Source organism: Micromonospora chersina (genome assembly GCF_900091475.1).
In the GTDB taxonomy this organism is placed as follows: domain Bacteria; phylum Actinomycetota; class Actinomycetes; order Mycobacteriales; family Micromonosporaceae; genus Micromonospora; species Micromonospora chersina.
In genome coordinates, this window is record NZ_FMIB01000002.1 from 1,515,940 (window position 1) to 1,570,990 (window position 55,051).

At 74.5% G+C, this 55,051-nt stretch carries 55 protein-coding genes (2 of these 55 running past the window's edge); 24 read left to right on the forward strand and 31 right to left on the reverse strand.

Annotated features, from left to right (window positions below):
* The 5 genes from GA0070603_RS07010 to GA0070603_RS07030 all read left to right on the forward strand — a co-directional run.
* Window positions 1-254, forward strand: partial view of a hypothetical protein gene (locus GA0070603_RS07010; protein ID WP_091308912.1) — the 3' portion only. Its footprint begins 124 nt before the window's first position; the window shows 254 of its 378 coding nt (coding positions 125-378); its start codon lies off the left edge, out of view; it ends in the stop codon at window positions 252-254.
* Between the two features lie 189 nt (window positions 255-443).
* Window positions 444-704: a hypothetical protein gene (locus tag GA0070603_RS07015; protein WP_030504016.1), complete on the forward strand. Its 261-nt coding sequence runs from the start codon at window positions 444-446 to the stop codon at window positions 702-704.
* 9 nt (window positions 705-713) lie between these two features.
* Window positions 714-1,595 (forward strand): hypothetical protein, encoded by an 882-nt coding sequence (locus tag GA0070603_RS07020; RefSeq protein WP_091308915.1) that lies wholly within the window; start codon window positions 714-716, stop codon window positions 1,593-1,595.
* Window positions 1,588-4,260 (forward strand): FtsK/SpoIIIE domain-containing protein, encoded by a 2,673-nt coding sequence (locus GA0070603_RS07025; RefSeq protein ID WP_091308918.1) that lies wholly within the window; start codon window positions 1,588-1,590, stop codon window positions 4,258-4,260. The genes GA0070603_RS07020 and GA0070603_RS07025 overlap by 8 nt, the downstream gene beginning before the upstream one ends.
* Complete coding sequence (locus tag GA0070603_RS07030) at window positions 4,257-4,928, forward strand: hypothetical protein (RefSeq protein ID WP_091308921.1); 672 nt, start codon at window positions 4,257-4,259, stop codon at window positions 4,926-4,928. Before GA0070603_RS07025 ends, GA0070603_RS07030 begins: the two co-directional genes overlap by 4 nt.
* Window positions 4,929-5,075: 147 nt before the next feature.
* On the opposite strand, the gene GA0070603_RS07035 is transcribed toward GA0070603_RS07030, so the two are convergent.
* Window positions 5,076-6,347 (reverse strand): cupin domain-containing protein, encoded by a 1,272-nt coding sequence (locus tag GA0070603_RS07035; protein WP_091308925.1) that lies wholly within the window; start codon window positions 6,345-6,347, stop codon window positions 5,076-5,078.
* Between the two features lie 8 nt (window positions 6,348-6,355).
* Window positions 6,356-6,646 (reverse strand): hypothetical protein, encoded by a 291-nt coding sequence (locus GA0070603_RS07040; protein WP_091308928.1) that lies wholly within the window; start codon window positions 6,644-6,646, stop codon window positions 6,356-6,358.
* A 273-nt stretch (window positions 6,647-6,919) separates the two neighbouring features.
* On the opposite strand from GA0070603_RS07040, the gene GA0070603_RS07045 reads away from it, so the two are divergent.
* Both GA0070603_RS07045 and GA0070603_RS07050 read left to right on the forward strand, forming a co-directional pair.
* Window positions 6,920-7,657: a PIG-L deacetylase family protein gene (locus tag GA0070603_RS07045; RefSeq protein WP_091321650.1), complete on the forward strand. Its 738-nt coding sequence runs from the start codon at window positions 6,920-6,922 to the stop codon at window positions 7,655-7,657.
* Window positions 7,658-7,666: 9 nt separating this feature from the next.
* Window positions 7,667-8,503 carry a DUF72 domain-containing protein gene (locus tag GA0070603_RS07050; RefSeq protein ID WP_091308932.1) on the forward strand — a complete coding sequence of 279 codons (837 nt, stop codon included), beginning with the start codon at window positions 7,667-7,669 and terminating at the stop codon, window positions 8,501-8,503.
* Here GA0070603_RS07050 and GA0070603_RS07055 read toward each other — a convergent pair.
* Both GA0070603_RS07055 and GA0070603_RS07065 read right to left on the reverse strand, forming a co-directional pair.
* On the reverse strand, window positions 8,460-8,888 hold the full coding sequence (locus GA0070603_RS07055; RefSeq protein ID WP_091308935.1) for a DUF2267 domain-containing protein: 429 nt from the start codon (window positions 8,886-8,888) through the stop codon (window positions 8,460-8,462). The genes GA0070603_RS07050 and GA0070603_RS07055 overlap by 44 nt on opposite strands.
* 355 nt (window positions 8,889-9,243) lie before the next feature.
* Window positions 9,244-9,855, reverse strand: a complete 612-nt coding sequence (locus tag GA0070603_RS07065; protein WP_208862832.1) for a hypothetical protein — start codon at window positions 9,853-9,855, stop codon at window positions 9,244-9,246.
* 121 nt (window positions 9,856-9,976) lie between these two features.
* On the opposite strand from GA0070603_RS07065, the gene GA0070603_RS07070 reads away from it, so the two are divergent.
* The gene (locus GA0070603_RS07070) at window positions 9,977-10,531 is read left to right on the forward strand and encodes a TetR/AcrR family transcriptional regulator (protein WP_091308945.1); all 555 of its coding nucleotides are present in this window, start codon (window positions 9,977-9,979) and stop codon (window positions 10,529-10,531) included.
* A gap of 11 nt (window positions 10,532-10,542) precedes the next feature.
* Here GA0070603_RS07070 and GA0070603_RS07075 read toward each other — a convergent pair whose 3' ends face one another.
* The 8 genes from GA0070603_RS07075 to GA0070603_RS07110 all read right to left on the reverse strand — a co-directional run bounded on the left by GA0070603_RS07075 (window position 10,543) and on the right by GA0070603_RS07110 (window position 15,869).
* Window positions 10,543-11,412 (reverse strand): DUF72 domain-containing protein, encoded by an 870-nt coding sequence (locus GA0070603_RS07075; RefSeq protein ID WP_091308948.1) that lies wholly within the window; start codon window positions 11,410-11,412, stop codon window positions 10,543-10,545.
* Between the two features lie 45 nt (window positions 11,413-11,457).
* On the reverse strand, window positions 11,458-11,856 hold the full coding sequence (locus tag GA0070603_RS07080; protein ID WP_091308952.1) for a TraR/DksA family transcriptional regulator: 399 nt from the start codon (window positions 11,854-11,856) through the stop codon (window positions 11,458-11,460).
* Between the two features lie 245 nt (window positions 11,857-12,101).
* On the reverse strand, window positions 12,102-12,731 hold the full coding sequence (locus GA0070603_RS07085; protein ID WP_091308955.1) for a nucleoside/nucleotide kinase family protein: 630 nt from the start codon (window positions 12,729-12,731) through the stop codon (window positions 12,102-12,104).
* A 104-nt stretch (window positions 12,732-12,835) separates the two neighbouring features.
* Entirely contained in the window at window positions 12,836-13,444 is a 609-nt protein-coding gene (locus tag GA0070603_RS07090) for a winged helix-turn-helix domain-containing protein (protein WP_091308958.1), read from the reverse strand.
* A 302-nt stretch (window positions 13,445-13,746) separates the two neighbouring features.
* A complete protein-coding gene (locus GA0070603_RS07095) occupies window positions 13,747-14,328 on the reverse strand; it encodes a winged helix-turn-helix domain-containing protein (protein WP_091308961.1) in 582 nt (193 codons plus the stop codon).
* Between the two features lie 51 nt (window positions 14,329-14,379).
* On the reverse strand, window positions 14,380-14,871 hold the full coding sequence (locus GA0070603_RS07100) for a rhodanese-like domain-containing protein (RefSeq protein ID WP_091308963.1): 492 nt from the start codon (window positions 14,869-14,871) through the stop codon (window positions 14,380-14,382).
* A gap of 50 nt (window positions 14,872-14,921) precedes the next feature.
* Entirely contained in the window at window positions 14,922-15,374 is a 453-nt protein-coding gene (locus GA0070603_RS07105; RefSeq protein ID WP_091308965.1) for a cysteine dioxygenase, read from the reverse strand.
* Window positions 15,375-15,491: 117 nt separating this feature from the next.
* On the reverse strand, window positions 15,492-15,869 hold the full coding sequence (locus tag GA0070603_RS07110; RefSeq protein WP_091308967.1) for a cupin domain-containing protein: 378 nt from the start codon (window positions 15,867-15,869) through the stop codon (window positions 15,492-15,494).
* 68 nt (window positions 15,870-15,937) lie between these two features.
* Here GA0070603_RS07110 and GA0070603_RS07115 point away from each other — a divergent pair, with 68 nt between their 5' ends.
* Complete coding sequence (locus GA0070603_RS07115) at window positions 15,938-16,330, forward strand: ankyrin repeat domain-containing protein (protein ID WP_091308969.1); 393 nt, start codon at window positions 15,938-15,940, stop codon at window positions 16,328-16,330.
* A gap of 85 nt (window positions 16,331-16,415) precedes the next feature.
* Window positions 16,416-17,339 carry a DUF3500 domain-containing protein gene (locus GA0070603_RS07120; RefSeq protein WP_091308971.1) on the forward strand — a complete coding sequence of 308 codons (924 nt, stop codon included), beginning with the start codon at window positions 16,416-16,418 and terminating at the stop codon, window positions 17,337-17,339.
* 12 nt (window positions 17,340-17,351) lie between these two features.
* On the opposite strand, the gene GA0070603_RS07125 is transcribed toward GA0070603_RS07120, so the two are convergent.
* The 7 genes from GA0070603_RS07125 to GA0070603_RS07155 all read right to left on the reverse strand — a co-directional run bounded on the left by GA0070603_RS07125 (window position 17,352) and on the right by GA0070603_RS07155 (window position 25,962).
* Complete coding sequence (locus GA0070603_RS07125) at window positions 17,352-18,110, reverse strand: class I SAM-dependent methyltransferase (RefSeq protein WP_091308973.1); 759 nt, start codon at window positions 18,108-18,110, stop codon at window positions 17,352-17,354.
* Window positions 18,111-18,152: 42 nt separating this feature from the next.
* The gene (locus GA0070603_RS07130; protein WP_091308975.1) at window positions 18,153-18,656 is read right to left on the reverse strand and encodes a DUF2231 domain-containing protein; all 504 of its coding nucleotides are present in this window, start codon (window positions 18,654-18,656) and stop codon (window positions 18,153-18,155) included.
* 76 nt (window positions 18,657-18,732) lie between these two features.
* The gene (locus GA0070603_RS07135) at window positions 18,733-19,473 is read right to left on the reverse strand and encodes a GAF and ANTAR domain-containing protein (protein WP_091308977.1); all 741 of its coding nucleotides are present in this window, start codon (window positions 19,471-19,473) and stop codon (window positions 18,733-18,735) included.
* 189 nt (window positions 19,474-19,662) lie between these two features.
* A complete protein-coding gene (secA2, locus tag GA0070603_RS07140; RefSeq protein ID WP_091308979.1) occupies window positions 19,663-21,954 on the reverse strand; it encodes an accessory Sec system translocase SecA2 in 2,292 nt (763 codons plus the stop codon).
* Window positions 21,955-22,062: 108 nt separating this feature from the next.
* Window positions 22,063-23,811: an ABC transporter ATP-binding protein gene (locus GA0070603_RS07145; protein WP_091308980.1), complete on the reverse strand. Its 1,749-nt coding sequence runs from the start codon at window positions 23,809-23,811 to the stop codon at window positions 22,063-22,065.
* Between the two features lie 29 nt (window positions 23,812-23,840).
* A complete protein-coding gene (locus tag GA0070603_RS07150; protein WP_091308982.1) occupies window positions 23,841-24,929 on the reverse strand; it encodes a zinc-binding dehydrogenase in 1,089 nt (362 codons plus the stop codon).
* A complete protein-coding gene (locus GA0070603_RS07155; RefSeq protein WP_091308984.1) occupies window positions 24,922-25,962 on the reverse strand; it encodes a Gfo/Idh/MocA family protein in 1,041 nt (346 codons plus the stop codon). Before GA0070603_RS07155 ends, GA0070603_RS07150 begins: the two co-directional genes overlap by 8 nt.
* 249 nt (window positions 25,963-26,211) lie before the next feature.
* Between GA0070603_RS07155 and GA0070603_RS07160 the strand changes: the two genes are divergently transcribed.
* The 5 genes from GA0070603_RS07160 (at window position 26,212) to ctaD (ending at window position 31,852) form a co-directional block, all read left to right on the forward strand.
* The gene (locus tag GA0070603_RS07160; RefSeq protein WP_244282688.1) at window positions 26,212-27,192 is read left to right on the forward strand and encodes a glucosyl-3-phosphoglycerate synthase; all 981 of its coding nucleotides are present in this window, start codon (window positions 26,212-26,214) and stop codon (window positions 27,190-27,192) included.
* Between the two features lie 22 nt (window positions 27,193-27,214).
* Entirely contained in the window at window positions 27,215-28,369 is a 1,155-nt protein-coding gene (locus tag GA0070603_RS07165; RefSeq protein ID WP_091308986.1) for a glycosyltransferase, read from the forward strand.
* A gap of 103 nt (window positions 28,370-28,472) precedes the next feature.
* The gene (locus tag GA0070603_RS07170; RefSeq protein ID WP_091308988.1) at window positions 28,473-28,937 is read left to right on the forward strand and encodes a DUF4383 domain-containing protein; all 465 of its coding nucleotides are present in this window, start codon (window positions 28,473-28,475) and stop codon (window positions 28,935-28,937) included.
* Between the two features lie 95 nt (window positions 28,938-29,032).
* Entirely contained in the window at window positions 29,033-29,764 is a 732-nt protein-coding gene (locus GA0070603_RS07175; RefSeq protein WP_091308991.1) for an ATP-binding protein, read from the forward strand.
* Window positions 29,765-29,851: 87 nt separating this feature from the next.
* A complete protein-coding gene (gene ctaD, locus GA0070603_RS07180; RefSeq protein ID WP_091308993.1) occupies window positions 29,852-31,852 on the forward strand; it encodes an aa3-type cytochrome oxidase subunit I in 2,001 nt (666 codons plus the stop codon).
* Between the two features lie 140 nt (window positions 31,853-31,992).
* Here the strand turns inward: ctaD and GA0070603_RS07185 are convergent, their stop codons facing one another.
* The 4 genes from GA0070603_RS07185 to GA0070603_RS07200 all read right to left on the reverse strand — a co-directional run bounded on the left by GA0070603_RS07185 (window position 31,993) and on the right by GA0070603_RS07200 (window position 37,905).
* Window positions 31,993-33,126 (reverse strand): SigB/SigF/SigG family RNA polymerase sigma factor, encoded by a 1,134-nt coding sequence (locus GA0070603_RS07185; protein ID WP_091308995.1) that lies wholly within the window; start codon window positions 33,124-33,126, stop codon window positions 31,993-31,995.
* A 242-nt stretch (window positions 33,127-33,368) separates the two neighbouring features.
* Entirely contained in the window at window positions 33,369-34,739 is a 1,371-nt protein-coding gene (locus GA0070603_RS07190; RefSeq protein WP_091321653.1) for a hypothetical protein, read from the reverse strand.
* Window positions 34,740-35,024: 285 nt separating this feature from the next.
* On the reverse strand, window positions 35,025-36,785 hold the full coding sequence (locus tag GA0070603_RS07195) for a thiamine pyrophosphate-binding protein (protein ID WP_091308997.1): 1,761 nt from the start codon (window positions 36,783-36,785) through the stop codon (window positions 35,025-35,027).
* Entirely contained in the window at window positions 36,778-37,905 is a 1,128-nt protein-coding gene (locus tag GA0070603_RS07200) for a baeRF2 domain-containing protein (RefSeq protein WP_091309000.1), read from the reverse strand. Before GA0070603_RS07200 ends, GA0070603_RS07195 begins: the two co-directional genes overlap by 8 nt.
* Window positions 37,906-38,047: 142 nt before the next feature.
* Between GA0070603_RS07200 and GA0070603_RS07205 the strand changes: the two genes are divergently transcribed.
* Both GA0070603_RS07205 and GA0070603_RS07210 read left to right on the forward strand, forming a co-directional pair.
* Window positions 38,048-38,596, forward strand: coding sequence for a hypothetical protein (locus GA0070603_RS07205; protein WP_208863007.1), 549 nt, complete (start codon window positions 38,048-38,050; stop codon window positions 38,594-38,596).
* A gap of 37 nt (window positions 38,597-38,633) precedes the next feature.
* Window positions 38,634-39,494 (forward strand): alpha/beta fold hydrolase, encoded by an 861-nt coding sequence (locus GA0070603_RS07210; RefSeq protein ID WP_091309002.1) that lies wholly within the window; start codon window positions 38,634-38,636, stop codon window positions 39,492-39,494.
* A gap of 10 nt (window positions 39,495-39,504) precedes the next feature.
* Here GA0070603_RS07210 and GA0070603_RS07215 read toward each other — a convergent pair whose 3' ends face one another.
* Complete coding sequence (locus GA0070603_RS07215; protein WP_091309004.1) at window positions 39,505-39,843, reverse strand: DUF3817 domain-containing protein; 339 nt, start codon at window positions 39,841-39,843, stop codon at window positions 39,505-39,507.
* Between the two features lie 152 nt (window positions 39,844-39,995).
* Between GA0070603_RS07215 and GA0070603_RS07220 the strand changes: the two genes are divergently transcribed.
* On the forward strand, window positions 39,996-41,474 hold the full coding sequence (locus GA0070603_RS07220) for a glutamate-cysteine ligase family protein (RefSeq protein WP_091321658.1): 1,479 nt from the start codon (window positions 39,996-39,998) through the stop codon (window positions 41,472-41,474).
* A 10-nt stretch (window positions 41,475-41,484) separates the two neighbouring features.
* Here GA0070603_RS07220 and GA0070603_RS07225 read toward each other — a convergent pair whose 3' ends face one another.
* From GA0070603_RS07225 to glgX, 6 genes are all read right to left on the reverse strand, one after another.
* Entirely contained in the window at window positions 41,485-42,060 is a 576-nt protein-coding gene (locus GA0070603_RS07225; RefSeq protein ID WP_091321660.1) for a GNAT family N-acetyltransferase, read from the reverse strand.
* 10 nt (window positions 42,061-42,070) lie between these two features.
* Entirely contained in the window at window positions 42,071-43,312 is a 1,242-nt protein-coding gene (locus tag GA0070603_RS07230) for an RNA polymerase sigma factor (RefSeq protein WP_091309006.1), read from the reverse strand.
* Window positions 43,312-43,641 (reverse strand): YciI family protein, encoded by a 330-nt coding sequence (locus GA0070603_RS07235; protein WP_091309008.1) that lies wholly within the window; start codon window positions 43,639-43,641, stop codon window positions 43,312-43,314. Before GA0070603_RS07235 ends, GA0070603_RS07230 begins: the two co-directional genes overlap by 1 nt.
* Window positions 43,642-43,763: 122 nt before the next feature.
* Window positions 43,764-45,497 carry a malto-oligosyltrehalose trehalohydrolase gene (gene treZ, locus GA0070603_RS07240; RefSeq protein WP_091309010.1) on the reverse strand — a complete coding sequence of 578 codons (1,734 nt, stop codon included), beginning with the start codon at window positions 45,495-45,497 and terminating at the stop codon, window positions 43,764-43,766.
* Complete coding sequence (gene treY, locus GA0070603_RS07245; RefSeq protein WP_091309012.1) at window positions 45,494-47,800, reverse strand: malto-oligosyltrehalose synthase; 2,307 nt, start codon at window positions 47,798-47,800, stop codon at window positions 45,494-45,496. The genes treZ and treY overlap by 4 nt, the downstream gene beginning before the upstream one ends.
* 3 nt (window positions 47,801-47,803) lie before the next feature.
* Complete coding sequence (gene glgX / locus GA0070603_RS07250) at window positions 47,804-49,924, reverse strand: glycogen debranching protein GlgX (protein WP_091309014.1); 2,121 nt, start codon at window positions 49,922-49,924, stop codon at window positions 47,804-47,806.
* 320 nt (window positions 49,925-50,244) lie between these two features.
* On the opposite strand from glgX, the gene GA0070603_RS07255 reads away from it, so the two are divergent.
* From GA0070603_RS07255 to GA0070603_RS07265, 3 genes are all read left to right on the forward strand, one after another.
* A complete protein-coding gene (locus tag GA0070603_RS07255; RefSeq protein ID WP_091309016.1) occupies window positions 50,245-51,642 on the forward strand; it encodes a glycosyltransferase family 4 protein in 1,398 nt (465 codons plus the stop codon).
* A gap of 161 nt (window positions 51,643-51,803) precedes the next feature.
* On the forward strand, window positions 51,804-51,986 hold the full coding sequence (locus tag GA0070603_RS07260; RefSeq protein WP_091309017.1) for a helix-turn-helix transcriptional regulator: 183 nt from the start codon (window positions 51,804-51,806) through the stop codon (window positions 51,984-51,986).
* A 63-nt stretch (window positions 51,987-52,049) separates the two neighbouring features.
* A complete protein-coding gene (locus GA0070603_RS07265) occupies window positions 52,050-52,550 on the forward strand; it encodes a GNAT family N-acetyltransferase (protein ID WP_139131838.1) in 501 nt (166 codons plus the stop codon).
* Between the two features lie 37 nt (window positions 52,551-52,587).
* On the opposite strand, the gene GA0070603_RS07270 is transcribed toward GA0070603_RS07265, so the two are convergent.
* Window positions 52,588-53,481 carry an alpha/beta hydrolase gene (locus GA0070603_RS07270; RefSeq protein ID WP_091309021.1) on the reverse strand — a complete coding sequence of 298 codons (894 nt, stop codon included), beginning with the start codon at window positions 53,479-53,481 and terminating at the stop codon, window positions 52,588-52,590.
* Between the two features lie 93 nt (window positions 53,482-53,574).
* Here GA0070603_RS07270 and GA0070603_RS07275 point away from each other — a divergent pair, with 93 nt between their 5' ends.
* The 3 genes from GA0070603_RS07275 to GA0070603_RS07285 form a co-directional block, all read left to right on the forward strand.
* Window positions 53,575-53,994, forward strand: a complete 420-nt coding sequence (locus GA0070603_RS07275) for an NUDIX hydrolase (RefSeq protein WP_091309023.1) — start codon at window positions 53,575-53,577, stop codon at window positions 53,992-53,994.
* 144 nt (window positions 53,995-54,138) lie between these two features.
* A complete protein-coding gene (locus tag GA0070603_RS07280; RefSeq protein WP_091309025.1) occupies window positions 54,139-54,795 on the forward strand; it encodes a response regulator transcription factor in 657 nt (218 codons plus the stop codon).
* A gap of 108 nt (window positions 54,796-54,903) precedes the next feature.
* Window positions 54,904-55,051, forward strand: the start of a protein-coding gene (locus GA0070603_RS07285) for a M14 family metallopeptidase (RefSeq protein WP_091309029.1). 1,955 nt of this gene lie beyond the right edge of the window; the window shows 148 of its 2,103 coding nt (coding positions 1-148); it begins with the start codon at window positions 54,904-54,906; its stop codon lies off the right edge, out of view.

The window sequence follows — 55,051 nt, forward strand, 5'->3', positions numbered from 1 at the left end:
AGGCGGGCGTGCCGCCGGAGCTGCCGCCGCCCGTCGAGGTGGTGCTGGTGGTGGAGGGCGCGGCCCGGAACGTCCCGCCGGTGCCCGGTGTGGCCGTGGTGTCCGCCCCCGGGTCCGGCGACGACACCATCGTCGAGCTGGTCGCGGCCGCGCCGGGCCGCCGCCGGGCCGTGGTCACCGCCGACCGGGAGCTGCGGGCCCGGGTGGGCGCGCTCGGTGCCGAGGTGTACGGCCCGCGCCGGCTGCCCCGCTGACCGCCGCCGCGTCCGGTCGACGGGACCCACGGGTCCGCCGGCGGGACCGACGGATCCCGCCGGGAAGCGCCTTTGCGCACGTCAGGGCCGCAATGGGACAGTCGGGCAGGAACGCCGCGAGGGCGGATGTTCGCCCACCCGTCGGGATGGGTTGTAATGGAGATCTCCCCCGCCCCCAGGAGGTCCCCCGTGGCGAGCGTCGCCGAGCTGAAGGCAGCGATCGATGTCGCTCTCCAGCAGATAGGAGACGGGCAGACAGCGGTGCAGGCGGCCGGCGAGAAGCTGGCCGAGGCGCAGCAGACACTCGCCGGCGCGCTGGAGGGCAGCGGCCACGAGACCGTCGAGGCGGCCCAGGCCTCGCTGACGCAGGCCAGCCAGGAGCTGGAGGAGTGTCTCGCCGCCACGCTGGTGGCCGTCGAGCAGGCGCAGCTCTACGTCGCGACCCTCTGAGGACCTGTCGTGTCCATCGTCGAGGACATCGGCGCGCAGGTCCGCGCGGCCGCCGAGGAGCTGCCGCTGGCCCAGCTCGCCGCCGCGCTGGAGAAGTTCGGTCAGGCCACCGAGCGGCTGCGCTGGGTGCGCCAGGAGTCCGCCAACCCGATGGGGGTGCCGGAGCTGTCCGCGGCGACCGAGCACGCCGAGACCGCCGGGTACGCGCTGCGGGTGGCGCAGGAGCAGCTGTCGGCGTACCTGGCCGCGATCGGGCTCGCCGCCGACGGGGCGCCGCCGCCGCGGGCGGCCGACCGCCGGCCGAGGCACGACCCGGCCCGCGGCGAGGTGGCGCCCCCGGCGCCGGGGGCCGCGCCGGACCGGGACGAGCAGCCGGCCGTGCGGCGCTGGTGGGCGGTGCGGGTGGCGGAGCTGACCGGCGGCCGGGAGGGCGCCCCGGACGAGCCGGACGAGCGGGTGGAGGACTCGCGTGAGCTGCTGCGCCGGGTGGTGACCGGGATCCGCTCCGGCGACCGGGACCGGCTGCACCGCGAGCTGCGCCGGGCGCACGCCGACGTCGGGCTGGGCCTGGCCGCGATCGCCCCGCCGATGCTGCGCGGCCTGGCCGGGGAGCTGCTCGGCCACCCGCCGCGCGCCGACGACCTGGGCCGGCTGCGCCGGGAGCTGGACGGGCGGGTCCGCGACCTGCTGCCCGGGCTGCCCCCGCCGGTGCTGGACACGCTGCTCACCCGGGTCTGCCGGATGCCGCCGCCGCGCCGGAGCGACGACCAGGAGCAGCCGCACGCCGCCGACCCGGCGGTGACCGCGGGCGTGGTCACCGGGGTGCTGCTCGACCGGCTCGGCCGGGACCTGCCCAGGGACACCGACGACCGGGAGCCGAGCCGTGGCTGACGTCCGCGCGCAACTGGTGACGCGGGTCCGGGGGATGCTCTCCGAGGCCCTGGGCGCCACCCGGAACCGGCTCGCCGCCGCCGAGGACGACCTGGCCGCCGGCCGGGACCGTCTGGCCCGGGTGCGGCGCGCCGCCGCCGCCGTACCGGAGCGGGTCGGCGCGCAGCGGGACCGCCGGCTCGCCGAGATCGACGCCCGGCACGCCGCCCGGATCGCCGAGCTGGCCCGCCGCGCCGCCGCCGCGGCCGAGCGGGAGGCCCCGGGCGCGGCGTCCGCGCCGTGGGACCGCTGGCGGACCACGCCCGCCGGCCGGGGCGAGGCACCCGGCGCCGTCCGGATCGGCACGGTACGGATCCCCGGCGCCGAGCCGGTGCCGGCGCTGGTCCCGCTGCTCGACGCCGGGCACGTGCACCTGGCCGGCAGCGACCGGGAGGGCGTCGCCGCGGTGGTCCCCGCGCTGCTGCTGCGCTCGGTCGGCCGGGCCGACCCCGGCGCCGTCCGGCTCTTCGGGTACGACCCGGAGCACCTGGGCGGCGGCCTGGCCGGGTTCGCCCCGCTCGGCACCGCCGGGCTGCTCACCTTCGTCGGCCCGGGTGGCCTGGGCCGGCTGCTCGACGACCTGGTGGAGCAGATCCGCCGGATCAACGAGACCGTGCTGGCCGGCGAGTACGCGTCACTGCGCGAACTGGCCGCCGCTACCGGCCGGCGCCCCGAGCCGTGGCGGGTGGCGGTGCTGCTCGGCGGCGACGAGCTGTCCCGGCACGAGCGCGGCCAACTGGACCGGGTGGTGCGTACCGGGGCGGCGTGCGGCGTGCACCTGGTGGTCCGCGGCACCGACCTGCCGGACGGCCCGACCGTCACCCGGGTGGTGGTGGACCCGGACGACGCCCGGATCGGCGGCCTGCCGGTGGTGCTCGACGCGCCGCCGCCGGCCGGCCTGGTCACCGAGACCTGCCGCGAGGTGGCCTCCCGGGTCAACGCCGGCCCGCCGCCGGCCCCCTTCACCGACCTGCTCCCCCCGCCCGGCGAGTACTGGCGGGAGGACTCGGCGCACGGGCTCAGCGCCCCGATCGGCGAGGGCCCGCACGGCCGGCCGGTGCTGCTCACCCTCGGCGACTACCCACCGCACGCGCTGATCGGCGGCCCGTCCGGCACCGGCAAGACCAACCTGATCTTCGCCTGGATCGGCGCGCTCGCCGCCCGCTACTCCCCCGCCGAGCTGGAGTTCTACCTGCTGGACTTCAAGGAGGGGGTGTCCTTCGCCCGGTTCGCCCAGGGCCGGCGGGACCCGAGCTGGCTGCCCCACATGCGGCTGGTCGGGATCAACGTGAACACCGACCGCGAGTTCGGTCTGGCGCTGCTGCGGTTCCTCGCCGAGGAGCTGCGCCGCCGGGCCGACGCGGCGAAGAAGCACGAGGTCACCAAGCTGGCCGAGCTGCGCGCGGTGGACCCGACCGGGCACTGGCCGCGGATCGTGGCGGTGGTCGACGAGTTCCAGGCGCTGCTCGCCGGCCGGGACGTCGTCGCCCGGGAGGCCGCCGACCTGTTGGAGGACCTCGCCCGGCGGGGCCGCTCGCAGGGCATCCACCTGGTGCTCGCCTCGCAGGACGTCCGCGGCATCGAGGCGCTGTGGGGGCGGCCCGCCCTGGTCGCCCAGTTCACGCTGCGGATCGCGCTGCCCAAGGCGCTGCGGATCCTGGCCGAGCGCAACGACGCCGCGCAGTCCCTGCCCCGGCACCACGCCGTCGTCAACGCCGAGTCCGGCCTGGCCGAGGGCAACGAGGTGGCCCGCATCCCCCTCGCGGGCGACTGGGAGACCTGGAGCGAGCTCCAGCACCGGCTGTGGCGGATGCGCCCGCAGGACGCCGCCCCCGCCCGGCTCTTCGACGGCGACGCCATCCCGAGGCTGGCCGAGGCGCCCGACTTCCGCGCGCTGACCGCTCCCGAGCAGGGGGTCCCCCGCAGCCCGGTCGCGCTGCTCGGCGAGATCATCGACGTGCAGGCCCGATCGGCGGCGCTGCGGCTGCCCCGCGCCCCCGGGCGGAACCTGGCCGTGCTCGGCACCCGCGTCGACGAGGCGTGCGCGGTGCTCGACGCCGCCGCCCGCTCCCTCGCCCGGCAGTACCGCCCCGGCACCGCCCGGTTCTCCATCGCCTGCCTCGACCCGGACGCCGACCCGGCCGCCCGCGCCCTCTACGAGGACCTGGCCGACGACGCCGCCTGGTACGACGAGGAGACGGTGCCCGAGCTGATGGCCGAGGTGGGCGACGCGCTGGGCGCCCCGGGCACCCCGCAGACCCCGCACTTCCTGCTGCTCTACGCGGTCGACGCGGCGGCCGGGCAGCTCGCCGGGAAGGCCGGCCGGCGGACCGGGCTGGAGCAGCTGCGCCGGATCCTGCACGACGGGCCGGAGCGGCGTACCCACGTGCTGGCCTGGTGGCGCGGGGTGGCCCGGATGCGCGTCGACCTGGGCGGGCCGGCGGCGCGCACCGACCAGATCGGCGCCTGGGTGGCGCTCGACGTGCAAGGCGCCGAGCTGGGCTCCTCGCTCTACCCGGGCACCGGCGGGCCGGACTGGTACCCCCGCCCGTGGCGCGGCCTCTACTTCGACCGGGCGGTGCACCGCACCGGACAGGTGATCATCCCTTATGGTCCGTCCCGATGAACGCACCGGTCTCCAGTGAGACGTACGCCGCCCAGATCCGCCGGCTCGCCGACCTGACCGCCCGGGTGGCCGCCCAGCGCGACGAGGCGCACAGCTGGTACGCCCAGCAGGTCGACGCCGCCGACCGGGCGGTGGCCGACGCCGCCGAGCAGGTGCGGCGGGCCGAGGCCGAGGTGGCCGAGGCGCAGCGGATGGTGGAGCGGGTGGACGCCGAGGCCACCCACCTGTGGGGACAGCTGCGGGCGCGGATCGGCGCCGGCGGCCGGCGGCTGGGCGACCCGCCCGGGCCGGCCCGCGACGCCACCGGCGACCCGGTGCCGCTGCTGCGCGGGGTACGCGAGCTGCTGGAGCGGACCCGCCAGCCGGGCGAGCTGCCCAGCTCGGCGAACCCGCTGCTCGTCGCGTGCGGGGTCGGCGGGGCGCTGGTGGCGTACGCCCTGGGCGAGGGTGCCCGGGCGCTGGGCGCCGGCTCCGGGGGCGACCTGGCCGTCGGCATGCCGGTGCTGGCCCTGGTGGTGACCCTGCTCGGCCCGCTGGTCGGGCTGGCGCCGGCCCGCCTGCTGGCCGACCGCCGCCACGCCGTGCTGACCCCCCGCGCCATCCTCCTGGTGGCGGGCGCCGGCCTGGCGACAACGGCCCTCCTGCTGACGCTGACCGCCACCCGCTGACGGCCCCCCGGCCCCGCCCCGCCCCGGACCCCGGCCCGGACCCCGGCGTCGATCATGAAGTTGGCGGCGCCGCCGACGGCGTGTCGCGCCGCCAACTTCATGATCACGGAGGCGGGAGCCGGGGCCGAGGGCGCGCGGCGGCGGGCGTCAGGCGGGGGTCAGGACGGCTTCCTTCAGGAGGCGGCGGGTCAGGGTTACGCGGTCGGCGTCGTCGTCCAGGCCCGGGAGGTCGCCGATCCGGGTGACCTCGCCGGCCAGCAGGGCGCGCACGGCCGGCTCGCAGGTGCCGGGCAGGGTGACGGTGCGGTCGAACAGGCGCAGCGCCACCTTGCCGTCCCCGGTCGGGGTGAGCTGCCAGCGCAGGCCGGCCCGGGGTGCGACCCGGCTGTCCGCGTCGAGCGTGGCCAGCGCGGCGGCCTGGGCGAGGGGCCGGATCGGGGCCGGGCGGGCCGCCGGCCAGGCCCGGGCGCGCAGCCGTGCGGCCACCGCGGCGGGGTCGGCCCGCAGCAGCCAGTCCCGCAGCGCCTCGACCGTCTCGGTCAGCTCCGGCTCGATGGCGTCCGGGTCGGCCACGTCGACGCCGAACGGCAGACCGGCACGCAGCCGGGCGTCCTCGGCGGCCAACGCCAGCAGCTCCTCGACCAGGGCGTACCGGGTCAGGGCCCGGATGCCGACGGTCAGGTGCAGCGAGCTGGACTCCTGCGCCTGAGCGCTGTGCAGCCAGCCGCGCGGCAGGTAGAGCGCGTCGCCGGGTTCGAGCACCACGTCCAGCGCGGGCCGGCCCTCGGCCGTGGCGGAGACCTCGTCGGCCCGGCCGCCCCACGGCTGCTTCTCCAGCGGGTCGGGCAGCACCGGCGGGTGGATCCGCCAGTGCTTGCGCCCGTCGACCTGGAGCACGAACACGTCGTGGGTGTCGTAGTGGGTGGCGAAGCCCTGGCTGCCGGCCGGGGTCAGGTAGGCGTTCACCTGCAACGGCTGGGCCAGCGCGGCGCCCAGGTCGCGGGCGAAGTCGACAAGCGCCGGCCAGGTGCGGTGCAGGCCCTGGAGGACCAGGGTGGCGCCGTCGGCGTACAGGGCCAGGACCTTCTCGTCGAGGACCTGGTCGTCGATCTCGGCGCCCGCGCCGCCGCCGCCGGTGTACCGCGCCGCCGGCACGAGCTGGCCGTCCTTGGCGATCCGCAGGAACGGGGTACGCAGGCCGCGCCGGCTGAGCAGCTCGTCGGCGTCGGCGGGGCTGAGCAGGTCGGTGAAACCGGCCGGGTTGGGCAGCTCGGCCGCCCGGGACAGCAGCGGGCTGCGCCCCCAGTGATCAGCGGCGAACTTCGTCGGCTCGACCGCCACGCAGCGCGCGAGGGCCTCGGTCGCGGAAGACGGAACCGCCGGGCGGCCATGGCCGCCCGGCGGGTCGATGTGCGTCATGGCGATCGTCAGGAGGCGCTGCCGTCGGCGCCGCCGTCGCGCTGGCCGGGGGTCGCACCACCGTCGGCCGGGCCCTCGGCGCCGCCGTCCGCGCCACCGTCCTGCTGGCCCGGGGTCGCGCCGCCGTCGGCCGGACCCTCCGCACCCTGGTCGGCACCCTGGTCGGCGCCGCGCTCCGCGCCCCGGTCGGCACCGCCGTCGGCGCCACCGTCCTGCTGGCCGGGGGTGGCGCCACCGTCGGCCGGACCCTCGGCACCGCCGCCGCTGGTGGTCTGCATGTCGTCGTCGTTGAGTGCCATGGGTGCTCCCTCGGTGTGCCGCCCCGTCGTCGGGGTCCGTGTGCAGCGGGTGGTACCCCACGCCCGATCTTCTCTAACCACACCGTAGACGCCCGGACCCGGCCGCACGGATGGTTCGCCGGGCCCGGCGCGGGTCCCCTGTCGTGGCAGGTCATGGGGCTCACCGGCGCCGGCGGACGTGCCGGCAGGCGGTGCCCGCGGGGTCGCCGGGCGGCGGGCCGGCGCGTCCGGTGCCAGGATGGCGGGAAGGGAGCACGCGGGAAGGGGGTGGCCGTGGGGCAGCCGGAGCCGTTGACGCCGCTGGCCGAGGACTGGCAGCGGGCGCTCGCCGTGGTGGCCCACCCGGACGACCTGGAGTTCGGCGCGGCCGCCGCGGTGGCCCGCTGGACCGGGCAGGGCAAGCAGGTCGTCTACTGCCTGCTCACCAGCGGCGAGGCGGGCATCGACGGGATGCCGCCGGAGCGCAGCCGGGTGCTGCGGGAGGAGGAGCAGCGGGCCTCCGCCGCCGTCGTCGGGGTGGACACCGTCGAGTTCCTCGGCCTCCCCGACGGGCTCCTGGAGTACGGCGTGGCGCTGCGCCGCGAGATCGCCGCGGTGGTGCGCCGGCACCGCCCCGACATCGTGCTCACCAACAACTTCCGGGACACCTGGGACGGGGCGTACGCGCTGAACCACCACATCGCCTGCGGGCGGGCCACGCTGGACGCGGTCCGCGACGCCGGCAACCGGTGGATCTTCCCCGAGCAGCTCACCGACGGCGTACGGCCGTGGTCGCGGGTCCGCGAGGTGTGGGCGGCCGGCTCCCCCGAGGCCCGGCACGGGGTGGACGTGACCGCCACGTTCGACCGCGGGGTGGCGTCGCTGCGGGCGCACGGGGCCTACCTGAGCGGGCTCGGCGACGGCGGTTTCGACGCCGAGGAGTTCCTCGAGGGGCTGGCCCGGCCGGCCGGCAGCCGGCTGGGCGTCCGGCACGGCGCCGCCTTCGAGGTCTTCCGGATCGACCTCGCCTAGGCGGCCGGGATGATCCTCGTCGGCACGTCGGGCTGGCAGTACCGGGACTGGCGCGAGCGCTTCTACCCGGCGAAGCTGCCGCAGCGGCTCTGGCTGGAGCACTTCGCCGCGCGGTTCGCCACCGTCGAGGTCAACAACGCCTTCTACCGGCTCCCCGAGCGGGACACCTTCGTGGCCTGGCGGGATCGCACGCCTGACGACTTCTGCGTGGCGGTGAAGATGAGCCGCTACCTGACCCACATCAAGCGGCTGCGGGAGCCGGCCGAGCCGGTGGCCCGCTTCCTGGACCGGGCCACGGGGCTGGGCGACCGGCTGGGCCCGGTGCTGGTGCAACTGCCGCCCACCATGCGGGCCGACCCGGTGGCCCTGGAGGCGACGCTGCGGCTGTTCCCCGCCGAGGTGCGGGTGGCGGTCGAGCCGCGGCACCCGTCGTGGTGGACCGACGACACCCGGCGCGTGCTGGAGCGCCACCGGGCGGCGCTGGTGTGGGCGGACCGGCTGAGCCGTCCGATCACCCCGCTGTGGCGCACCACCGACTTCGGCTACCTGCGCCTGCACGAGGGCCGGGCCCGGCCGTGGCCCCGCTACGGCCGGGCCGCGCTGGCCACCTGGGTGCGCCGGCTGGCCACCGCCTTCCCGGCCGGCGAGCCGGCGTACGTCTACTTCAACAACGACCCGGGCGGCGCGGCGATCGTCGACGCGGTGGCCTTCGCCGGGCTGGCCCGGCGGGCCGGGCTGCCGGTCACCCGCACGCCACCGGCCCGCCCCGCCACGCTGGCGGAACGGGCCGGGAACGGTGTGGTCACGGGATCATCCGACCCAGGTCCTTCGGCATCGCCGACTTGACGTCCTCCCATTCGCCCTGGGTCACGTGCTTGCGCAGGGTGTCCAGCACCACCTGCACCACCCGCTCGGTACCGCCCTCCACGTCGTACGGGAAGCCCTGGCGGACCTCGTAGAGGAAGTCTTCGCGGTTCAACTTGATCGGCACGTTCTCCGGCTGCCACCCGTCGAAGTAGACGCCCCGCAGCAGCACCGGCAACTGTTGGGCGAACTCGACGCTCTGCCCCACCGGCATCCGGTCCCGCAGCAGGTGCAGCACCGTACGTATCGCCGCGTAGGACTGGTTGCGGCACTCCTTCGGCCAGCCGTACGCCGATTCGATCTCCTTGAGCATCACGTTCGTCTTGTCCAGCGAGGACTCGAACGCGGAAATCATCTGCTCAGCCATCTGCCCACCCCCGTGCGTCGGTTTCCCAGCGGCGGTCGTCGGTGCGCCCCGGCGGCCCACTGGGCCCCCGCCAGAGCCGGGTCGGGCTGAACCGACCGGGCCGCGCGCCCCGCCGGGGCAGGTCGGACCTGCCGACCACGTGCAGCACCCCGCCGCGACGGCGATCCGCTACGACCCGCACCGTCATGACCCCACCTCCTCCTCGGCCGCGCGGTCGTGTCGGTCGACGGACCGCGCACACCGTCCATGCTGCGCGGCGGCCGGGTGAGGCCGGCTCACCCTGTCCGGGTGAACCACCGGCCGGCGTCGTGCGGGCGGGTGAACGTGGTGACGCCGTGGGGAGGCGACAGTCGCCCTAGACCGAACCGGCGCGGGCGAGCTGCGCGGTGCTCTTCTCGCGGGACGGTTCGTCGCCCGGTCGAACGGAGGTCCACAGCCGCCGGATGAGGATCGGACCGATCACCCAGTAGCCGAGCGACGTGTAGAAGCCGGGAAAGCCCAGGTCGCCGGAGACGGCGTCGTAGACGAGGTGGCCCACGGCGTTGCCCATCGCGCCCATGACGGCGAAGAACCACGTGATCAACAGTGGGACCCGCCATCCGCGGTAGATGGCGATGCCACCGACGGCGAAGGCCGCGTACGAGATCATGTTGATCCAGACGAACATGGTGAGGCTCATCGGGTCCGCCCCGAAGACCTCGGTCGGCCAGCGGCGGTTGAACCCGGCGGTGAACTCCTCGGCGAAATGGACGAACTGCCAGGCGAAGGCGAGCAGGTAGATCGGGAGCACCTTGGCCGGATCGGGAGCCCGTCGGTTCGTGGTCGCCAGGTGGGCGAGGTACGCGAGGACCATCGCGGGGATGAAGGTCAGCCACAGGGCCAGCCCCGGTGAGAGCCAGGCGAACAGGCAGATCAGTGCGAGAGCGACAACCCCCGCCGCAACGGCGTTCCTCCGGGTCTCGGTCATGTGTCCTCCGGGTTCTGGGCGCGGCTCCACGATGGAGCCCACAATGTTTGCCAACAGCGTTGGCATATTGATGGTAGGCACCCCAACGGCGTTTGCCAACACTGTTGGCTAGACTGCGGTGATGGCCTTCACCGAACGGTCCGCCCGGGCGCGGGCCGCCATCCTCGCCGCGGCGGCGCGGAGGTTCGCCGATGACGGCTACGAATCGACGACCGTCCGCGCGATCGCCGCCGACGCCGGAGTGGACCCCTCCATGGTGATCCGATACTTCACCAGCAAGGCGGACCTCTTCTACGCGGTGGCCGCCGCCGAGCTACCCCCGCTCGACATGCCGGCCAATAGCGCCGACTTCGCCGCCACCTACGCCAGGACGTTCGTCGACGTGTGGGAGGACGGCGGCCACGCCCTGGCGAACCTGTTCCGCGCCGCCCCTACCCACGCCGACGCCGCCCACCGACTGCAACAAATCCTCGACCGGCAGCTGATGCCGTTCTTCCGGGAGTCCTTCCCGGACCGGCCGGACATCGACCAGCAGGCGGCGCTCGTCCTGAGCCAGACCATCGGCGTCATCTACTGCCGTTACCTGCTGAAGATGGAGCCGCTCGCCTCCATGAGCAGGGACACGCTGGAGCAGGCGATCAGCGGCGTCATCCGGCACCACCTGGGCGAGGCGTGACCCGGGCGCGTTCAGTCCCCCAGCAGGGCCTGTAGCTGCTGCCCGTTGCGCTGGGCGTAGTCGCGGTAGCAGTTGTTCATGAGCACGTGGGTGCTCTCGGCCTCGCCGGCCAGCTCGCACAGTTTCGGCGCCCAGTCGCGCAGTTCCCGCTTCGAGTAGTCGTAGCCGAACTTCTCGTGGATGTCCTTGCTGGTCCACTTGTCGCTGTGCCCGTGGAAGCGGACCACCGCGAGGTCCGCGGTGGCCGCCAGGACCGGGGGTACGGAGGACTTGTGCCCCTGCGGCATGTCCACGCAGACGAACGGCAGTTCGTGCTGGCGCAGGAAGCCCAGCGTCTCCTCGGCGTTGTCGCCGTCGAACCAGGAGGCGTGCCGGAACTCGAAGACCGGGCGCAGCGGGTCGCACCGCCGCGCCACCTCCAGGAGATACTGCTTGTTGTCCCGCCGGATGGTGAACCAGGGCGGGAACTGGAACAGGATGGCGCCCAGCTTGCCGGCCTCGACCAGCGGGTCGAGGGCGGACAGGAAGCGGGTCCACACCTCCTCGTACGCCTGCGGCGGCAGGTCGTCCGGGTAGACGTTCTTCTTCTCCGTCTCCGGGCGCAGGTCCTTGTAGAGCGCGGACACCCGGGTCGGGTGGCCGGTCAGCAGGCTGAACGCCTTGACGTTGAAGGTGAAGCCGGGCGGCGTGCGCTCCACCCAGAGCCGCGCGGTCCGCTCGGCGGGCGGCGAGTAGTAGGTGGCGTCCACCTCGACCAGCGGGAACTGCCGGGCGTAGTAGGACAGCCGCTTCTCCGGCGTGTCGGCCGTGGCCGGGTACCAGCCGGAGTCGAGCAGGGTCGGGTCGGTCCAGGAGGCGGTGCCCACCTTGATGTCACCCATCTGGCGAGTCCACCGCCATCCGGACCGACCGGCAACCCGTACGGCTCAGGCCGCCCGCCGCTCCCGGGTCTGCTTGCAGGTCACACAGGAGGTGGCGGACGGGAAGATCTCCAGCCGCTCCACGGGGATCGGCGCGGAGCAGCCCTCGCAGAAGCCGTAGGTGCCCTCATCGAGCCGGGTGAGCGCGTGCTCGAACTGGGCGCGCCGGTCCAGGATGGTGCGCAGCAGGGACTGTGCGGTGTCCCGCTCGGCGGTCTTGGTGCCGCTGTCGGCCTGGTCGTCGCCGGCGGTGTCGCCGACCTCGACGAGCCGGAGCACCTGGCTCTGCAGCACGGCCTGCTCGTACTCCGCGGTCAGCTCGTCGTACCGCGACGTCAGGGACTGCCGGATCTGGTCGACCTCCGCCTGGGAGCGGCCCGTGGCTGTCGTGTCGTGGACGAGCATCGCTGCCTGCCTTTCCTGGGGCCTCATACGGTTCCGGGGCGGCGAGCGCCCCGGAACGTGGTCCGATGGATGCGCGGGCGAGATCACCCGTGCCTTGTGAGCCGGGCGATTACCCGCCCGCTCCGCGGATCAAACCGGGGATTTCCGTGTTCTTCGTGGCCGTTCGTGCGCGCCTGTGCCGGTCGGACCGTGCCCGTCCCTGCCGGTCCGCCGCCGGTCGTCCGGAAGAGGGTGATACGTCCGGGTCAGTCGCGCTCGACCAGGGCGGGGTGCCGCGGGTCGTCGGCGCGGACCACCACGTCGGCGAAGGAGGCCGGGTCGACCTCGTCGGTGTACCGGGCGAAGGCCGGCAGGGTCCAGCGCAGCTCCGGGTCGGTCCGCCGGTCCAGGGCCGCCGGGGAGAGCACCAGGTGGACGGTGACGTCGAACGGCAGGCCGCCGCCGAGCAGCAGCGCGCCGCTGACCAGGACCACCCCGCCGGGCGGGAGGTCGACGTACGGGGCGCGGCTGGCCCGGTCGGTGGCCGCGTCCCACAGCGACGGGAGCAGCCGCCCCGACCCGTCCGGGCCGGCCGGGTCGAGCACCTCCCGCCGCAGGCCGGCCTCGTCGACCCAGCCCTCGTAGTACGCGTCGGGGTTGGTCCGGCCGTGTTCGAGGCGGATCGAGGCCGGCCGGAGGAAGTCGGCGGCCCGGACGTGCAGAACGGGGCGGCCGGCGGCGCGCAGCGGGTCGACCAGGGCGGCGGCGAGGGCGTCCGGCTCGGCGGCCGGCGGGCCGTCCACGGCCACCCGCAGCCGGCCGGGCACGGCGGCGTGGGCGAGGCGGTCGGCCAACTCGGTGCGGAGCAGCTCGGGCGTGATGGGGCGGACGCGCATCCGACCATCCTGCCCGGCGGGCGGGAGGGCTCACCACGCGATCCGCCGGGCGGTCGGGGCTCCGTCCGGAGAGGGATCGGCACGTGGCGGGCCGGACCCGGGCGTCAGCCGGTGCGGTCGATGGTCACCCGCGCGTCGTCGGCCAGCCGGTAGCCGACCCCGTAGACCGTGGTGACCAGCGGGACGTCCACCCCGACCTTGCCGCGCAGCCGGCGCACGTGCACGTCGACGGTGCGGACGCCGGCGTGCTCGTAGCCCCAGACGGCATTGAGAAGTTGCAATCGGGTGAACACCCGGCGGGGGTGGGCGACGAGGTGCAGCAGCAGGTCGAACTCCAGCCGGGTCAGCGGCAGCGGCTCGCCGTCGCGGAGCACGGACCGGGACGCGGCCAGGATGTGCAGGGTGGGGATCGTCGGCGCGAGCGGGCGCCCCGTGGAGCGGCCGGGCGGCGCGGGGTCGGGGCGGCGCTCCGTCGGGACGGCGCCGGTGCTGATCACGGCGTCGCCGCGTTCGAGCAGCTCACGAGCCGCGTCCAGGAGCCGGCGGGCGGCCGGGGTGAGCGACTCCTCGCAGGCCAGCGGGATGTTCAGGGTCACCGTGAGCACGGGGGCCGAGGTGTTGGCGGGGCGACGCTGGCCGCCGGGGGGACGACCCGGAACCGCGGGTTGGGACGTATGCCATCCGGCGCGCGACGAGGCGGGGCTGACCGACATGGTCCTCCTTGGCTGGTCCGGGTATCTCCCCACGGCCCGGGACGCCGCTTCATCGATGCTTCCCGGCGCCTGTGCGAGGGTCAAGGGGCGGCTGCGTTGCATGAATGTGACAATTGGCGAACACATCGCAGCCGCGTGCTCGCTCTGCGTACGAGGCCCGTTGATTACAGCAGAGCGCCGAGTTGACCCGGTACGGGGGGTCCCCGCCCGGTTCACAATGGCCGGTGCTAGCTCCGGCGGCGCGGGAACGTGAACGCGGCGCACCCGTGATCCGGGTGCGCCGCGTGCCGGCCGGGGCGGCCTCAGCGCTCGCCGTCCACCACGATGCGGGCCTCGTCGGCGAGGCGGTAGCCGACGCCGTACACGGTGGTCACCAGCGGCGTGTCGACGCCGAGCTTGGCCCGCAGCCGGCGCACGTGGACGTCCACGGTGCGGGCCACGGCGTGCTCGTAGCCCCAGACGTTGGCGAGAAGTTGCCGCCGGGTGAACACCCGCCGGGGATGTTCGGCGAGGAAGAGCAGCAGGTCGTACTCGATCCGGGTGAGGGTCACCTCGACGCCGTCGTGGCGGACCCGGCGGGTGCCGGTCAGGATGCGTACCGTGCCGGGCTCCTCGGCCCCGGCGGGCGGCTCCGGCGGCGCGGCGGCGCGGCGCACGTCGAGCACGGCGCGGGCGGCCCGGTGCTCCTCGGGCCGGAGCAGGCCCTCGCCGGAGGCGGCGAGCTCGTCCAGCAGGTCGACCAGCCGGGCCAGGCCGGGTGTCAGCGGGCCGGCGCCCAGGTCGAGGGTGATGGTCAGGGTCGGGGCGGTACGCGGCCGGGGCGGGAGGGCCCGGTCGGGGCGGCCCGGCCGGGCGGGACGGGAGGTGATGGCGACGACGGACATGGGGCCTCCTGTGCGGGCGGTCGCCCCGCCCCACCGGGTGCGGCGGGGCGGTCAGCGGGGCGCCCGGCCGGCGGTGACCGGGGGCGCGGTGGACGAGGGTCGGAGCGGCGGGGTGGGGCCGAGCGTGGGCAGGCCGGCGATGCGCCAGGCGGCGAAGCCGCCGGCCACGTCGGTGGCCCGGTGCAGGCCGAGGTCCTGGAGCGCGGCGGCGGCCAGGGAGGACGTGTAGCCCTCCTGGCAGAGGACGATCACCGGCACGTCGTAGTCGACGGCCTGCGGCAGGCGCGCCGCGCAGCGCGGGTCGAAGCGCCACTCCAGGACGTTGCGCTCGACAGCGAGGGCGCCCGGGACGGTGCCGTGCGCGGCGCGCTGGCCGGCCGGCCGGATGTCCACGAGCAGTGCCCCGCCCCGGACCGCCAGGTGGGCCCGCTCGGGGTCGAGCCGGCGCAGCCGGGCGCGGGCGGCGGCGAGGATCTCGTCGATGCTCCGCGAGCCGGGTGGCGGGACCGGACAGCTCTCGGTGCGGGTGGGGGGCTGCGCCATCGTGGCGTCCTTCCGTGCGACGGGTCTCGGGGACAGGGGTGCGGGCCGGTTCACCAGGCGACGCCGGCCTCGGCCACCTCGGCGACCAGGAGTTGCCCGGCGGCGAGGCGGTAGCGGGTCATCCGGCGCAGCGCGGGCCGGTAGACGTGCACACTGACCGCCGGCTGGTCGTCCCGGTTGGTGACCACGTGGACGTGCCGGGGGCCGAAGCGCCGGCCGGTGCCGGCGGCGAGCCGGTGCGGGCGCAACCGGCCACCGCCGACGGTCTCCTCCACGAGGGCGCCGGCGACGACCAGGAAGGCGCCCGAGGAGCCGCCGTGGTCGTGCAGGTCGGTGCCCTGCCCGGGCAGCCAGCTCAGCGCCCACACCTCGTGCTCGTCGTCGGCGGCGAGCCGCGCGTACCACCGCTCGGCGCGGTCGAAGCGCAGCGGCACGGGCCAGCGGGTCGGGTCGGCCCAGCGGGCGGCGACGGTGAGCGGGTCGGACGGATCGGTGCTGGTCATCGGCGGGGGCGTCCTCACGGTGCGGGCGGCGCGTGCCCCCTCACTATAGGCGTTAAACCCTATAGGTTTAGTAGGTAATACTGAATGCTGGGACGGTCCGGTCCGCGGGTCGGACGGTCAGCGCAGGACGGGCGGGTCCACCCGGTAGCCGGGCACCGACGGCCAGCGCACGGTGAGCACCACCGACTCGCGCTCCGCGTACCAGGAGTGGTCCACGCCCCGGCCCCAGACCACGTAGTCGCCGGGGGCGCGCAGCACCACGGTGCGGTCCCGCAGCTCGATCCGGAACGCGCCGCTGATCAGCACCAGCAGGGCGGTACGCCGCTCGCCGGTGGCCCACTGGGAACGGGTCTCCCCCGCCGGGTGCACGCCCCACTTCACCTCGACCTCGGTGCTGTGCCGGACGTCGCCGAGCGGCTTGAAGTGGCCCAGCAGCCAGCCCGCGTCGGTCGCCCCGTCCACCGCCGCGTTGCCGACGTACACCCGATCGTCCATCCACGCCTCCCGTGCCGGCTCGGCAAGCTACCAGGCGGGACCGGCGGGGCGCCCACTAACCTGGACGGATGCCCGACGAACTCGACGCCGAGACGCTCGCCTTCGCCCACCGGATGTTCGACCTGGCCCGTGCCGGGACGACCGACGAGCTGGCGGCGAACGTGGACGCGGGGCTGCCGGTCAACCTGACCAACGCCAAGGGCGACACGCTGCTCATCCTGGCCGCGTACCACGCCCACCCGGAGACCGTGGGCGCGCTGCTCGCCCGCGGCGCCGACCCCGCCCGGACCAACGACCGGGGGCAGACGGCGCTCGCCGCGGCGGTGTTCCGCAGGAACGCCGAGGCGGTCCGGGCGCTGCTCGACGCCGGCGCCGACCCCGAGCACGGCGACCCGTCGGCGGTCGAGACGGCGCGCTTCTTCGACCTTCCCGAGATGCTCACCCTCCTCGGCCGGAGCTGACCGGCCGGGCGAGGTGCCGGCGTGCCCGACGCGGCCGGCGGCGGGGCGGTATACAGGTGCGGTGGAGGATCCCGTACCCGAGCAGATGCGCGCGGCGGCCGGCGCGCTGCTGGCGGCGCTCGACGAGCCGGCCCGGCAGCGGGCCCGGCACGACTTCGACGACGAGCCGGCCCGCCGGTGGCTGGAGTACCGGCCCCGGCCCCGGCCCGGCGCCAGCCTCGCCGACCTGGACGTCACCGCCCGCAAGGCCGCCCACCGGCTGCTCGCCACCGCGCTCAGCCCCGCCGCGTACGCCCAGGCCATGGCCGTGGTGGCCCTCGAAGAGGTGCTCGACCGGGCGGAGGGCTGGCGGCGCGGCCGGCACAGCGGCGACTACTGGGTGGCCGTGTTCGGCGACCCGGCGCGCGACGACCGGTGGGCGTGGCGGTTCGAGGGACACCACCTGTCGGTGAGCATGACAGTGGTCGACGACCAGGTCTCCCCCGCCCCGATCTTCCTCGGCGCCAACCCGGCCACCGTCCGGCACGCCGGCCGGCCGGTCTCCCGGCCGCTCGGGCCGGAGGAGGACCTGGCGCGGGAGCTGCTCGACGCGCTCGGTCCCGCGGGTCGAACCGCCGCGGTCGTCGCCGACGAGGCGCCCGCCGACATCATCAGCGCCACCCGGCCCCGCGCACCCGGACGGCTCGACCCGCTCGGCGTGCCCCGGGACCGGCTCACCCCGACCGGCCGGGCGCTGCTGGACCGGCTCGTCGCGCTCTACCTGGACCGGCTACCGCCGGAGTTGGCCGCGCGGGAGGCGGGCCGGCTGGCGGGCGGCGAGCTGCATTTCGCCTGGGCCGGCCCGGCCGGGCCGGGTCAGCGGCACTACTACCGGATCCAGGGCGACGACCTGCTGATCGAGTACGACAACACCACCGAGGACGGCAACCACGCGCACACCGTGCTGCGCCGCCCGGCCAGCGACTTCGGCGCCGACGTGCTGGCCGCCCACCACGCCGCCGCGCACTGACCTCGGCCGGGGTCAGGGTCGCCGGGCCTCGATGAGGAAGCGTTGGGCGTGGGCGACGAACGGGCCCTCGGCGCGGATGCGCTCGTGCAGGCGGCGCAGCTCGGCCCGGTAGCGGTCGACGGTGAAGCCGGGCACGGTCCAGATCACCTTGCGCAGGAACCAGACCACCGCGCCGACGTCGTGGAAGACGGTCCGGAGGGTGGCCGTGCGGAGGTCCACCACGGTCAGCCCGGCGGCCTCGGCGGCGGCGACAGCCTGCTCCGGGTGGCGGCTGGCCGGGGGCGGCAGCGGTCCGAGGATGGCCTCACTCAGCTCGCGGACGGTGCCGGCGCCGATCTGCTGGGACAGGTAGCCGCCGCCGGGGCGCAGCACCCGGGCGATCTCGTCCCACCAGGTGTCCACCGGGTGCCGGCTGACCACCAGGTCGAACGACGCGTCGCGGAACGGCAGCGGCGGCCGGTCGGCCACCTGGACGACGGAGGCGCCGATCCGGCCCAGCGTCCGCCGCGCCACCGGCACGTTGGGCGGCCACGCCTCGGTGGCGACCAGCAGCGGCGGCGGGGCGGGGACCTCGGCCAGCACCTCTCCCCCGCCGGTGTCGATGTCCAGCGCGGCGCGGACGGTGGCCATCCGGGCGGCCACCAGGCGGGCGTAGCCCCAGGGCGGTCGTTCCTCGGTGGCCCGGCCGGCAAGCCAGGCGAAGCCCCAGCCCTCGACCGGCGCCGCCGCGCCCTCGGCGATCAACTCGTCGGCATCCCGCTCCGTGTCCACCGGCAGAGCCTGGCGGCCGGGGCGGCCGGCGGCAAGGCGTTTTCAGGCCTTCGGGCGGATGATCTCCACGGTGGCGCCGGGGATGTCCCGGAGCGCCTCGAAGCCGGTCGGCTCGGCGGCGCGGCCCCGGTCGAACTGGCGCATCAGCCGGGCGCCCAGCCACACCCCCACCGAACCCACGGCCAGCGCGAGCAGTTCCGTGGCCACCTCGACACCGGTCGCGCCCCGTTGCGGCGCGTGCGCCCGCATCAGGCAGGTGAGCAGGAACAGCGCCGCCATCGCGGCGTTGACCAGGTTGAACGTGACAGCGGTGCGGCGGGTGCGGCCGGCCCGCACGTCCCACAGGTCGACCATCCCGGCGACCGCCGTCAGCGCGGCGGCGACCAGGGCGGCGACCGCCGTCCAGTAGCCCACCTCGCCGAGGAAGGCCGGACCGCCGGCCACGTCGGCCAGGTCGAAGACCGCGGCGCTGACGAAGAGTCCGAAGGGGAACGTCACCAGCATCGGTTGGATCGGATGGCCCTGCACTTGCAGCCGGCTCTCCATCGGTTCCTCCCCAGGTCGGATCAGCTCACCAGTCCAGGGTGCTACCCGAGGCCCACCGGGGTGAAACGAATGTCGCTCAGTTGTCCCGGGGCCGGGAGACGGTGAGCACGAGCCGCTCGGCCACCTCGCGCAGCGGTATGTCCAACGAGGAGGCGGCGCTGCGGAGCACGTCCAGCGCCTCCGGGGCGGGGCAGCCGCGCTGCGTCATGATCACGCCGACGGCCTGCCCGACGACCCCCTCCGCCAGCAGCGTGGTGTCGAGCTGATCGGCCCGGGCGGCCTGCCGCTCCCGGTCGCGGGCGGCGGCGAGCAGCAGCCCGGCGTGCTCGGCGAGCAGCATGGCGGTGAGCTGGTGCCGGGGGGTCAGCGCGCCGGCCGACTCGGCGTAGAGGTTTATCGCTCCGATGACCTGCTCGTCCACGTCCACCGGCGCGGAGATCACCCCGTGCACGCCGAGGCCGCGGGCCCGCTCGGCCCAGGCCGGCCAGGGCGACTCCTCGGCCAGGTCGGCGGCGGTGATCATCTCGCGCCGCCGGATCGCGGTCATGGCGGGTGTGTCCGGGCCGTGCCGCAGGTCGTCCAGCTCCGCCCGCGCGGGGTCGGAGGCGGCCACGCCGGCGGGCTCACCGGCGCGCAGCGCCGTGAAGCCGCAGCAGTCCACCCCGGGTACGGCGTCCCGGGCGATCCGGACCAGCCGGTCCAGCGCCTCGTCGAAGCCGGCGACCGCGATCAGGCCGGCGGTCAGCTCCCGCAGCAGCGCGGCGGTCTCCAGAACCCCGAGCGTGTCGATCATGGGCTCCCGCGTGTCGAGGTTCACCGGGCCACGGCCTCCGCCACCTCCGCGTCCGTGTACGCGGTGTCCCCGTCCGGCGCCGTTGCCTGTCCCATGTCCACTCTTCTCCCTGACTCGAAGCCCCGGCCTACTACCCTCGCAAACCAGGATCGAAACCGCGCAAAGGGGTCCCTTCCGGCGCGGTACGCACCGGAAGGGACCCCTCGCGGATGGTCAGCGGGAGCCGATGAGCCGCCGCCCCACCGAGGCGATCAGCCGGTCCAGCTCGGAGCCGAACGGGTTGTCGTGGACCAGGTAGGTCCACGTGGCGGTCGGCCGCACCAGCTTGGCGGAGTCCGGCTCCCACCCGTCGTCGAACTCGGTCTCCTCGAAGGTGGCGATGGTCCGCGTCTCGATCTCGGGGATCAGCTCGTTGAACGCCGGCACCGCGCTGCGGTGGAACTCGTCCAGCGGGTCGAGCCGGCCCAGCGCCCGCAGGTGCACGCCCTCGCGCACCTCGGAGAGCTCGGCCAGGTGGTCGGCCCAGAGGCGGTCCAGGTGGTAGAGGGCGATCGTGCGGGCCACCTCGGCGAGCAGGTCCTCGTCCATCTCGCCGGCCTTCTCCGGCACCCGCTCCAGCAGCATCAGGGCGGCGACGTCGCTGGTGAGCAGCCGCTCCCGGCGCTCGGCGAGCGCCTTGCGCTGCTGCTCGATCACCTGGCTGTAGCGCCAGGTGTTGCGGTGGATCTCGTGGTTGACACCCTCGGCGACCCGCTGGGCGTGCTCGACCGCGTAGTCGACCTGCGGGTCGGTGACCAGGCCGTCGGCGTTCATCCGCGGGGACGGCGGGACGGTGTCGCCGGCGTGCCGGACGACCAGGTCGTCCTCCAGGCTGACGAGGAAGACCGAGCCACCCGGGTCGCCCTGCCGGCCGGCCCGACCGCGGAGCTGGTCGTCGACCCGGCGGCTGTCGTGCCGGCCGCTGCCGATCACGTAGAGACCGCCCAGCTCCGCCACCCGCTCGCGGTCGGACTGGTCGCTGCCGCCGAGCCGGATGTCGACGCCCCGGCCAGCCATCTGGGTGGAGACCGTCACCGCGCCGTACGCGCCGGCCTCGGCGATGATCCCCGCCTCCTCGTCGTCGTTCTTGGCGTTGAGGACGACACAGGGCACCCCGGCGGCGTGCAGGCCCGCCGCGAGGCCCTCGGACTCCTTGACGTCGAGGGTGCCGACCAGCACCGGGCGGCCGGCCTCGTGGCAGCGCCGGATCTCGTCGATCAGCGCCTCCTCCTTCTCGGCCCGGGTGGCGTAGATCCGGTCCGGCTCGTCCTCCCGGATGCACGGGGTGTTCGGCGGGATCACCGCCACCTCGAGGCCGAAGAACTCGCGGAGCTGGTCGCCGACGAGGACCGCGGTCGCGGTCATCCCGCAGACCGTGGGGTAGAGCGCGATGTAGGCCTGGACGGTGATGGTGCCGAGCACCTCACCCTCGGCCGTGGCGTCCAGGCCCTCCTTGGCCTCGACCGCCGCCTGGAGCCCGTCCGGCCAGCGGCGGCGCTGGGCCACCCGGCCGCGCATCTCGTCGATCAGCTCGACCGACTTCTCGCGGACGATGTAGTCGACGTCGCGGTGCAGCAGCGCGTGCGCGTGCAGCGCCACGTTGACCGCGGAGAGCTGCGCGACGTGCTCCTCGTCGTAGAGGTCGATGCCGCCGAGCTTCGCCTCGACGGTGGCCAGGCCCGCCGAGGTGAAGGCGACGCTGCGGCCGTCCTCGGCGATCGTGTAGTGCTTGCCCTTGCGCAGGCCCCGGACCAGCGCGGCGGCGGCGTGCACCGGGTCCTGCTCGCCGGGAACCGCGCCGGCCAGGACCATCGGCACGCGGGCCTCGTCGATGAGGATGGAGTCGGCCTCGTCGACGATCGCGGTCTTCAGCGTCGGCTGGACCCGGTCGGCCAGGTCGGTGACGAGCTGGTCGCGGAGGAAGTCGAAGCCGGCCTCGCTGACCGACACGTAGGTGACGTCGCACGCGTACGCGGCACGCCGCTCCTCGGGGGTGGACGCCTCGTTGACCCAGCCGACCGTGAGGCCCAGCAGGGTGTAGACCGGGCCCATCCACTCGGCGTCGCGGCGGGCCAGGTAGTCGTTGACGGTGAGCACGTGCACCGGGCCGTTGCCCAGCCGGACGTGCCCGTACGCGGCGATGGTCGCGGTGAGCGTCTTGCCCTCGCCGGTGGCCATCTCGGCGACCTTGCCGGAGAGCAGCGCCATGGCGCCGAGCAGCTGGACGTCGTACGGCCGCTGGTCGAGGCCGCGGCGGGCCGCCTCGCGGCCGATCGCGCAGATCTCCTCGTAGCCCGTGGCCTGCCCGGCCGCCTCGGTCAGCTCCGCGTCGGAGAGCTTCTCCAGCTCCCCCTCGCGGCCCTCGATCGCCGGCAGCAGCTTCTCCAGCGGGGCCAGGTCGACAGTCGTCCCCGGGCGCTCGAGGAACCGCCGGAACCTGCTCTTCAGACGTTGCGACACACCCATGAGCGGCAACGGTACGCGAACCGGAGCCGATTGTGACCCCCGCCCGGCGCGGGCGCCGGACCGTGTCCGGATTGTGCCGCGTTTCCGCAGGTCAGGACGTTTTCGTGATCACCCGACGAGGAGCTGGTGGGTGGCCAGCTCCCGGTAGAGCGGGCTCGTCGAGGTCAGCTCGTCGTGGGTGCCGGTCGCGACCACCCGGCCGCCGTCGAGCACCACGATCTGGTCGGCGTCCACCACGGTGGAGAGGCGGTGCGCCACGATCAACAGGGTGCGGCGCACCGCGACGGCGTCGATGGCCCGCCGCAGCGCCGCCTCGTTGCGGGCGTCGAGGTTGCTGGTCGGCTCGTCGAGCAGCAGCACCGGCGGCCCGGCCAGCAGCGCCCGGGCGATGGCCAGCCGCTGCCGTTCCCCGCCGGAGAGCAGCACGCCGCCCTCCCCGACCTGCACGTCCAGCCCGTCGGCCGTCCGTTCGGCCAGGTGCCCGAGGTTGACCTCGTCGAGCACGGCGCGCAGCCGGTCGTCGGTGGCGTCCGGCGCGGTGATCAGCAGGTTGTCCCGGAGCGTGCCGGCGAGCACCGGCGCCTCCTGCTCGACGTAGCCGAGCCGGGCCCGCAGCGCGTCCCGGGGCAGGTCGCGCACGTCCACCCCGTCCAGGCGCAGCGTGCCCCCGGTCACCTCGTAGAAGCGCTCGACCAGGGCGAGCAGTGTCGACTTGCCGGCGCCCGACGGGCCGACCAGGGCGGTCCGGGTGCCGGCCGGCACCGTGAAGCTCACCTCGTGCAGCACCGGCGGGCCGCCCGGATAGCCGAAGCCGACCCGGTCGAACTCCACGGCCGCCGGCCCGGTCGCGACGGGCCGGGCGGTCACCGGGGCGGGCCGGTCGTCCGCCCCCTCCCCCGGCACGGCGAGGATCTCCTCGATCCGGGCCAGCGCGCCGAGCCCGCTCTGGAGCTGGGTGTACGCGTGCACCGCCTGCCCCAGCGGCAGCACCAGGAAGAACAGGAACATCACGAAGGCCACCAGGTCGCCCACGCTGATCGCCCCGGAGGCCACCCGGGCCCCGCCCACGGCCAGCACCAGCAGGAACGCGCCCTGGACGGTGACCGTGCTGGCCGGACCGACGACGGCCTGCGCCCGGGCCACCCGCAGCCCGGCCGCGTACGCCTCGGTCGCGCTCGCCGCCACGGTGGCGGTCTCCCGCCGCTCGGCGCGGCTGGCCCGGATGGTCCGGGCCGCCGAGATGGCCCGCTCGACGGCCGAGGTCATCTCGCCGACCCGTTCCTGGGCCTGGCGGGCCAGCCCGCGCACCCGCCGGGCGACGGTGAGGGCGAAGCCGACGCCGACCGCGACGGCGGCCAGGGTCACCCCGAACAGCAGCGGGTCCAGCAGCAGCATGGCGGTGCCGGCGCCGAGCACCATGACCGCCCCCGTGACGGTCTCGAAGAGGCCGGAGGTCACCACCGCCCGCAGCAGCGTGGTGTCGGCGCCGACCCGGGACAGCAGGTCGCCGGTGCGGCGCCGGTCGTACTCGGCGATGGGCAGCCGCAGCACGTGCCCGGCGAGCCGCCGACGGGTGCCCAGCACGAGGCCCTCGGCGGTGCGCTGGAGCAGGTAGTCGCGGAGCCCGCCGAGCAGCGCGCCGACCACCACGAGCGCCACCAGCGCGACGACCAGCCCGGCGGCCGGGCGGCCGGCGGTGATCCGGTCCAGCACGCCCCGGGTGAGCAGGGGCTGGGCCAGCGCCGCCCCGGCGCCGGTGAACGACAGCGCGCCCACCGCGACGAGGGTGCCGCGGTGGGCGCGCAGGTACGGCAGCAGGGCGGCGAGCCCGGGCGGGCTCCCGGCGTCGGTGGTCATGGCAGCACGGTAACCGGGCCCGCCCAGGCTCAGCCGGTGAGCACCACCTGCAGCTCGGAGCGGCGCCGCTCGGCCAGGTCGGTGAGCAGCGCCGGCGCCTCCTCCAGCGGCACCACCGCCGAGACGAGGTGCTTGCGGATCAGGTCCCCGTACTGACGGAGCAGCTCGATGGTCTCCGCGGAGAGCCGCTCCCGGTCCCAGGTCGGGGCCAGCCCGCGCGGCACCCGGCCGATCTGGGCGCAGCGCAGCGACAGCCCGTTGTGGTGGAACTCCTCGCCGAGCCGGACCGCGTCCGCGCCGGCCTGGTAGAAGGCCAGGTCGATCACGGTGCCCTGGGGGCGCAGCAGGCGCAGCGCGAGCTGGAGCGCCCAGTCCTGGCCCCGGCACTGGAAGACCACGTCCGCGCCCCGGTCGCCGGCGGCGTGGTTCCAGCGGGTCTTCAGCACCACGGCCGGGTCGTCCGCCTCCGGGTCGAGGGTCTCCAGCCCGAGCGCCTCGGCCACCTCGCGCCGAGCCGGCGTCGGGTCGAGGACCACCACGGAGGCGGCACCGTGCCGCCGCGCGAACAGCGCGGTGAGCAGCGCGACCACCCCGCTGCCGACCACCGCCACACGCCGGCCCCGCACCCCGTCGCCGAGCGAGCGGACGTCGGTGCCGCACAGATCGGCGGCGGCGTGCAGCAGGCCGTTGGCGCAGATCGGGCCCATGTGCGCGACGTAGACGCCGAGCAGCGGGTCGAGGTCGTCGGGCAGCGGCACGAACCGCTCGGCCAGCGGGTCGGCGACGTACCCGCTGCGGTGGCCGTACGTCATGGCGCCGACCGTGCCCACGGCGACGGCCGGGGTGCGGCTCTCCACCACCCGGCCGACCTGCATGTAGCCGAGCCGGGTGACCGGGTACGGCGTGCTGGCCTCTCCCGGCTGGAACAGGCCGAGGCCGGCGTCCCAGGTGACGTTCAGGTAGGGGTTGGTGCCCTTGACGTAGCTCAGCTCGGTGCCCGCGGACACCCCGCTGTAGAGGGTCTCCACCCGGAAGGTGCCGTCCCTCAGCTCGGCCGCGTCCTGCTCGACCAGCTCGACGCGGCCCGGTCCGCTGACCACCACCACCCGGTCACGCATCGACGGTCACCCCCGTGGTCTCGGCCGGCGTCGCGTCGGCGACCGCGGCGGTGAGCCGCGCGGCCGGCCCGGTGGGCAGGGCCACCGCCCGCCCGGTACGCGCCGACTCGGCCACCGCGAGGGCCAGCCGCTGGGTGCGCAGGGCCTCGGCGTACGGAACCCGTACGTCGTCGCCGATCCCCCGGACAGCGTCGACGAAGGCCCGGTCGACGGCCACCCGGGCGCCGTCCGGGTCGGCGGGCAGGTGCCGCTCGCCGTCGGCGTCGCAGACGGTCAGACCGTCCTCGGCCAGCGACAGGGCCAGCCCGTCGGCGAGAATCTCCAGGCCGGCCCGGTACTTCCAGCCGAGCACGCAGGCCGCGGCGAGGGTGCCGACCGCGCCGGAGGCGAAGCGCAGGGTGGCCGCGGTGACCGAGTCGATGTCCGCGCCCTCCACGGGCGGCGGGGTGCCGTCGCCGTACGCGGTCACCTCGGTCGCCTCGCCCACCAGCAGCCGGACCAGGTCCAGGACGTGCGCGGCCTGCTCGACGACCGGCCCACCGGAGCGGTCCCGGCGCGCCCACCAGGCGACCGGCGGCACCTTGTCCAGCCAGGCGCCGTTGACCATCCGCACCGGACGGTCGGCGAGCATCTGCCGGGCCTCCTCCACGACGTGCAGGTAGCGCCAGTGGTGGCCGACCCCGGTGAGCAGGCCGCGCCGCTCGACCAGCGCGGCGACCCGCTCCGCGGTCTCCAGGTCCACGGCCACCGGCTTCTCCACGAACATCGGCACCCCGGCGTCGATCACCGCCTCCTCGACCGGGCCGTGCGCGAACGGCGGCACGCAGACGTAGACGGCGTCCGGGCCGGCGGCGAGCAACTCGTCGACGTCGCGGAAGGTCCGGGCGCCGTGCGCGCCGGCGAGCGCCTCCGCCGCGTCCGGGGCGACGTCGGTCACCCCGATCAGTTCCACGTCGTCGAAGCCCGTCAACACCCGGGCGTGGCGTTGCGCCACCCCGCCGGCTCCGACCAGTCCCACCCGGCACGCGCGCATGTTCTCGACCCTCTCACCGCTCCGACAGACTGCTGAGAGCACTCCCCGGGCGGCCGCGTGGTCAAACGCCGTCGGGCGCGCAATCAAACGTTCACCGCGCGGGAACCGACCGGTACGCAAGTCGTGATCACGCTGTTAGGCATGATCCGGTTAGCACGGGCACTGAAGTGGGAAAACCAGAAGCCCGTGGTTCCGCCACAACCTGGGGGTGTGCCCGTGCGGGATACAGATTCGATCGTCTCACCTGTGGTGGAGGCCTGGGCCACGTACCGCACCACGTCCGCCGACCACTGGCCGGCGCGACGCCTGCTGCGGGCCAAGGGCGCGAGCCGGGTCAGCGTGGTGCTGCCGGCGCGCAACGAGGAGGCGACCGTCGGGGCGATCGTGTCGACGATCCGCGAGCACCTCATGGACCGGGTGTCCCTCGTGGACGAGCTGATCGTGGTGGACTCCCGGTCCACCGACCGGACCGCGCAGGTGGCGCGGGCGGCGGGCGCCGAGGTGGTGAGCCAGGACGCCATGACGCGCGGGCTGCCCCGGCTCACCGGCAAGGGCGACGCGCTCTGGGCCGGGCTCGCCGCGGCCGAGGGCGACGTGGTCGCGTTCGTCGACGCCGACCTGCGGGAGTTCCGGCCGCACTTCGTCACCGGGCTGCTCGGGCCGCTGCTCACCGACCCGTCGGTCGACTTCGTGAAGGGCTTCTACCACCGCCCGCTGGTCCGGGCCACGGGGGTGGAGGCCGACGGCGGGGGCCGGGTGACCGAGCTGATGGCCCGCCCGCTGCTCAACCTGTTCTGGCCGGAGCTGGCCGGCTTCGTGCAGCCCCTCGCCGGCGAGTACGCGGGCCGCCGGGAGGTGCTGGAGCAGGTGCCGTTCGTCTCCGGCTACGGCGTGGAGACCGCGATGCTCATCGACCTGCTGGAGCTGGTCGGGCTGGACGCGCTGGCCCAGGTGGACCTGGGTGAGCGCAAGCACCGCCACCAGGACACCGCGGCGCTGGGCCGGATGTCCGCGCAGATCCTGCTGACCGCCTGGTCCCGGTTGCAGCAACGCGGCTGGGCGGTGCCCGGCGTGGCGCCGACCGCCCTGCTGACCCAGTTCCGGCGGGGCGGCTCGGAGGCGCTGCCCAACCTGGACCGCGAGATCGTGGTCAGCGACGTCTCGATCGAGGAGCGGCCGCCGCTGGCGCAGCTGCGCCACCGGGTGCCGCGGCGACGGGTCGCGGCGTGAACGAGCGAAGGGACACCGCACGATGAGTCTCACCGTCCTGATGAACGCGGGTCCCTGGTTGTCGGTGCCGCCGCCCGGCTACGGCGGGATCGAGAACGTGGTCGCCACCCTGGTGCCGGAGCTGCGCAAGCTCGGCGTGCGGGTGGTGCTCGCCTCGGTGGAGAGCAGCACGCTGCCGGTCGACGAGAAGATCTCGGTCTTCCCGGACGGGCAGTTCCACGCGCTGCAACGGCCCTACAACCAGGTCTGCGGGGTGTCCCAGGCGCACCTGAACGGGGTGGTCCGGGCGCTGCACGGCCGCGACGACATCGACCTGGTGCACGACCACGTCGAGGCGGTTGGGCTGGCCACCCTGGCCGCGATGGGCCCGGACGCCCCGCCGGCGCTGCACACCCTGCACTGGGACCTGGCCAAGCACCCCGAGCTGTACGGCAACCTGGACGGCGGCGACCGGGTGCGGGTCAACGGTGTGTCCGCCTCGCAGCTCGCCCGGGCCCCGCGCGCCCTCCAGGAGCACTCGGTGGGCCACGTGCACCTGTCCACCCCGCTCGCCGTCGGCGCGGACCGCCGGCCGGCGGTGCGCAAGGGCGAGCACGTGGTCATCCTGGGCCGGATCAACCCGGGCAAGGGGCAGGACCTGGGCGCCCGGCTGGCCCGGAAGGTCGGCTTCCCGCTGGTGCTGGCCGGCCCGGTCGGCCCGTACCACCGGCCCGAGGACCTGGCCGCGGCGGGCGACGAGGCCCGGCAGAACCCGGACGTGCGGTTCTTCTACGACCAGGTGGCCCCGCACGTCGACGGTGACCTGGTGCGCTGGGTCGGCACGGTCGCCGGGCAGGAGCGTGACGACGTGGTGGCCACGGCGCGGGCCTCGCTGTTCCCGCTGCGCTGGGAGGAGCCCGGCGGCACGGCGGTGGTGGAGTCGCTCGCGCTGGGCACGCCGGTGGTGGCCACCGCCCGGGGCTGCCTGCCCGAGCTGATCGAGCACGGCCGGACCGGGCTGCTCACCACCGACGAGGAGGAGTTGGGCGACCTGGTGCTGGCGGCCGGGCTGCTCGGTGAGGGCGAGTGCCGGCGCGAGGCGGCCGCCCGGTTCACCCCGGAGCTGATGGCCCAGCGGTACGTGGACCTGTACGAGCAGGTCCGCCAGCCCGCCGCCCGGCCGTTGCAGCTCGCCTGAGTCGTACCGCGCCCGGCCGGACCGCCGACGGTCCGGCCGGGCGCGCGTTTGTGCCCGGCGGGCCGGGGAAAGCCGCGCGGTCCCTGTCAGCTAGGAGGCCGGCATGACGAACTCGATGGCGCACTCCCGTGGGCGACGCAACCCGGCCGACGGCAAGGCACCGGTACGCCGGGCGGCGGCGGCCGTCGGCGTGCTCTTCCTGGTGATCGGTGTGCTGGGCTTCATCCCCGGCATCACCACCCACTACGGCGACCTGAAGTTCGCCGGGCACGACTCCGACGCGAAGCTGCTCGGGCTGTTCCAGACCTCGGTGCTGCACAACATCGTGCACCTGCTGTTCGGCGTCGCCGGGCTGCTGCTCGCCCGGACGGTCTCCGGAGCCCGGACGTTCCTGATCGGTGGCGGCGCGATCTACCTCGTGCTCTGGCTCTACGGAGTGGTGGTCGACCACAACAGCGGCGCGAACTTCATCCCGCTCAACGGCGCGGACAACTGGCTGCACTTCCTGCTCGGGGTCGGCATGATCGCCCTCGGACTGCTCCTCACGCGGAACCGGAACCGCCGCTGAGCGGGGCCGCGCCCGGGACGGATGTCCGGTTTCACCCGCCCCGGGCGCGGGTACTTCCCAGGTCCTCCCGACGAGACGGAAACGAGGGCCTGGGGATGTCGACCCGGATCAGGTGCGAGGTCCGCGACGAGTCGGCGGTCACCGTCGTACGGCTGGCCGGCGCGCTCGACCTGGCCACCATGCGCTCGGTGCACACGGTGCTGGACCGGTGCCTGGCGGCGCAGCCGGACGCCCTCGTGGTCGACCTGGAGAAGCTCGACGTCGCGGACCCCCTCGCCCTCTCCGTCTTCGCCGCCGCGGCCCGGCGGGCCGCGGACTGGCCGGCCGTTCCCATGGTGCTGTCGGCTCCGCCGCCGGAGACGGCGGCCTGGCTCGCCGAGACCACGGCCTGCCGGGTGGTGCCGGTCCGCCGCGACTGCGCGGAGGCGGCGGCGCTGGCCGGAGCGGTGGCGGCCCCGCGGCTGCGGGCCCGGCTGGAGCCGGTGGCCGGGGCCTGCCGGCGGGCCCGCGAGCTGGTCACCGACGCCTGCGCCCGGTGGAACATCCCGGAGCTGGCCGGCCCCGCCTCGCTGGTCCTCAGCGAACTGGTCGGCAACGTCGTCCGGCACGCCGGCACCCCGATGCAGGTGACGTTGACCCTGCGCCGGCCGTACCTGCGGGTGGCCGTGATGGACGGCAGCCCCACCGACCCGCGGGCCGCGACCGACCGGGACCTGCGCGCCGAGGGCGGCCGCGGGCTCATGCTGGTCCGCGAGCTGACCCAGCGCTGGGGCAGCAGCCCGGCGGGCGCGGGCAAGGTGGTCTGGGCCATGCTGCCGGCGAACTGACCGAATTCTTCACTCTCGCCTGGTTTGATGGGCAGAGGGTCGGGTACGCGTGCCCGTCCTGTCTGTCGTCACACGGGGTGAGAAGCCATGCCTGAGCGGGTAGTCACGGAGCCACGAGACCGGGGACCTGCCGTCCTCGCGCCGGCCCAGTTCGGCGGCTATCCCGGCCCGGTGCGGGAGGCGGTCAAGGGCAACACACTGTGGCGGCTGCTGCGCACCACCGACGCGAAGTTGATCGGCCTGCTCTACCTGGTCACGTCCTTCGCGTGGTTCATCGTCGGCGGGGTCATGGCCATGCTCATCCGGGCGGAGCTGGGCCAGCCCGGGATGCAGTTCCTCTCCCCCGAGCAGTACAACCAGCTGTTCACCATGCACGGCACGATCATGCTGCTGCTCTTCGCGACGCCGATGGTGTTCGGCTTCGGCAACTACATCGTGCCGTTGCAGATCGGCGCGCCGGATGTGGCGTTCCCCCGGCTCAACGCCTTCGCCTACTGGCTCTACCTCTTCGGGGGCCTGATCGCCGGGGCCGGGTTCTTCACCCCGCAGGGCGCGGCGGACTTCGGCTGGACCGCGTACACCCCGCTCAGCACCGCGCAGCACAGCCCTGGCGTCGGCGGGAACATGTGGGTGGTCGGCCTGGCGCTCTCCGGCCTCGGCACGATCCTCGGGGCGGTCAACCTGATCACCACGATCCTGACCCTGCGGGCACCCGGCATGACCATGTTCCGGATGCCGATCTTCACGTGGAACCTGCTGCTCACCAGCGTCCTGGTGATCTTCGTGTTTCCGCTGCTGGCCGCCGCGCTGTTCGCGCTCGCCTCGGACCGGATCCTGCACTCGCACGTCTACGACCCGACCACCGCCGGGCCGATGCTCTGGCAGCACCTCTTCTGGTTCTTCGGCCATCCCGAGGTCTACATCATCGCGCTGCCGTTCTTCGGCATCATCACCGAGATCATCCCGGTCTTCTCCCGCAAGCCGATCTTCGGTTACACGGGTCTGGTGCTCGCCACCATCGCGATCACCATCCTGTCGATGACCGTCTGGGCGCACCACATGTTCGCCACCGGTCAGGTGCTGCTGCCGTTCTTCAGCATCCTCAGCTACCTCATCGCGGTGCCGACGGGCGTGAAGTTCTTCAACTGGATCGGCACCATGTGGAAGGGCCAGATCACCTTCGAGACGCCGATGCTCTTCGCCGTCGGCTTCCTCGTCACGTTCCTGCTCGGCGGCCTGACCGGCGTCCTGCTGGCCAGCCCGCCGGCCGACTTCCACGTCACCGACACCTATTTCGTGGTGGCGCACTTCCACTACGTACTCTTCGGCACCATCGTCTTCGCCGCGTTCGGCGGGCTCTACTTCTGGTTCCCGAAGATGACGGGACGGCTGCTCGACGAGCGGCTCGGCAAGATGCACTTCTGGACCATGTTCATCGGGTTCCACGCCACCTTCCTGGTCCAGCACTGGCTGGGCGCCGAGGGCATGCCCCGCCGGTACGCCGACTACCTGCCCGGCGACGGCTTCACCAACCTCAACGTGATCTCCACCCTCGGCTCCTTCCTGCTCGGCGCGTCGACACTCTTCGTGATCTACAACATCTGGAAGTCCTGGCGGTACGGCGCCAAGGTCACTGTCGACGACCCGTGGGGCTTCGGTAACTCGCTGGAGTGGGCCACCACCTGCCCGCCGCCGCTGCGCAACTTCGACCGGATGCCGCGGATCCGCTCCGAGCGCCCGGCCTTCGACCTGAAGTACGGCCCGCTCGTCGCCGACCTCGGCCGGGACCTGCCGCAGCGCACCACCAAGCCCCCGCAGCACTTCGCCGAGGAGTTGCGCCGCGAGCGGCACGTCCCCGAGTCGCCGGCCGCCGAGGGCGCGCACGGCGCCCGTGGGGCCGTCGAGTACCAGCCCGCCCCGCAGTCGGGTGCCCGGCCGGTCGAGGTGCCGGAGCCGGAGGAGGTGCGCCGGCCCAGCTTCGAGGAGACCGACGAGCCGGAGGACACCCAGTTCGGTCCGCAACGCAGCAGGCCGACGAACCCCCGCTGGGAACACCCCCGCGGGCACGGGGACAGCACGGAGAACTGACCGGACGGCACCGCGGAGGGGCCGGCGCCGTCGGGCGCCGGCCCCTCCGCTCGGGTACGCGCGCACCGCCCGCCACGTCCTCCCTCGGATACGGCGCCGCGCCGGCCCCTGTGGACGGGAGCCGGCGCGGTCCGGACCGGTCAGTCGGCGGCGGGCAGGCCGGCCGCGGCGAGCGAGCGGCGCACCGCGGGCTGCACCCGGGTCAGCCGCAGCGGCACCCCGGTACGCGCGGCGGCGTCCCGGCCGGCCATCAGCGCGGCGATCCCGCCGGCGTCGAAGCCGCCCGCGCCCACGAGGTCGACCACCACCTCGCGGGGCTGCCCCGTGACCGCCTCCAGCATGGCCTTGCGGAGCTGGTCGGCACCGTCCCGGTCGACCTCTCCCCCGACCTCGACGACCACCCGGTCGCCGTTCTGCCGCACCGAGATCCGCGCCTTGGCCGGCTCGGACTCGGCCGCGCCGTTCTGCCAGGGCGGCGGGGCGTCGGCGAGCATGGCCTGGCGCAGCCAGGTCAGCGCCCGGGACAGCAGCCGGGACACGTGCATCTGCGAGATGCCGAACCGGGCCGCGATCTCCGCCTGGGTCTGGTTGCCGTAGAAGCGCATGGCGAGGATCCGCCGCTCGCGCCAGGGCAGCCGGTGCAGCAGGCCGCTGACCGTGACCCGGTCGTCGACCGACTCCAGGGCGTTGTCCGACTCGCCCACCAGGTCGCCGAACTCGGCGGAGCTCTCCCCGCCGACCGGCGCGTTGAGCGAGGCCGGGCTGTAGCCGGCGGCCGACTCCAGCGCGGCGAGGATCTCCTCCTCCGGCGTCTCCAGCCGCTCCGCCAGCTCGGCCACCGTGGGCGCCCGGGACAGCTCGCTGGTCAGCGCCGCGGTCGCCTGCCCGACCTCCAGGATCAGGTCGCGCAGCCGGCGCGGCACGTGCACACCCCAGGTGCGGTCCCGGAAGTGCCGTTTGATCTCGCCGACGATGGTGATGGCCGCGTACGCGGTGAACGAGCCCCGCTCGGGGTCGTACCGGTCGACGGCGTTGACCAGGCCGAGGCGGGCCACCTGCTCCAGATCCTCCAGCGGTTCCCCGCGGCCCCGGTAACGGCGGGCCAGCCGGCCGGCGAAGGGCAGCGCGAAGCGGACCAGGTCGTCCCGCGCCTCCTGCCGCCGCTCCGGTGGCAGGCCGGCGATCCGTGCCGCGTACGCCAGCGCCGCCGCGTCGAGGTCCTCCAGGCCCCGTTCGGTGGGTGGTGGTGTGGTTGTGGTGGTCTGTCCGAACATCCGCGCCTCCCTCAGGAAGGTCCCCCGCCCGGATCGGAACCGGTCGTGCGCGTGGTCGGGCCACGCACCGGGCCGGAAGTTGGGTTACGTGACGGAACGCCGGAAGCGGCGGCCGCCCGCCGCACGGCGTCGTGGGCCGTTCCGCGGCGAGCGGTGTTCCCGCTCCGTAGGTACTCAATCACGGACCGCAGGATCGCGAGGATGTTTCGCCAGGTTGGCCGGCGACCCGCCGGCCGACCGCGTCAGGAGACCAGCAACCCCTGGTGGGCGCCCGCGTCGCGCAGCGCGGCGAGGGCCTCGGCCATCCCCAGGGGCGGCGGTACGGGCAGGTCGTAGGGCTGGTTGCGCAACACCTCCGTGGCACGTCGGGTGGCGACGGCGGCCACCGGGTAGCCGCGCGCCGAGCCCCGGTCGAGGGCCCGCCGGCGGCGGCCGAACCCGGCCACCGCGAGCCACTGCGGGAGGCCCGCGACGGCCGGCGAGCGGACGCCGGGCGGCTCGGGCAGCACGTCCACCGAGCTGAACGGCTCGCTGCCGGCGAGCCACCACTCGACCCCCTGCACCCGCCGGCGGGTCGCGTTCTCGCACCAGTAGGGCACCAGCCCGGCCCGGACCACCTGCCAGGGGTCGAGCAGCCGTCCGCACTCGACCACCAGGCGGTCACCGGTCTTGCCGGCCCCGCGCAGCCAGCGCCGGTACAGGTCGGCGGTCGCCGCGCTCAGCGCGTCCGGCTGCGGGACGACGATCCGGTGCAGCGGGTGTCCGTGCCGGCCGCCCCACTCCCGGGCGTCGTGTTCGAAACCGGACTCCACGCCGTTCTCGGCGAAAGCCGCCGGCGAGGTGACGTCCGGCGGCGCCCACCGCGCCCCGTCACCGCCGGTCGAGCGGAGCACCTGGCGCAGCGCGTGGGCGTCCGGGTGGAAGTCGACCGGGTCCAGCCCGCTGGCCGGGGAGCCGACCTGGAAGCTGTGCCCGGTCCCGTCGTCCCGTACCGGCCAGGTGCGCGCGTCGTGCAGCAGCAGCACCGGCGCCCCGGGCTCCAGCCCCTCGGCCAGGAACCGGGCGTACGCCGCGGGCAGCGCGCGCCAGCGCAGCGCGAGGCTCACCAGGGCGCCCGCCGACGCGCCCCGGCTGGCCGGGCAGTGCACCTGCCGGACGTGCACGCGGGCGTTGCCGGCGAGGAGCCGTCCGGCGAGCGCCGCCCCGTGGTCGAGCGCGGCGTCCGGGCGGTCCACCGCGCCCCGGGTCCAGTGGGCGGCCACCTCGAACCCGGCGGGCAGCCAGGGCACCCCGAGCGCCACCGCCAGGTGGGCCGCCGCGCCGTGCGGCGAGCCGAACACCGCTCCGGGCCAGCGGCGGGCCGGGTACTGGCCGACGAACCAGCCGGCGACCCGTTCGAGGTCCACCTCGGCGACCTCGGCGGGGGTGAGGGCGGCCCGGGCGGCGGCGCGCGCCGCGGCGGCGCGGCGGACCGGCTCCGGGGCGCCGGTGAAGCGGGACAGCGGGCCCGGGTGGCCGAGGTCGCCGCAGTCGTCGCCGCGCAGCGCCCGGGCCGTCACGGCGACCAGGAGGCGGGCGGCGCTGCCGGGCGCCACCACCCGGTCGCCGCCCATCGCACCGTCGGCGGACTGCCCCACGGGCACCTTCCGCACCGACCCCACCTTGCCTCGTTCGCTCACCACGCGGCCCGGCTTCCCGTCCCTCTGGGGTCTAAACGGGGCATCCCCCCACGGGTCGGGCCAATCACCGGGCGGACGGCGGCACCGCGCGCCGCACGCACGGCCACCGTTCCGCCGCCCCCCGCCCACCGGCAACCAGAGGCGTCGATCATGAAGTTAGCGCCCTGGAAGTCGCTTTCCAGAGGCGCTAACGTCATGATCGACTGGCGTGCGGGTGGGCTAGAGCAGGTCCTCCGCCTCCACGGCGGTTCCGGTGTCCAGGACCCGTTCGCGTACCCGGCGGGCCGCGTCGCCGTCGGCGAACAGGCCGCGCAGGTCGGCCAGGGCCGGCTCGGGCGGATCCAGCGGGACCGCCGGGTCGACCACGGCCTCCAGCACGCTGGGCCGGTCCGCGGCGAGCACCTCGTCCCAGGCGGGACCGACCAGGTCGGGGCGGTCCACGCGCACCCCGTGCAGGCCCAGCAGCCGGGCCCAGCCGGCGTACGGCACGTCGGGCCGCCGGTCGGCGAACGCGCCGGGCGGGCGGCCGCCGCCCATCCCGGACTGGTCGCGGTTGTTCAGCACCAGCACCACGAGCCGGGGATCCCGCCACTCCTGCCAGTGGTGCGCCACGGTGATCAGCTCGGCCAGCCCGTTGAGCTGCATGGCCCCGTCGCCGAGCAGCGCGATCACCGGCTCGTCCGGGCGGGCCAGCTTCGCGGCCACCGCGTACGGCAGGCCGCAGCCCATCGAGCCGAGCGTGCCGCAGAGCTGGGCCCGGACGCCCGGCGGCAGTTCCAGGTGCCGGGCGTACCAGTAGATGACCGAGCCGACGTCCACCGCGAGCGAGCCGCGGCGCGGCACCCGCGTGGAGAGTTCCTGCAGCACCAGCTGTGGGTTGATCGGCTCGGCGGGGGCGGCCGCCCGCTCGGCGGCGGCCTCGCGCCACCTGTCGACCGAACTCTCCACCACGCCCCGCCACCGGGCGTTGGGCCGGTCCGGCACCCGGGCCAGCAGCGCGCGCAGCGTCTCCGCGGCGTCGCCCACCAGGGGCACGTCCACGGGGTACCGGGTGCCGATGCGCCGGCCGTCGATGTCGATCTGGACCGTGCGGACCTGACCGGGCATGGGGAACCAGTCCGTCCACGGGTCGTTGGTGCCGACCATGAGCAGGGTGTCGCAGCCGCCCATGAGCTGCGCGGCGGCCGTGGTGCCGACCTCGCCGAGCACGCCGGTGTGGAACGGCAGTCGCTCGTCCAGCACCGGCTTGCCCAGCAGCGAGGTGGCCACGCCCGCGCCGAGCCGGTCGGCGAGGGCCACGATCTCCTCGGCCGCGCCGTGTGCGCCCTGGCCGACCAGGATGGCCACCCGTTGGCCGGCGCCCATCAGCGCCGCGGCCGCGTCCAGGTCGACGTCGTGCGGCAGCACCCGGGCCAGCGGCTCGCCCGGGGTCGCCGACATCACGCCGGCGACCTGCGGCATCAGGTCGGGAACGGCGGCCACCTGAAGCCCGTACGGCAGCACCACGCACGTCGGGCTGCGGGTCGCCGCCGCGGTGCGGAACGCCTGGTCCAGCAGGCCCGGCACCTGCTCGGGCGTGCGGCCGTAGCGGACGAACTGATTGCAGACGTCGCCGAAGAGGCGGCTCAGCCCGATCTCCTCGTGCGCCCCACCGAGCGGGCCGGTGATGTCCTCGCCCACGACGGCCACCACCGGTTTGCTGTCCAGCTTGGCGTCGTAGAGACCGTTGAGCAGGTGCACCGCGCTGGGCCCCTGGGTGGCCAGGCACACCCCGATCCCGCCGGTGAACTTGGCGTGCCCGGTGGCCATGAACGAGGCGGTCTCCTCGTGTCGGGCGGGGATGAACTCCGGATCCCCGCCCGCCGCGTCGAGCGCCTCGACCAGGGGCGCGATCGCCGCACCCGGGTAACCGAAGGCCCGTGGCACCCGCCAGGCCCGCAACCGTTCGACGACCAGGTCCGCCACGGTGCGGTCAGCCATTGCCCCGCCCGGGTGTGCTGGCGTCGACGTAGCGCAGGACGGCGCCGACCCCGTCGGTGAGCTCCGGCGCCTCCTCGGGCGCGAGCACGGTGAGCTCCGCGTCGGTGCCGATGAGCGCCCTCAGCAGCGCGGCGTCGGCGCGCACCTTCTGCGGGTCGGACACGGACATGTCCGCCAGCTGCCGCGGGTCGGTGGCGATCTCCGTGGGCTCCGGCCCGATCCACAGCTCGCCGTCGGCGGACGGGTCGTCGACGATCAGCATGGTGTCGACCTGGTTGCGTTGCAGGGCGGAGACGACCGCGTCCAGGCCGGCGCCGACGTCCTCCTGCACGCCGAAGCGGTCCAGCGCGGTGGCGATCCGCTGGTCGGCGACCTCGGCGATGGTCTGCACGGTGATGTCGTCCATCAGCATGTCGTCGGAGCCGACGTACTCGCGGGAGCCGGCGTCCGTGCGGACCAGGACGTCCTGCCAGCGCTCCGGCAGCTGGGCGGCGATCATCCCGGTGGCCCGGATGTCCCCGGCGACCACCACCACGTCCGCGCCGACCCGGTCGGCCAGTTCGGCGGTGGCCGCGGCGGCGTCACCGGCGTTGTGGTGCCACGCCTCCATGGCGGCCCGCTGGTAGCGGGACTGCGACCAGCCGCCCGGCTGCACCCGGCGCAGCTGCCAGCTCTCCCGCCCCTTCACCGTGGCCCGGCGCGGCACCCCGCCGGCGCTGACCGCGACGGCGTCCGCGCCGGTCCGGTCGGCCAGCACCCGCACCCAGGCGATCTGCTCGCCGCGCTGCGCGACGAGCGGCATCGTGTGCGGCAGCGCGGACCAGCTCGCCAGGTCGCGCAACGGTGGCGCGGAGAGGTACTCGGTGAGCACCACCCGTCCCCGGTTGGCGAACACCGCGATGCCGTAGTCGCCGGGCATCGGGGTGTGCCGGCGGACCACCTCCTCGACCGCCTCGACGGTCGCCTGGTCGGCACCCTGCCCGATGAGGTCGCCCTTGAGCGCGCGCCAGCGCAGGTCGACCTGCGGACGCGAGTCGTGGGTGTCCCGGGAGGCGTCCATGTACACCGAGCACCAGGGCCCGGGACGGTCGTAGAGCGGGCGCAGGAAGGACAGCTGCATGCTCGACCCCTTTCCAGCTCGGCCGCACGCATACCCGCGCGAGTCCGGATGTCACCTTGCGGGCGTGGCCGCGTGACCGGCGTTCATTCACGTCGTTCAACCCGGAGAATCGATACGATCGGTGAACGCGACGGGACTCTCGGTGGTGAACATGGACACGGAGCTGCACATTCGCCGCGCCGTCCACCCGACGGAACGGATCGTCACCGGGCGGCTGGTCCGCCTCCTGGAGGGTTATGCCCGCGAGGTGCGGGTGGGGCAGCCGGTGCTGGTCGCGGTGCTGACCGCCGCGGGTGTGGTGGGGCTGCTGCTCCGGGTGGTGCGCGCGCTGCTCAGCAGCGGCGGCGGGGGCGCCCGGCGCAGCTTCAAGGAGCTGAAGCAGGGTCCCGAGTTCCTGGTCACCCCGGTGCGGGTCCGCGACGCCGCCGACCGGCTCGTGGAGGTGGAGTTGCACGGCCACCTGCCGCAGAGCGCCCTGCACCCCGGCGACCACGTGCAGCTCACCCTGCGGCCGCAGCGCGACGCCGACCTGCCGCCCCGCATCGAGCGGATCGTCAACCTGACGACCGGCCAACTGCTGACCCCGCGTACCGCGACGGTCTGGTCGCACCTGGGGCCGGCGCTGCTGCTCCAGGCGGCGCTCGGCGTGCTGCTGGTCGCGGGCGTCGCCGCCTGCTCGGCGCTCGGCTGAGGTTTCCGCCCCCGCCGCCCGGGGCACCGGCTCGCTCATGTTCCCCGGATTCACCCTGTCGGAGATCGATCTCGGCCCGGTCCGGCTGCGGGTCCGGCACGGCGGCTCCGGGCCGCCGGTGGTGCTGCTGCACGGGCATCCGCGTACCCACGCCACCTGGCACCGGGTCGCGCCGCTGCTCGCCGCCCGGCACACGGTGATCTGCCCGGACCTGCGCGGGTACGGCGGTTCGTCGAAGCCGCCGAGCGACCCGGCGCACACGGTCTACTCGAAGCGGGCCATGGCCGGCGACGTGGTGGCGCTGCTCGACGCGCTCGGGCATCCCCGGGCGGCGGTCGTCGGCCACGACCGGGGCTGCTACGTGGCCATGCGCACCGCGCTGGACCATCCGGACCGGGTGACCCGGCTCGGCGTGCTGGACGGGGTGCCGATCGGCGAGGCCCTGGCCCGCTGCGACGCCCGGTTCGCGGCGCGCTGGTGGCACTGGTTCTTCCTCGGCCAGCTCGCCAAGCCGGCCGAGCGGGTGATCAACGCCGATCCGGACGCCTGGTACGGCGGCTCGCCGGAGGCGATGGGCGCGGAGGCGTACGCCGACTACCGCCGGGCGATCCACGACCCGGCCACGGTGCACGCCATGTGCGAGGACTACCGGGCCGGTCTCGGACCGGACCGGGCGGCGGACGACGCGGACCGGGCCGCCGGCCGGCGGATCGGCTGTCCGGTGCTGTTCGCCTGGTCCGAGCGGGACGACATGGTCGACCTGTACGGCGATCCGGCGGCGATCTGGCGGGACTGGGCCGACGACGTGCGGGCGGCCTCGGTACCCTCCGGCCACCACATGGCCGAGGAGGCCCCGGCGGAACTGGCCGCCCTGCTCGGGGACTTCCTGGCCGGGTGATCCGCGGCGGTCAGCCGACCGGCGTGAGGGGACGGTCGGCGGCGGCCGGGGCCGCGAGGAGGCCCCGGCGGCGGGCCCAGCGTTCGAAGAGCACCGTGGCGAACGGCGGCACGGCGCACGCGAGCGCGATCGCGGTGTGCCACAACGACCAGCGCCGCTGCCGGGCCACCACGAGCACGAGCAGCCCGTACGCCACGAACAGCGCGCCGTGGACCGGACCGAAGACGTGCACGCCGATCTCGTTGCGCGGCGGCCCGTACTTGACGGCCATGCCGGCCAGCAGGGCGGCCCAGGAGCAGGCTTCGGCGATGGCCGCCGCCACGAACAGCCGGATGGTCGTCTCGCGCATCGGGCCATGCTAGCCACCCGGGCCGGCGGGAAAGCGGCGACGCGACAGGGATCACCGGCGGGACGGCTGGGTAGTAATGATCCCCCCGGGTCTTTCCCCGCGACACCGGGGCGTGCGAGGTTAGGGGGACCAACGGTGACAGGGTGGTGACCATGGGCGAGGACGTCGGCGCGCGCACCTTCAGCCGGGAGGACCGGGCCCGCTACCGCGACAAGGTGCGGCGCTGCCTGGACGTGTTCGCCGAGATGCTGCGCGAGTCCCGCTTCGACGTGGAGCGGCCGATGACCGGGCTGGAGATCGAGCTGAACCTGGTCGACGACGAGTCCCAGCCGGCCATGCGCAACGCGGACGTGCTGGAGGCGATCGCCGATCCGAGCTTCCAGACCGAGCTGGGCCAGTTCAACGTGGAGATCAACGTCGCGCCGCGCCGGCTCACCGGCACCGGCACGGCGCAGTTCGAGGAGCACGTCCGGGCCAGCCTGAACGCCGCCGAGGAGAAGGCCCGGACGGTCGGCGCGCACATGGTGATGATCGGCATCCTGCCGACCCTGCGCCCGGAGCACCTGACCGCCGAGACCCTGTCGGCCAACCCGCGCTACGCCCTGCTCAACGAGCAGATCTTCGCCGCGCGCGGCGAGGACCTGCGGATCTCGATCAGCGGGGTGGAGCGGCTGGCCACCACGGCGGACACCATCACCCCCGAGGCCGCCTGCACGAGCACCCAGTTCCACCTGCAGGTCAGCCCGGCCCAGTTCGCCGACTACTGGAACGCCGCCCAGGCGATCGCCGGCGTCCAGGTCGCGCTGGGCGCCAACTCGCCGCTGCTGTTCGGCCGGGAGCTGTGGCGGGAGACGCGGGTGCCGCTGTTCCAGCAGGCCACCGACACCCGCGCCGAGGAGATCAAGGCCCAGGGGGTACGCCCCCGGGTCTGGTTCGGGGAACGCTGGATCACCAGCGTGTTCGACCTGTTCGAGGAGAACGTGCGCTACTTCCCGGCGCTGCTGCCGGTCTGCGACCCGGAGGACCCGGCGGAGACCCTCGCGGCCGGCGGCGTACCGAAGCTCGCCGAGTTGCGGCTGCACAACGGCACCGTCTACCGGTGGAACCGCCCGGTCTACGACGTGCTGAAGGGGCGCCCGCACCTGCGGGTGGAGAACCGGGTGCTGCCCGCCGGGCCGACCGTGCTGGACACCGTCGTCAACGGCGCCTTCTACTTCGGCCTGGTCCGCGCCCTCGCCGAGTCCGACCGGCCGCTCTGGTCGCAGATGTCGTTCAGCGCGGCCGAGGAGAACTTCACCAACTGCGCCCGGCACGGGATCGACGCCCAGGTGTTCTGGCCCGGGCTCGGCTACCTGCCGGTGACCGAACTGGTGTTGCGCCGGTTGCTGCCGCTGGCCCACCACGGGCTGGACCGGTGGGGCCTGGACCCGGCCGAGCGGGACCGGCTGCTCGGCATCGTCGAGCAGCGCTGCCTGACCGGCCGCAACGGCGCGACCTGGCAGGTGGAGACGCTGCACCGGCTGGAGTCCGCCGACCACCTGGACCGGCCGGAGGCGCTGCGCGAGGTGGTCCGCCACTACGTCGACCTGATGCACAGCAACCGTCCGGTCCACGAGTGGCCGATTCCCTGACCGTCACGGATCAGAGCGGGGACGGGTCGTCGCGCAGCCGGCTGTAGAGGTGCCCGTCGCGCCACGCGCCGGCGCGGAACTCGCAGGCGCGGACGACCCCTTCGAACTGGAAGCCGGCCTTCTCCAGCGACCGCTGCTCGGCGACGTTCTCCGCGTGGGTGCCGGCCTGGATCCGCTGCGCCGGCGTGTGCGCGAACAGGTAGTCGCAGAGCAGCGCCTGGGCCCGCCACCCGACGCCCCGACCACGCCACTCGGGCAGCAGGGCGATGCCGATCTCCCAGTACGGTGCCCGGCCGCCGTAGATTCCCGACCGGTAGCTGACGAGCCCGGCGGCGGCCTGCTCGGGCTCGACCTGGACGATCAGCCGGCCGTCCTGCTCGCCCAGGTGGCCGTCCTCGGCGTGGCGGCGGTCGGGCGCGCCGGGATCCCGGTAACCGGCCCAGTCGAGCCCGATCAGGCCCGGCTCGGTGGCGAACCGGCGGAGCATCGCCAGGTCCGGCTCGGTGACCGGGCGCAGCCGAACCGTGCCGCCGCCCGCCTCGTGCGCGATGCCGGCGAGCGTCGCCCGCGGCTCGGCTTCGTCCATGCCCGGCACGCTAGCCGCCCGTGAGCCGCTCCGCCGCCCCGGCGAGCTGGTCGCGGCGACGGATGAGGTACGCCGTCTCGGCGGTGTTGCCGGCCAGCCCGATGGCCCGGTCGTACGCCGCGCGCGACTCCGCGCTCCGGCCGAGCCGGCGCAGCAGGGCGGCGCGGGCGGCGTGGAAGGCGTGGTAACCCTCCAGCGGCAGGCCGTCCACCTGCGCCAGGGCGACCTCCGGGCCGTCGAGCTCGGCGACCGCTACCGCCCGGTTGAGCCGCACGATCGGCGAGGGGTCGAGGCGCAGCAGCTGGTCGTAGAGCGCGACGACCTGCGACCAGTCGGTGTCCCGGGCGTCGGGGGCGTCGGTGTGGACGGCGTTGATCGCGGCGAGGATCTGGTACCGCCCCGGCGCCTGGCCGGACGCGAGCCGCGCGCGGACCAGGGCGTGGCCCTCGGCGATCAGCTCGCGGTCCCAGGCGCCCCGGTCCTGCTCCTCCAGGGTCACCAGCTCGCCGCTCGCCGACACCCGCGCCGCCCGGCGGGCCTCGGTCAGGAGCATCAGCGCCAGGAGGCCGGCGACCTCGCCGTCCGCCGGCATGAGGGCCCGGACCAGCCGGGTCAGCCGGATGGCCTCGGCGGTCAGGTCGCCGCGGACCGCCTCCGTGCCGGGGCCCGAGGCCAGGTAGCCCTCGTTGAAGATCAGGTAGAGGACGGCCAGCACCCCGGTGAGCCGGGCCGGGAGGTCGTCCCGGAACGGCACGCCGAAGGGGATCCGGGCCGCCTTGATCTTCGCCTTCGCGCGGGTGATCCGCCGGCTCATGGCGCTCTCCTGGACCAGGAACGCGCGGGCGATCTCGGGCACGGTGAGCCCGCCGACCAGCCGGAGGGTCAGCGCGATGCGCACCTCCATGGCGAGAGCCGGGTGGCAGCAGGTGAAGACGAGGCGGAGCCGGTCGTCGTCGATGGCGCCGAGCGGCTCGGGGGTGTCGGACAGCATCAGCGCCTCCCGGTGTTTCTCCTCGCGCCTGACCTCCCGCCGGAGCCGGTCGACGGCCTTGCGGTGGGCGGTGGTGGTGAGCCACGCGCCGGGACTCGGCGGGACGCCCTCGACGGGCCAGCGCTCGACGGCGGTCGCGAACGCCTCGGCGGCCATGTCCTCGGCGATGTCGAGGTCGCCGAAGCGCCGGGCCAGGGCCGCGACCACCCGGGCCCACTCCTCGCGGTGGACGCGGGTGATCACCTCGTTGACGTCGGTCATCAGCCCAGGAACGGCCGGAGTTCGACCCTCCGGTTGCAGGCCTTCGACCCGGAGGCGGCGAGCCGGAGCGCCACGTCGAGGTGGGGCGCCTCGATGATCCAGAAGCCGATGACCTGCTCCTTCGACTCCACGTAGGGCCCGTCGGTGAACACCGGCTCCCCGCCGCGGCCGTCGACCACCGTGGACGAGGCGGCCGACGCGAGACCGCCGGCGAAGACCCAGTGGCCGTCGGCCCGGAGCCGCTCGTTGAAGACGTCGATCGCGGCCATCTCCGCCTCGGTGGCGAGGTCGGCCGTGTCGGTGAGCACGGACATCAGGTACTGCGCCATGGGGGTCATCTCCTGTCGCCGGGTGGCCGCCCCTCGGGGCCGCCTGTCACCCCTGCTACGAACGCCGCCGCCCCGATCCGACACGCGCGCCGGGATTTCTCCGACGCATTGTCCCCCGCTTCTCAGAGCGCGACGATCGCGGCCGACTCCGCCGGCAGTTCGATCCCGTCCCGCATGACGGTGACCCCTTCGGAGGTGGCGAGCAGCACCCGGCGCACCACACCGGGCAGGTTGATCCGCTGCGCCTTGCCGGCCAGGTTCGCCACCACGAGGCAGCCGCCGCGGCGCATCAGCAGGAACTGGTCGCCGTGGCGTACCTCGACGTGGCTGAGCCGCGGGTCGGACAGGTCGGGGCGGCGCTTGCGCAGCGCGATGAGCCGCCGGTAGAAGTCGTACATCTCCCGGTGCTCGGGCTTGTCCAGCTCGGCCCAGTCGAGCCGGGACCGCACGAAGGTCTGCGGGTCCTGCGGGTCGGGCACGTCCCCCGGCGGCCAGCCGTGGGCCGCGAACTCCCGCCGGCGCCCGGTCGCCACGGCGGTGGCCAGCTCCGGCTCCGGGTGGCTGGTGAAGAACTGCCAGGGGGTGCTGGCGGCCCACTCCTCCCCCATGAACAGCATGGGGGTGAACGGCGCGGTCATGAGCAGGGTGGCGCCGACGCGCAGCAGCCCGGCGGAGAGCGTGGCGGAGATCCGGTCCCCGGTGGCCCGGTTGCCGATCTGGTCGTGGTTCTGGAGGTACGCCACGAACCGGTGCCCCGGCGTGCGCTGCCGGTCGACGGGCCGGCCGTGGCTGCGGTTGCGGAAGCTGGACCAGGTGCCGGCGTGGAAGAACGCACCGGTCAGCACGTCGGTGAGGCATTCGAGCGAGCCGAAGTCGCCGTAGTAGCCCTGCCGTTCCCCGGTGAGCAGGGTGTGCAGCGCGTGGTGGGCGTCGTCGTTCCACTGGGCGTGCAGCCCGTAGCCGCCGGCCTCCCGCGGGGTGATCAGCTTCGGGTCGTTGAGGTCGCTCTCGGCGATCAGCGACAGCGGCCGGCCCAGGTGGGTGGAGAGCGTCTCCACCTCGACCGCGACCTCCTCCAGGAGGTGGGTGGCCCGGGAGTCGGGCATGGCGTGCACGGCGTCCAGCCGCAGCCCGTCGACGTGGTAGTCGCGCAGCCACATGAGCACGCTGTCGACGATGTAGCGGCGCACCCCGTCGGAGTGCGGCCCGTCCAGGTTGACGGTGCGGCCCCAGGGGTTGCTCTGCTCGCTGAGGTACGGCGCGAACCGCGGCGCGTAGGCCCCGGAGGGCCCGAAATGGTTGTAGACGACGTCGAGGATCACCCCCAGCCCCTTCGCGTGCGCCGCGTCGACGAAGCGCTTGAGCCCGTCCGGCCCGCCGTACGGCTCGTGCGGCGCGTACCAGCAGACGCCGTCGTAGCCCCAGTTGTGCTCGCCGTTGAAGGCGTTGACCGGGAGCAGCTCGATGAGGTCGACGCCGAGGTCGACCAGGTGGTCGAGGCGGCCGATCGCCGCGTCGAAGGTGCCCTCCGGGGTGAAGGTGCCGATGTGCAGCTCGTAGAGGACGCTGCCGGGCAGCTGCCGCCCGGTCCAGCCCTGGTCGGTCCAGCCGAACGCGGCGTGGTCGTAGCGCCGGCTCGGCCCGTGCACGCCCTGCGGCTGCCAGGCCGACCGGGGGTCGGGCAGGGCCCGCTCGTCGTCGTCGAGGAGGAACGCGTAGTCGGTGCCGGGTCCGGCGCCGGGCACCTCGACCCGCCACCAGCCCTCCGGCCCGGGACGCATGTCGTGGTCGGCGACGCCGGGCAGGCGCAGCCGGACCCGGGCGGCTTCGGGCGCCCACACCGTGAACTCGGTCATGCGGCTGCCTCCACGGAGTCGGTGGGAGCGAGGAGGGCGACGGGATAGGTGCTCAGCAGATCGTGCATCAGCAGCTCAGACCCACTGTAGACCCGACCGGTGAACACGTCCGTAACACTGTTGCCGGAAATCGCCAGCGTCGTGTCGCCCCAGCCGCCGGCGCGGGCCAGCCGCAGCGGCAGCCGGGTGGCCACCGCGACGGCGCCGCCCCGGTCGAAGGCCACCGCGTGCGCGCCGGCCGGGCCCTGCGCGGGCACCGGCCGGTAGCCGGTGAACAGCTCCGGGCGGTCCCGGCGCAGCCGCAGGGTGCGGGAGACCACGAGCAGCTTCGCCGCGCCGTCGGCGGCCACCGCGGGCCGCCAGCCGGCGTCGAGCCGGGCCAGCAGGTCCCGGCGTACGGCGAAGTCGACCGGGCGGCGGTTGTCCGGGTCGACCAGGGAGTTCTCCCACAGCTCGGTGCCCTGGTAGGTGTCCGGAACACCGGGCATGGCGAGCTGGACCAGCTTCTGCCCGAGCGAGTTGGACCAGCCGGCCGGGGTGATCTCGTCGGCGAACGCGGTGAGCTGGGCGTGCAGCTCCGGGTCGTCGTACATCCGGTCGACAAGGGCGTGCAGCTCGTGCTCGAACGCCGGGTCCGGGTCGGCCCAGCTCGTCGACGCCGACGCCTCCCGGGCGGCCTTCTCCGCGTACGCGTGCAGGCGCTCCCGCTCGATCGGCCAGGCCCCGACGGCGGTCTGCCAGAGCAGGTGGGCGAACGCGGGGTCGGCCAGCGGCGCCCGGGACATCCAGTCGGCGACCCGTTCGGCCCAGCGCCCGGGCAGCTCGGACAGGACGGCGAGCCGGGCCCGGATGTCCTCGCCGCGCTTCGTGTCGTGGGTGGAGAGCGTGGTCATGCTCGCCGGCCAGCGCACCTGACGGGCGGCGGCGAAGCGGTGGAACTCGGCCGGCGCCACCCCGAAGTGGGCCGGGCTGCCGCCCACCTCGTTGAGGGCCACGAACCGGCTCCACCGGTAGTAGGCGGTGTCCTCCACGCCCTTGGCCATGACCGCGCCGGAGAGCTGCGGGAAGCGGGCGGCCAGCTCGTGGTCGGGGTCGCGGAGCCGGGCGGTGACCGCGTCCAGCACGGTGGTCAGGTCGGGGCGGCGCCGGCCGGCCTCGGCGCGGGCGGCGGCCAGGTGCCGGGCGCCCTCCGGCGGGTAGCCGCGGTAGACCGGGAAGCAGGCGGCCAGCTCGGCGAGGGCCGGCCGGACCTGCTCGGCGGGCAGTTCGGGGACGAGCGCGGCGAGCCGGCTCAGCTCGGCGGCGAGCAGCCGGGTGGCCGCCGCCAGCTTGGTGTCGTGGGTGAGGTCCTCCCACGAGGTGTGCCGGCCGGTCAGCCGGCCGTCCAGCGCCGTGAAGTCCGCCTCGGCGTCCGGGTCGACGAAGAGCCCACCGGCCGCGGCCAGGGCGTCGTAGCCGGTGGTGCCGTCGACCGGCCAGTCCGGCAGCTCCTCCCCGTACTCCAGGATCTTCTCGACCACCAGCCACGCGCCGGGCGCGGCGGCGCGCAGCCGCGCCAGGTAGCCGGCGGGGTCGCGCAGCCCGTCCGGGTGGTCGACGCGGATGCCGTCGAGGTCGCCGGCGGCGGCCCAGCGCAGGATCTCCGCGTGGGTGGCGCGGAAGACCTCCGGGTCCTCCACCCGGAGGCCGGCCAGGTCGGAGACGGCGAAGAACCGGCGGTACGTCAGCTCGGTGTCGCCGCGGCGCCAGTTGACCAGCTCGTAGTGCTGCCGGTCGTGCACCTCGCGCGGGGTGCCGTCCCCGGTGCCGTCGGCGATCGGGAAGCGGTGCTCGTGGTAGCGCAGCTCGCCGTCGACCACCTTGAGGTCGTCGAGGGCGTCGGGGGTGTCGGCGAGGACGGGCAGCAGCAGCCGGCCCCGGTCCCAGTCGATGTCGAACCAGTCCGCGTACGCCGAGGCCCGGCCCCGGCGCAGCACGTCCCACCAGGCCGGGTTGGCCGCCGGCCGGGCCACCCCGGCGTGGTTGGGCACGATGTCCACGACCAGGCCGAGCCCCGCCGCGCGCAGCGCCCGGACGAGGCGCTGCCGGCCGCCCTCGCCCCCGAGTTCCGGGTTGACCGCCCGGTGGTCGACCACGTCGTAGCCGTGCTGCGAGCCGGGGGTGGCGGTGAGCAGGGGCGCGCTGTAGAGGTGGGTGACGCCGAGGTCGGCCAGGTAGCCGGCGAGGCCGGCGGTGGCGTCGAGGTCGAAGCCGGGGCGGACCTGGATCCGGTAGGTGCTGCGGGGGTGAGGGGTGTCGGGCATGGGTCAGGCCGTCCTCTCCAGGACCAGCAGCGAGCGGTCGGGGACGCAGATGTCGCCGCCCGCCTCGACCGCGACGGTCTTCTCCGGATCCGGGTCCGCGGTGCTGATGACCAGCTCCCACCGCTGTCCGAACTCGGCCGGCGGCAGGGTGAAGTCCAGCGGGGCGTCGTGCGCGTTGAACAGCAGCAGGAAGGAGTCGTCCCGGTGGCGCTGGCCGTACTGGCCGCGTTCCGGGATGCCGTCGCCGTTGACGAACAGCGCCACCGAGCGGCCGAAGTCGTTGCCCCAGTCCTCGCCGGTCATCTCCCGGCCGTCAGGGGTGTACCAGGCCAGGTCGGGCAAGGCGGTGCCGGCGGCCCGGCCGCCGACCGGCAGTCCGGTGAAGAAGCGGCGCCGCTGGAACACCCGGTGCCGCTTGCGGAACTCGGTGAGCCGCCGCACGAAGGCCACCAGGTCCTCGTCGGCCCGGTCCCAGTCGACCCAGGCCAGCTCGCTGTCCTGGCAGTAGGCGTTGTTGTTGCCGCGCTGGGTGCGGCCCAGTTCGTCGCCGTGCCCGAGCATCGGCACGCCCTGCGAGAGGATCAGGGTGGCCAGGAAGTTGCGCCGCTGCCGGGCGCGCAGGGCCAGCACGCCCGGGTCGTCGGTCTCCCCCTCGACGCCGCAGTTCCAGGAGCGGTTGTGGCTCTCCCCGTCCCGGTTCTCCTCGCGGTTGGCCTCGTTGTGCTTGTCGTTGTAGGAGACCAGGTCGTTCAGCGTGAACCCGTCGTGGCAGGTGACGAAGTTGATGCTGTGGAAGGGGCGGCGCCCGTCGTCCTGGTAGAGGTCGGCGGAGCCGGAGATCCGGGAGGCGAACTCGGCCAGGGTGGCCGGCTCGCCGCGCCAGAAGTCCCGCACGGTGTCCCGGTACTTGCCGTTCCACTCGGTCCACTGCGGCGGGAAGTTGCCGACCTGGTAGCCGCCGGGGCCGACGTCCCACGGCTCGGCGATCAGCTTGACCCGGCCGACCACCGGGTCCTGCTGCACCACCTCGAAGAAGGTGGAGAGGCGGTCCACCTCGTAGAACTCCCGGGCCAGGGTGGCCGCGAGGTCGAAGCGGAAGCCGTCGACGTGCATCTCGGTGACCCAGTAACGCAGCGAATCCATGATCAGCTGGAGCGAGTGCGGGCTGCGCACGTTGAGGCTGTTGCCGGTGCCGGTGTAGTCGACGAAGTACCGCCGGTCCTCCTCCGAGAGCCGGTAGTAGCTCGGGGTGTCGATGCCCTTGAAGCTCAGCGACGGCCCGAGGTGGTTGCCCTCGGCGGTGTGGTTGTAGACCACGTCGAGGATGACCTCGATGCCGGCCGCGTGCAGCGCCTTGACCATGCCGCGGAACTCCTGCACCTGCTGGCCGAGCCGGCCCAGGGCCGAGTAGCCGTGGTGCGGGGCGAAGAACCCGATGGTGTTGTAGCCCCAGTAGTTGCGCAGCCCAAGGTCGGCCAGGCGGTGGTCGTGCACGAACTCGTGCACCGGCATCAGCTCGACGGCGGTCACCCCGAGTTGCTGGAAGTACTCGATCATGACGGGTGACGCGATGGCCGAGTACGTGCCGCGCAGCTCCTCCGGGATGTCCGGGTGGCGCATGGTCAGCCCGCGCACGTGCGCCTCGTAGATCACCGAGTGGTGGTAGGGCGTGCGGGGCGGCTTGTCGTTGCCCCAGTCGAAGTACGGGTTCACCACGACCGACTTCGGCATGAACGGCGCCGAGTCGGTGTCGTTGCGCCGGTCCGGGTCGCCGCCCACCTCGTAGTCGTAGACGGCCGGGTCCCAGTTGACCTCCCCGTCGACGGCCTTCGCGTAGGGGTCCAGGAGCAGCTTGTGCGGGTTGCACCGGAGCCCGTTGGCCGGGTCCCACGGCCCGTGCACCCGGTAGCCGTAGCGCTGGCCCGGCTCGATGCCCGGCAGGTACGCGTGCCAGACGTACGCGTCGACCTCGCGCAACTCGACCCGGCGCTCGGTGCCGACGTCCCACTCGTCGAACAGGCAGAGCTCGATCCTCTCCGCGACCTCGGAGAAGATTGCGAAGTTGGTGCCCATCCCGTCGTAGGTGGCGCCGAGGGGGTAGCTCTCGCCCGGCCAGACCTGCATGTCGCTCCTTCGGCCATGATCATGAGCGCACCGGACGGGCGGGCCGCCGGTGCGCACGCCGCTAATGCCCCGCCGCACGCTCCGGCAATCCACCCCTTCGGACCGTAACCGAAATCCACCCACCTGAGGTGGGCCGGACCTTCGGGTGTCGTCCGTCACGATCGCCCTTTTCGAGATGCGGGTTCGCGCCGGATGGCTTTTCCTGGATCGCGGACGCGCGTGCCCGCGCGCGGTCCGCCCGGCCGTTCGGCCGTCCCCACCACGCACCCCACGCCGCCACTGACGCCGGCGCGTACCAGCACGCTTGGACGGAGATCGATGTGACCACCCTGCGGGTCGGCGCGCAGCCCGCCACCGCGACGGACCGGACCCACCGGCCCACCCTCACCTCCCGCCCGACCATCCCACCGCAGACCGGCGTGCCGCCCCGGACCCGGCGCATCCTCATGCTGTCGTGGGAGTACCCGCCGGTGCTCGTCGGTGGCCTCGGCCGCCACGTGCACGCGCTCTCCGTCGCCCTGGCCGCCGCCGGCCACGAGGTCACCGTGGTCACCCGGCACGCCGAGGGCGCTCCCCTGGAGGAGTACGCCGACGGCGTGCGGATCGTCCGCGCCGCCGAGGACCCGGTCACCTTCCCGCTCGCCACCGGCTCCCTGCTGGCCTGGACCATGGCGTTCAACCACACCCTGACCCGGGCCGCCCTACGCGCCGCGGAGTCCGGCGCGTACGACGTCATCCACGCCCACGACTGGCTGGTCGCGCACACCGCCATGACCCTGCGCGAGCACCTCGACGTGCCGCTGGTCAGCACCATCCACGCCACCGAGGCCGGCCGGCACCAGGGCTGGCTGCCCGAGGAGATGAACCGCACCATCCACGGCGTCGAGCACTGGCTCGCCACCGAGTCCGGCCGGGTGATCGTCTGCTCCGGCTACATGCGCGACGAGGTGGGCGCGCTGTTCGGGGTGGACCCGACCCGGGTCGACGTGGTCCCCAACGGGGTGGAGCCGCACCGCTGGCGGGTGCCCGGCTCGGCGGTCGCCGCCGCCCGGGCCCGGTTCGCCGGTGACGGTCCGCTGGTCACCTTCGCGGGCCGCCTGGTCTACGAAAAGGGCGTGCAGCACCTGCTCGCCGGGCTACCCCGGCTCCGCGACCGGCACCCCGGGCTGCGCGCGGTGATCGTCGGCGACGGGCCATACCGGGCGACCCTGGAGGCCGAGGTGCACCGGCTCGGGCTGGGCGCCACCGTCAGCATGCCGGGCTTCCTGGGCGGCACCGACCTGCCGGCCGTGATGGCCGCCTCGGACTGCTTCGCCGTGCCGAGCATCTACGAGCCGTTCGGCATGGTGGCGCTGGAGGGTGCCGCCGCCGGCGCGCCGCTCGCCGTGTCCCGCACCGGCGGGCTGGCCGAGATCGTCGAGCCGGGCGTCACCGGCCTGACCTTCGCCCCGCAGGACCCCGACGGGCTTTCCGAGGCGGTGCACACGCTGCTCTCCGACCGGGACCGGGCACGGCTGCTCGCCCGGCGCGCCCGCACCATGGTCCACGAGCAGTACGGCTGGTCCGCCATCGCGTCCCGCACCGCCGCCGCGTACGCGTCCGCCATCGCGGGCGATCCCACGTTCACGGCCGCCCGGGCCGAGCAGCGGATGGCCGCCGGCCGGACCCTGCCCGCCCTGCCCGAGGGCAACCTGCTCGCTGCCGCCGGCCTGCGCTGACCCGAGCCACGACGGCCGCCGACCCCGCTCGGGGCGGCGGCCGTCGTCGTGGTTCAGGGACAGCGGAACCAGGGCTGCCTCCGTCGCGCCTCGACCGTCAGGCGCCAGGCTCTTGGCATGCTCCACCCAGGGCACCTAGCGTCCGACCCACGGCCAAGAAGCTGCGGCTGGTCGGCTCGGCGGAGATCCGCGTTCTCCTCGGAGGCGTGTCGCGTCAGCGCGCCTACCAGATCACCAGCCGCCGCGACTTTCCCGAGCCCGTTGCCGTGCTCCAGATGGGCAACGTCTGGCTCGCCGAAGACGTCGAGAAATGGATCGCGGAGAAGCGTCCCGACATGGACTGAGCCCCGACCTGCCGACCATGACGGGTGCCAAAAGGCTGCTGCGTCGCCCCTAAGATCGCGATCATGCGGGAGGTTGGGCTGACGGTTCGGCCGGCGGGCGTGGCGGATGTTCCTTCGTTGGTGGAGTTGCGGCTGGCCAACGCCGAGGCCCACCTCGCTCTCGATCCCGACGCCTACCGCGTTCCGCGGCGTGAGGCGGTGGTGCGCCACTTCACGGCCGTGCTGGCCGACGAGTCGGGACGCGATGCTGTTCTCGTCGCCGAGGTTCGGGACGGCCGGGTGGTCGGGATGATCGAGGTGCTGCGGCAGTTCGAGCCGCCGGAGCATCAGATCCTGCGTCCTGAACCGTCGGCGCAGGTGCACACTGTCGTGCTTCCTGACGCCAGAGGGCTCGGGGTGGGAGCAGCGCTGCTGGAGGCGGCCGAACGGTGGGCGACGGACCGAGGGATCACGTACCTGTCCGCCGGGATCCACCACCGCAACGCGGGCGCGGTGCGCTTCTACGGTCGGCACGGCTACACCGATGCCGGTTGCTCCCTGGGCAGGCGTCTGGGCGTCCGGTGACCAGTGGTACGCCAAGCCGCGCGGCGGCTTCAAAAGATCAGCTGGATCGTCGGCCCAGCAGCTGCGCGGCGTCGCGGAGGAAACGGTCCTCCGCCGCGGCAGCGGCTGGTGACACGTCCCGCAGGGTCGGGAAGTCGTGGACCAGCCCGGGTTCGCGTCGGTGTGTCACCGGCACGCCGGCGGACCGCAGGCGCGCCACGTAGGCCTCACCCTCGTCGCGCAGGGGATCGTGCTCGGCGGTCACGACGACGGCCGGCGGCAGGCCCCGCAGGTCCGCGACGAGCGGATTGGTCGACGGCGAGTCGCGGGTGTCGGGATCGGGCAGCCACATCGCGACCCACCGGCGAAGGGTGCCGGCATCGAGCAGCCAGCCACTCCCCTTTTCCTCGACGCTCGGAGACCGGAGCGTGGGGTCGGCGTTCGGGCAGACCAGCAACTGCGCCAGCAGGGGCACCTCGTCGCGCAGCCGCAGCGCCGTCAGGATCGCGATGAGACCACCCGCCGAGTCGCCGGCCACCGCCACCGGTGTCCCGTCGCCGGCCACGCGCCGGACCACCCCCACCGCGTCGTCGACCGCCGCCGGCCAGGGATGTTCCGGCGCGCGTCGGTAGTCGACAGCGACCACCGACGCCGCCGTGGCCACGGCGAGCCGCCGCGCCTGCGCGTCGTGCGTGTCGAGATCTCCCAGCACGAACCCGCCGCCGTGGAGGTAGACGACCACCGGGCGCGCGCCCGGCGCGTACACCCGTACCGGGACACCCGCCATCGTCGTGTCGACGGTCGGGACCTCCGGTCCCGGCGTACGTGCCGCAGCCCGTGCGCGGGAGGCCTGACGCGAGGTCGCCACGTCCGGTTCGCCGACGGCGGGCTGGGTTCTCGCGGTCCGCAGGAACGCAGCCAGGTGGTCGTCAGCGATGAAGTCCTCCGGCACGGGATCATGCTAGTGGGCCGGCCGGCTCCGGCTGCTCGGAAGCTTCGCGCCGACGGTCCTGCGCCGGGAGTGCCGCCATGGAATGATTCCGCGATGGCCAGCTATGACGTGGCGCTCGTCCTGCTCGTGGACCCCTCGGGCGCGATCCTGCTCCAGCACCGTGACGAGCACGCGCCCGTCTCACCGAACCAGTGGAGCCTGCCCGGCGGGGGCATCGAGCCCGGCGAGACGCCGGAGGAGGCCGCCCGTCGGGAACTGCTGGAGGAGACCGGCCTGACCGCGGGCGACCTGCGTCCCTTCTGGACCGGCCCGCGCCCCTACGAGGAGGGCTTCCCGCACACGGTCACGGTCCACGTCTTCCACGGCACCACCGACGCCCGCCAGGAGGACGTGGTGTGCGGCGAGGGCCGGGCGATGGTCTTCGTCCCCCGCGACGAGGTGCTCGACCGCGAGCTGGCGGTCTCCGCCGCGTTCGTCCTGCCCCGCTACCTCACGGCGCCGAGCAGATCCTGAGACGGGCGCGTGGCGCGCTCACCTCGGCCCGACGGCTCGACACGCATGATCGTCTGGCTGTGATCTCCCGTTCGGACTGGTCGCGGCCGGTGTGGATCGGACAGACTCGCGTGAACCTGTGGTGACGAGGTTCGAGGAGACGCGGTGCGGGTGCTTCTGGTGGAGGACGACCTGCGAGTCGCGTCCGCGCTCGCCGCCGCGCTGCGCCGCCGGGGCAACTCGGTCATCACTGCCACCACCGCGTCGGAGGCGGCCGAGGCCGGACCGGTGGACCTCATGCTGCTCGACCTGAACCTCCCGGACCGGGACGGCCTCTCGCTGTGTCGGGAGATCCGCCGGCACAACGAGGACATCGCGATCATCGCGGTGACCGCGCGCGGCGACGAGCGCGACCGGGTGGCGGGGCTGCGGGCCGGCGCCGACGACTACGTCGTCAAGCCGTTCTCGATGGCGGAGTTGCAGGCCCGGATCGAGGCGGTGATGCGCCGCAGCGCCCGCGCCTTCCGGGCCGAGCCCGCGCTGGAGGTGGGCGACCTGCGGCTGGACCTCAACGCCCGGCGGGTCTGGCTGGGCGACCGGGAGGTGGTCCTGACCCGCAAGGAGTTCGCGCTGCTGATGGCGTTGGCCCGGCAGGCCGGGACGGTGGTGCCCCGGGAGCGGCTGCTCATGGACGTCTGGCAGACCACCTGGGGCGGCGGCCACACCCTCGACGTCCACGTCGCGGCCCTGCGGGGCAAGCTCGACGACGCCGGCCTGGTGGAGACCGTACGCGGGGTGGGCTACCGGCTCCGGTCGGCCTGAGCCGGCGATCCTCAGATCAACCTCAAGAAATCGTCGGCCGTCGACCAGAGACGGGCTGACTCGCATTGGCTGTCCGGACCGAGTCATCCCACCTGTTCTGGAGCTTCCATGAGAGACAGACGGACGACGGCCCTCCTCTCCGCCCTGCTCGCCGCCAGCCTGGCGGCGTTCGCCGGGCCCGTACCCGCACAGGCCGACCCGGCCGAGCCGAACCAGGTCCAGGGCCTGACGGTCGTGCAGGGCGACGGCTACGCCA

Excerpts from the sequence above, each read along its gene's own strand:
- GA0070603_RS07030 (WP_091308921.1), top strand. The coding sequence starts at position 4,257 with ATGAACGCACCGGTCTCCAGTGAGACGTACGCCGCCCAGATCCGCCGG.
- GA0070603_RS07035 (WP_091308925.1), bottom strand. The coding sequence starts at position 6,347 with ATGACGCACATCGACCCGCCGGGCGGCCATGGCCGCCCGGCGGTTCCG.
- GA0070603_RS07040 (WP_091308928.1), bottom strand. The coding sequence starts at position 6,646 with ATGGCACTCAACGACGACGACATGCAGACCACCAGCGGCGGCGGTGCC.
- GA0070603_RS07050 (WP_091308932.1), top strand. The coding sequence starts at position 7,667 with ATGATCCTCGTCGGCACGTCGGGCTGGCAGTACCGGGACTGGCGCGAG.
- GA0070603_RS07055 (WP_091308935.1), bottom strand. The coding sequence starts at position 8,888 with ATGGCTGAGCAGATGATTTCCGCGTTCGAGTCCTCGCTGGACAAGACG.
- GA0070603_RS07065 (WP_208862832.1), bottom strand. The coding sequence starts at position 9,855 with ATGACCGAGACCCGGAGGAACGCCGTTGCGGCGGGGGTTGTCGCTCTC.
- GA0070603_RS07070 (WP_091308945.1), top strand. The coding sequence starts at position 9,977 with ATGGCCTTCACCGAACGGTCCGCCCGGGCGCGGGCCGCCATCCTCGCC.
- GA0070603_RS07075 (WP_091308948.1), bottom strand. The coding sequence starts at position 11,412 with ATGGGTGACATCAAGGTGGGCACCGCCTCCTGGACCGACCCGACCCTG.
- GA0070603_RS07080 (WP_091308952.1), bottom strand. The coding sequence starts at position 11,856 with ATGCTCGTCCACGACACGACAGCCACGGGCCGCTCCCAGGCGGAGGTC.
- GA0070603_RS07085 (WP_091308955.1), bottom strand. The coding sequence starts at position 12,731 with ATGCGCGTCCGCCCCATCACGCCCGAGCTGCTCCGCACCGAGTTGGCC.
- GA0070603_RS07090 (WP_091308958.1), bottom strand. The coding sequence starts at position 13,444 with ATGTCGGTCAGCCCCGCCTCGTCGCGCGCCGGATGGCATACGTCCCAA.
- GA0070603_RS07095 (WP_091308961.1), bottom strand. The coding sequence starts at position 14,328 with ATGTCCGTCGTCGCCATCACCTCCCGTCCCGCCCGGCCGGGCCGCCCC.
- GA0070603_RS07100 (WP_091308963.1), bottom strand. The coding sequence starts at position 14,871 with ATGGCGCAGCCCCCCACCCGCACCGAGAGCTGTCCGGTCCCGCCACCC.
- GA0070603_RS07105 (WP_091308965.1), bottom strand. The coding sequence starts at position 15,374 with ATGACCAGCACCGATCCGTCCGACCCGCTCACCGTCGCCGCCCGCTGG.
- GA0070603_RS07110 (WP_091308967.1), bottom strand. The coding sequence starts at position 15,869 with ATGGACGATCGGGTGTACGTCGGCAACGCGGCGGTGGACGGGGCGACC.
- GA0070603_RS07115 (WP_091308969.1), top strand. The coding sequence starts at position 15,938 with ATGCCCGACGAACTCGACGCCGAGACGCTCGCCTTCGCCCACCGGATG.
- GA0070603_RS07120 (WP_091308971.1), top strand. The coding sequence starts at position 16,416 with ATGCGCGCGGCGGCCGGCGCGCTGCTGGCGGCGCTCGACGAGCCGGCC.
- GA0070603_RS07130 (WP_091308975.1), bottom strand. The coding sequence starts at position 18,656 with ATGGAGAGCCGGCTGCAAGTGCAGGGCCATCCGATCCAACCGATGCTG.
- secA2 (WP_091308979.1), bottom strand. The coding sequence starts at position 21,954 with ATGGGTGTGTCGCAACGTCTGAAGAGCAGGTTCCGGCGGTTCCTCGAG.
- GA0070603_RS07145 (WP_091308980.1), bottom strand. The coding sequence starts at position 23,811 with ATGACCACCGACGCCGGGAGCCCGCCCGGGCTCGCCGCCCTGCTGCCG.
- GA0070603_RS07150 (WP_091308982.1), bottom strand. The coding sequence starts at position 24,929 with ATGCGTGACCGGGTGGTGGTGGTCAGCGGACCGGGCCGCGTCGAGCTG.
- GA0070603_RS07155 (WP_091308984.1), bottom strand. The coding sequence starts at position 25,962 with ATGCGCGCGTGCCGGGTGGGACTGGTCGGAGCCGGCGGGGTGGCGCAA.
- GA0070603_RS07165 (WP_091308986.1), top strand. The coding sequence starts at position 27,215 with ATGAGTCTCACCGTCCTGATGAACGCGGGTCCCTGGTTGTCGGTGCCG.
- GA0070603_RS07170 (WP_091308988.1), top strand. The coding sequence starts at position 28,473 with ATGACGAACTCGATGGCGCACTCCCGTGGGCGACGCAACCCGGCCGAC.
- GA0070603_RS07175 (WP_091308991.1), top strand. The coding sequence starts at position 29,033 with ATGTCGACCCGGATCAGGTGCGAGGTCCGCGACGAGTCGGCGGTCACC.
- ctaD (WP_091308993.1), top strand. The coding sequence starts at position 29,852 with ATGCCTGAGCGGGTAGTCACGGAGCCACGAGACCGGGGACCTGCCGTC.
- GA0070603_RS07185 (WP_091308995.1), bottom strand. The coding sequence starts at position 33,126 with ATGTTCGGACAGACCACCACAACCACACCACCACCCACCGAACGGGGC.
- GA0070603_RS07190 (WP_091321653.1), bottom strand. The coding sequence starts at position 34,739 with ATGGGCGGCGACCGGGTGGTGGCGCCCGGCAGCGCCGCCCGCCTCCTG.
- GA0070603_RS07195 (WP_091308997.1), bottom strand. The coding sequence starts at position 36,785 with ATGGCTGACCGCACCGTGGCGGACCTGGTCGTCGAACGGTTGCGGGCC.
- GA0070603_RS07200 (WP_091309000.1), bottom strand. The coding sequence starts at position 37,905 with ATGCAGCTGTCCTTCCTGCGCCCGCTCTACGACCGTCCCGGGCCCTGG.
- GA0070603_RS07210 (WP_091309002.1), top strand. The coding sequence starts at position 38,634 with ATGTTCCCCGGATTCACCCTGTCGGAGATCGATCTCGGCCCGGTCCGG.
- GA0070603_RS07215 (WP_091309004.1), bottom strand. The coding sequence starts at position 39,843 with ATGCGCGAGACGACCATCCGGCTGTTCGTGGCGGCGGCCATCGCCGAA.
- GA0070603_RS07220 (WP_091321658.1), top strand. The coding sequence starts at position 39,996 with ATGGGCGAGGACGTCGGCGCGCGCACCTTCAGCCGGGAGGACCGGGCC.
- GA0070603_RS07225 (WP_091321660.1), bottom strand. The coding sequence starts at position 42,060 with ATGGACGAAGCCGAGCCGCGGGCGACGCTCGCCGGCATCGCGCACGAG.
- GA0070603_RS07230 (WP_091309006.1), bottom strand. The coding sequence starts at position 43,312 with ATGACCGACGTCAACGAGGTGATCACCCGCGTCCACCGCGAGGAGTGG.
- GA0070603_RS07235 (WP_091309008.1), bottom strand. The coding sequence starts at position 43,641 with ATGGCGCAGTACCTGATGTCCGTGCTCACCGACACGGCCGACCTCGCC.
- treZ (WP_091309010.1), bottom strand. The coding sequence starts at position 45,497 with ATGACCGAGTTCACGGTGTGGGCGCCCGAAGCCGCCCGGGTCCGGCTG.
- treY (WP_091309012.1), bottom strand. The coding sequence starts at position 47,800 with ATGCCCGACACCCCTCACCCCCGCAGCACCTACCGGATCCAGGTCCGC.
- glgX (WP_091309014.1), bottom strand. The coding sequence starts at position 49,924 with ATGCAGGTCTGGCCGGGCGAGAGCTACCCCCTCGGCGCCACCTACGAC.
- GA0070603_RS07265 (WP_139131838.1), top strand. The coding sequence starts at position 52,050 with ATGCGGGAGGTTGGGCTGACGGTTCGGCCGGCGGGCGTGGCGGATGTT.
- GA0070603_RS07275 (WP_091309023.1), top strand. The coding sequence starts at position 53,575 with ATGGCCAGCTATGACGTGGCGCTCGTCCTGCTCGTGGACCCCTCGGGC.